This window comes from Streptococcus sp. HSISS3 (assembly GCF_000448605.1).
GTDB classification, from domain to species: Bacteria; Bacillota; Bacilli; order Lactobacillales; family Streptococcaceae; genus Streptococcus; species Streptococcus raffinosi.
This window is the reverse complement of record NZ_CM002130.1, coordinates 926,581-976,539: the sequence shown is the minus strand read 5'-3', so window position 1 is coordinate 976,539 and position 49,959 is coordinate 926,581. Positions and strand designations below refer to the sequence as shown.

Annotated in this window: 42 protein-coding genes, 3 pseudogenes and 1 riboswitch (1 of these 46 only partly in view); of the genes and pseudogenes, 9 read left to right on the top strand and 36 right to left on the bottom strand. The window is 39.7% G+C overall.

Annotated features, from left to right (window positions below; translation table 11 throughout):
• The 3 genes from HSISS3_RS04660 to HSISS3_RS12295 form a co-directional block, all read right to left on the bottom strand.
• Positions 1-414 (bottom strand): transposase family protein (locus tag HSISS3_RS04660; protein WP_042771831.1); only part of this gene is annotated, 414 nt, incomplete at its 3' end.
• Positions 415-623: 209 nt separating this feature from the next.
• A complete protein-coding gene (locus tag HSISS3_RS12300; RefSeq protein WP_021151885.1) occupies positions 624-1,163 on the bottom strand; it encodes a hypothetical protein in 540 nt (179 codons plus the stop codon).
• Complete coding sequence (locus tag HSISS3_RS12295) at positions 1,160-1,750, bottom strand: hypothetical protein (RefSeq protein WP_021151884.1); 591 nt, start codon at positions 1,748-1,750, stop codon at positions 1,160-1,162. The genes HSISS3_RS12300 and HSISS3_RS12295 overlap by 4 nt, the downstream gene beginning before the upstream one ends.
• 123 nt (positions 1,751-1,873) lie before the next feature.
• On the opposite strand from HSISS3_RS12295, the gene HSISS3_RS04645 reads away from it, so the two are divergent.
• Together HSISS3_RS04645 and xerS are read left to right on the top strand one after the other, a co-directional pair.
• Positions 1,874-2,863: a lipoate--protein ligase gene (locus tag HSISS3_RS04645; protein WP_002888352.1), complete on the top strand. Its 990-nt coding sequence runs from the start codon at positions 1,874-1,876 to the stop codon at positions 2,861-2,863.
• Between the two features lie 204 nt (positions 2,864-3,067).
• The gene (gene xerS, locus HSISS3_RS04640; protein WP_021145377.1) at positions 3,068-4,138 is read left to right on the top strand and encodes a tyrosine recombinase XerS; all 1,071 of its coding nucleotides are present in this window, start codon (positions 3,068-3,070) and stop codon (positions 4,136-4,138) included.
• 154 nt (positions 4,139-4,292) lie between these two features.
• Here the strand turns inward: xerS and HSISS3_RS04635 are convergent, their stop codons facing one another.
• The 19 genes and pseudogenes from HSISS3_RS04635 to pcrA form a co-directional block, all read right to left on the bottom strand.
• On the bottom strand, positions 4,293-6,833 hold the full coding sequence (locus HSISS3_RS04635; protein ID WP_021151883.1) for a M1 family metallopeptidase: 2,541 nt from the start codon (positions 6,831-6,833) through the stop codon (positions 4,293-4,295).
• Positions 6,834-6,968: 135 nt separating this feature from the next.
• Positions 6,969-7,622: a phosphate signaling complex protein PhoU gene (phoU, locus tag HSISS3_RS04630; protein WP_042767191.1), complete on the bottom strand. Its 654-nt coding sequence runs from the start codon at positions 7,620-7,622 to the stop codon at positions 6,969-6,971.
• A gap of 27 nt (positions 7,623-7,649) precedes the next feature.
• A complete protein-coding gene (pstB, locus tag HSISS3_RS04625) occupies positions 7,650-8,408 on the bottom strand; it encodes a phosphate ABC transporter ATP-binding protein PstB (protein WP_002888363.1) in 759 nt (252 codons plus the stop codon).
• Between the two features lie 12 nt (positions 8,409-8,420).
• Complete coding sequence (pstB, locus tag HSISS3_RS04620) at positions 8,421-9,224, bottom strand: phosphate ABC transporter ATP-binding protein PstB (protein ID WP_021145374.1); 804 nt, start codon at positions 9,222-9,224, stop codon at positions 8,421-8,423.
• 10 nt (positions 9,225-9,234) lie between these two features.
• On the bottom strand, positions 9,235-10,104 hold the full coding sequence (gene pstA, locus HSISS3_RS04615) for a phosphate ABC transporter permease PstA (RefSeq protein ID WP_042771830.1): 870 nt from the start codon (positions 10,102-10,104) through the stop codon (positions 9,235-9,237).
• A 3-nt stretch (positions 10,105-10,107) separates the two neighbouring features.
• Positions 10,108-11,022 carry a phosphate ABC transporter permease subunit PstC gene (gene pstC, locus HSISS3_RS04610; protein ID WP_002888366.1) on the bottom strand — a complete coding sequence of 305 codons (915 nt, stop codon included), beginning with the start codon at positions 11,020-11,022 and terminating at the stop codon, positions 10,108-10,110.
• 2 nt (positions 11,023-11,024) lie between these two features.
• Positions 11,025-11,900 carry a phosphate ABC transporter substrate-binding protein PstS family protein gene (locus tag HSISS3_RS04605; RefSeq protein ID WP_021151881.1) on the bottom strand — a complete coding sequence of 292 codons (876 nt, stop codon included), beginning with the start codon at positions 11,898-11,900 and terminating at the stop codon, positions 11,025-11,027.
• A 118-nt stretch (positions 11,901-12,018) separates the two neighbouring features.
• The gene (locus tag HSISS3_RS04600) at positions 12,019-13,329 is read right to left on the bottom strand and encodes an RsmF rRNA methyltransferase first C-terminal domain-containing protein (protein ID WP_021151880.1); all 1,311 of its coding nucleotides are present in this window, start codon (positions 13,327-13,329) and stop codon (positions 12,019-12,021) included.
• 74 nt (positions 13,330-13,403) lie between these two features.
• Positions 13,404-14,171 carry an inositol monophosphatase family protein gene (locus HSISS3_RS04595; RefSeq protein WP_002888374.1) on the bottom strand — a complete coding sequence of 256 codons (768 nt, stop codon included), beginning with the start codon at positions 14,169-14,171 and terminating at the stop codon, positions 13,404-13,406.
• The gene (locus tag HSISS3_RS04590) at positions 14,161-14,442 is read right to left on the bottom strand and encodes a UPF0223 family protein (RefSeq protein ID WP_042771828.1); all 282 of its coding nucleotides are present in this window, start codon (positions 14,440-14,442) and stop codon (positions 14,161-14,163) included. The genes HSISS3_RS04595 and HSISS3_RS04590 overlap by 11 nt, the downstream gene beginning before the upstream one ends.
• On the bottom strand, positions 14,435-14,848 hold the full coding sequence (locus HSISS3_RS04585) for a Spx/MgsR family RNA polymerase-binding regulatory protein (protein ID WP_002888379.1): 414 nt from the start codon (positions 14,846-14,848) through the stop codon (positions 14,435-14,437). Before HSISS3_RS04585 ends, HSISS3_RS04590 begins: the two co-directional genes overlap by 8 nt.
• Before the next feature lie 59 nt (positions 14,849-14,907).
• Positions 14,908-15,828, bottom strand: coding sequence for a bifunctional riboflavin kinase/FAD synthetase (locus tag HSISS3_RS04580; protein ID WP_021151878.1), 921 nt, complete (start codon positions 15,826-15,828; stop codon positions 14,908-14,910).
• Positions 15,825-16,705 (bottom strand): annotated as a pseudogene (truB, locus tag HSISS3_RS04575) (tRNA pseudouridine(55) synthase TruB). Before truB ends, HSISS3_RS04580 begins: the two are co-directional and overlap by 4 nt.
• A 113-nt stretch (positions 16,706-16,818) precedes the next feature.
• Positions 16,819-18,156: a DUF438 domain-containing protein gene (locus tag HSISS3_RS04570; RefSeq protein ID WP_021151876.1), complete on the bottom strand. Its 1,338-nt coding sequence runs from the start codon at positions 18,154-18,156 to the stop codon at positions 16,819-16,821.
• A gap of 1 nt (position 18,157) precedes the next feature.
• Positions 18,158-18,391 (bottom strand): DUF1858 domain-containing protein, encoded by a 234-nt coding sequence (locus HSISS3_RS04565; protein ID WP_004182516.1) that lies wholly within the window; start codon positions 18,389-18,391, stop codon positions 18,158-18,160.
• Positions 18,392-18,477: 86 nt separating this feature from the next.
• Positions 18,478-19,098, bottom strand: a complete 621-nt coding sequence (locus HSISS3_RS04560; RefSeq protein WP_021145363.1) for a restriction endonuclease subunit S — start codon at positions 19,096-19,098, stop codon at positions 18,478-18,480.
• Positions 19,099-19,224: 126 nt separating this feature from the next.
• The gene (gene tpx / locus HSISS3_RS04555; RefSeq protein WP_021151875.1) at positions 19,225-19,719 is read right to left on the bottom strand and encodes a thiol peroxidase; all 495 of its coding nucleotides are present in this window, start codon (positions 19,717-19,719) and stop codon (positions 19,225-19,227) included.
• Between the two features lie 358 nt (positions 19,720-20,077).
• Positions 20,078-21,358 (bottom strand): O-acetylhomoserine aminocarboxypropyltransferase/cysteine synthase family protein, encoded by a 1,281-nt coding sequence (locus tag HSISS3_RS04550; RefSeq protein ID WP_205618666.1) that lies wholly within the window; start codon positions 21,356-21,358, stop codon positions 20,078-20,080.
• Positions 21,359-21,476: 118 nt separating this feature from the next.
• Positions 21,477-23,786, bottom strand: a complete 2,310-nt coding sequence (gene pcrA, locus HSISS3_RS04545) for a DNA helicase PcrA (RefSeq protein ID WP_021151873.1) — start codon at positions 23,784-23,786, stop codon at positions 21,477-21,479.
• A 312-nt stretch (positions 23,787-24,098) separates the two neighbouring features.
• Positions 24,099-24,205: riboswitch (glycine riboswitch) on the top strand.
• A 95-nt stretch (positions 24,206-24,300) separates the two neighbouring features.
• On the opposite strand from pcrA, the gene HSISS3_RS04540 reads away from it, so the two are divergent.
• Both HSISS3_RS04540 and mnmE read left to right on the top strand, forming a co-directional pair.
• Complete coding sequence (locus HSISS3_RS04540) at positions 24,301-25,644, top strand: alanine/glycine:cation symporter family protein (RefSeq protein WP_002888394.1); 1,344 nt, start codon at positions 24,301-24,303, stop codon at positions 25,642-25,644.
• A 125-nt stretch (positions 25,645-25,769) separates the two neighbouring features.
• Positions 25,770-27,140, top strand: a complete 1,371-nt coding sequence (mnmE, locus tag HSISS3_RS04535) for a tRNA uridine-5-carboxymethylaminomethyl(34) synthesis GTPase MnmE (protein ID WP_021151872.1) — start codon at positions 25,770-25,772, stop codon at positions 27,138-27,140.
• 248 nt (positions 27,141-27,388) lie between these two features.
• Here mnmE and nt5e read toward each other — a convergent pair whose 3' ends face one another.
• From nt5e to HSISS3_RS04485, 10 genes are all read right to left on the bottom strand, one after another.
• Positions 27,389-29,644, bottom strand: coding sequence for a cell surface ecto-5'-nucleotidase Nt5e (gene nt5e, locus HSISS3_RS04530; protein WP_021151871.1), 2,256 nt, complete (start codon positions 29,642-29,644; stop codon positions 27,389-27,391).
• A 111-nt stretch (positions 29,645-29,755) separates the two neighbouring features.
• Positions 29,756-30,409: an amino acid ABC transporter permease gene (locus HSISS3_RS04525; RefSeq protein WP_021151870.1), complete on the bottom strand. Its 654-nt coding sequence runs from the start codon at positions 30,407-30,409 to the stop codon at positions 29,756-29,758.
• 58 nt (positions 30,410-30,467) lie between these two features.
• Positions 30,468-31,316, bottom strand: a complete 849-nt coding sequence (locus HSISS3_RS04520) for a transporter substrate-binding domain-containing protein (RefSeq protein WP_002888400.1) — start codon at positions 31,314-31,316, stop codon at positions 30,468-30,470.
• A 108-nt stretch (positions 31,317-31,424) separates the two neighbouring features.
• Positions 31,425-32,876 (bottom strand): amidase, encoded by a 1,452-nt coding sequence (locus HSISS3_RS04515; RefSeq protein WP_021151869.1) that lies wholly within the window; start codon positions 32,874-32,876, stop codon positions 31,425-31,427.
• 84 nt (positions 32,877-32,960) lie between these two features.
• The gene (gene pyrE, locus HSISS3_RS04510) at positions 32,961-33,590 is read right to left on the bottom strand and encodes an orotate phosphoribosyltransferase (RefSeq protein ID WP_002888403.1); all 630 of its coding nucleotides are present in this window, start codon (positions 33,588-33,590) and stop codon (positions 32,961-32,963) included.
• 87 nt (positions 33,591-33,677) lie between these two features.
• Positions 33,678-34,373, bottom strand: a complete 696-nt coding sequence (pyrF, locus tag HSISS3_RS04505) for an orotidine-5'-phosphate decarboxylase (RefSeq protein WP_021151868.1) — start codon at positions 34,371-34,373, stop codon at positions 33,678-33,680.
• Positions 34,374-34,608: 235 nt separating this feature from the next.
• Positions 34,609-35,565: a dihydroorotate dehydrogenase gene (locus HSISS3_RS04500; protein ID WP_021151867.1), complete on the bottom strand. Its 957-nt coding sequence runs from the start codon at positions 35,563-35,565 to the stop codon at positions 34,609-34,611.
• Between the two features lie 9 nt (positions 35,566-35,574).
• Complete coding sequence (locus tag HSISS3_RS04495) at positions 35,575-36,348, bottom strand: dihydroorotate dehydrogenase electron transfer subunit (protein ID WP_042771827.1); 774 nt, start codon at positions 36,346-36,348, stop codon at positions 35,575-35,577.
• 339 nt (positions 36,349-36,687) lie between these two features.
• Positions 36,688-37,236, bottom strand: coding sequence for a DJ-1 family glyoxalase III (locus HSISS3_RS04490; protein WP_021151865.1), 549 nt, complete (start codon positions 37,234-37,236; stop codon positions 36,688-36,690).
• Positions 37,237-37,368: 132 nt separating this feature from the next.
• The gene (locus HSISS3_RS04485) at positions 37,369-38,193 is read right to left on the bottom strand and encodes a TraX family protein (RefSeq protein ID WP_051176038.1); all 825 of its coding nucleotides are present in this window, start codon (positions 38,191-38,193) and stop codon (positions 37,369-37,371) included.
• A gap of 644 nt (positions 38,194-38,837) precedes the next feature.
• Here HSISS3_RS04485 and HSISS3_RS04480 point away from each other — a divergent pair.
• Positions 38,838-40,495: pseudogene (locus tag HSISS3_RS04480) on the top strand (NFACT RNA binding domain-containing protein).
• 231 nt (positions 40,496-40,726) lie between these two features.
• Here HSISS3_RS04480 and HSISS3_RS11285 read toward each other — a convergent pair.
• The 4 genes from HSISS3_RS11285 to HSISS3_RS04460 all read right to left on the bottom strand — a co-directional run bounded on the left by HSISS3_RS11285 (position 40,727) and on the right by HSISS3_RS04460 (position 46,619).
• Complete coding sequence (locus HSISS3_RS11285) at positions 40,727-43,018, bottom strand: DUF1002 domain-containing protein (protein WP_021151861.1); 2,292 nt, start codon at positions 43,016-43,018, stop codon at positions 40,727-40,729.
• A 24-nt stretch (positions 43,019-43,042) separates the two neighbouring features.
• Positions 43,043-44,812, bottom strand: coding sequence for a DUF805 domain-containing protein (locus HSISS3_RS04470; RefSeq protein WP_021151860.1), 1,770 nt, complete (start codon positions 44,810-44,812; stop codon positions 43,043-43,045).
• Between the two features lie 310 nt (positions 44,813-45,122).
• On the bottom strand, positions 45,123-45,662 hold the full coding sequence (locus HSISS3_RS04465) for a hypothetical protein (protein WP_021151858.1): 540 nt from the start codon (positions 45,660-45,662) through the stop codon (positions 45,123-45,125).
• Complete coding sequence (locus HSISS3_RS04460) at positions 45,663-46,619, bottom strand: hypothetical protein (protein WP_021151857.1); 957 nt, start codon at positions 46,617-46,619, stop codon at positions 45,663-45,665.
• Between the two features lie 333 nt (positions 46,620-46,952).
• Here HSISS3_RS04460 and HSISS3_RS04455 point away from each other — a divergent pair, with 333 nt between their 5' ends.
• From HSISS3_RS04455 to HSISS3_RS04440, 4 genes and pseudogenes are all read left to right on the top strand, one after another.
• Positions 46,953-47,555 (top strand): helix-turn-helix domain-containing protein, encoded by a 603-nt coding sequence (locus HSISS3_RS04455; protein WP_021151856.1) that lies wholly within the window; start codon positions 46,953-46,955, stop codon positions 47,553-47,555.
• 5 nt (positions 47,556-47,560) lie between these two features.
• Entirely contained in the window at positions 47,561-47,872 is a 312-nt protein-coding gene (locus HSISS3_RS04450) for a hypothetical protein (RefSeq protein ID WP_021151855.1), read from the top strand.
• A 240-nt stretch (positions 47,873-48,112) separates the two neighbouring features.
• Positions 48,113-49,699: a hypothetical protein gene (locus HSISS3_RS04445; RefSeq protein ID WP_021151854.1), complete on the top strand. Its 1,587-nt coding sequence runs from the start codon at positions 48,113-48,115 to the stop codon at positions 49,697-49,699.
• Positions 49,700-49,706: 7 nt separating this feature from the next.
• Positions 49,707-49,959 (top strand): annotated as a pseudogene (locus HSISS3_RS04440) (MATE family efflux transporter); it runs 1,087 nt beyond the window's last position.

The following is a 49,959-nucleotide window of genomic DNA, read 5'->3' as shown; positions in this document are numbered from 1 at the left end:
AAGCTTACGATAGACAGTGGACGTTGATACACGAAGTCTTCTGGCAATATCTGTTAGTGACACCTTTTCAGTAAGGAGCTGTGCAACTTTTTGCCGGACTAGATTGGAGATTTGGCAGTTTTTCTCAACGATTGATGTCTTAGCTACCGTGACTCTCCTACAACTTTTACACTGGAAACGACGCTTTTTAAGACGTAATAGTGTAGGTGTTCCAGCTTGTTCAAGGAGAGGAATTTTAGAAGGCTTTTGAAAGTCATATTTGATCATCTTTCCTTGGCAGTGAGGACATGGTGGTGCAGGATAATCAAGTATTGCTTGAACCTCAATGTAGGTATCTTTTTCAAAAACAAGAGAAATAATGATATTTGGGTCTTTAATTCCGATTAATTCTGTGGTATTCTTAATAAGTCTCATAAGTTCTTCCTAATGATGGTTTGGTTGCTTTTCATTATAGTTCTTATGGGACTTTTTGTCTGCATTCAAAAAGCTCTATAATCTCTATAGTGATTTTACCCACTACAGAAATTATAGAGCCACAAGATCAGAAATGGTCTTGTTTTTTTTGCATGAAAAAAACACAGCTAATTTAGATAGTTAGCTGTGTTTACATAAATTTAATTCTGTCAGTTATGATAATGATTCAATATATCATTAATATATGCTTCTTTATTTGATGCATCATAAGTTTTAGATGTTGAGTATTTTAGATAATGGATTTGATCTTTTGCAGTTCTGGATTCTTCTTGTAGGTATGAATCTGTTATGGTAATTTTAAAATTCTCGCTCTTACCTGTTAAATCAAGGCTTAGTGGAAAATTTGTAAATTCATCTGAGTAAAAAGCCATTTTATAAAAGTTGTACCTGTCACCCCTAAAGCTATTTAAGTGAGGAAACGTTATATTGTACATTCCATCCCAGTAATTCCCATACTCTCTAATTTCGTAGTCATCGAAAAATACCTGGATTCTTTCTTTGTTAGCAAAATCTTTATCAAAAGTAACAAAGGGAGTTTGCCAATCCCATAATGGAATTTTGCCTTCATTTCCATAGATAAAATAACTTTGCATTTTTCCTGATTTAGGATTTTTCAACTGAAAGTGGTATTTACTGACGCCTTCTTTGACAGCTCCAGTTTGATATAGGGTATCCCCAGGGACTATCAAAAAAGAAAATCTCTTAGATATAATTCGAAGTCGGCATCCATTGTTTTGTCATGTAATCCAGGGAAACGCTGAATTATTTGTCTGTAATTCTCTGCATTAGAAAACCATTCTTTATCAAAGCCTGGACCGACTTCAAATACTTTATGATCGAAATAGTTTTGATATTCTTCATAATGGTTTTCAGTAGAGGTCACCTGTCCAAATGGTAAAGTCATATTGGTATTATCTGTAAAAGTAATATGTAAGAAAAGTCTTCGGGGATCAATTCCTTTATCAATATAATGGCCGACCTTATAGGCAGACAAATCATCTGGAAAATCGTCTTTTCCGAAATGTAGAACCTCAATCTCAATATCTTTGACAACTTTTCTTTGAGGTATTATCTTTTTGACGCTGTAATTATAGGCTTTGTAGTAGTAATTGTTTTTATCGTAGAGATAAGGCTTATAAGCTCTTTGGTAGGCATTATAGAGAAACATTCCAAGAGCGACCAAAAGAAGCAGAGCAAATGCTATTTTAACCTTTTTATTTATTTTACTGGTTAGCTTCGAGAAAAAGAGACTTAATTTACTAGGATTTTGTATCATTCCAAAACTCCCCATATATTTTTTACTATTATATCATGAAAATCCTTATACCTAAGCCATCTTCGTGTACTTTGTCACCGTTTTCCTTTATAATATAAGTATCACATTACAAGAGGAGACCTCATGAAATACATTGTAAACACATCAAATGATCCTGCCTATAATATTGCTTTGGAAGCCTATGCCTTTCGTGAATTGGTAAATGAAGATGAATTATTCATTCTCTGGATTAACCGTCCAGCTATCATTGTTGGGAAACACCAAAATACCATTCAAGAGATTAACAAAGAATATACAGATGCTCATAATATTAAGGTCGTTCGTCGTTTGTCTGGTGGTGGCGCTGTTTATCACGATTTGAACAACCTTAATTATACCATCATCTCTAATAAGGCAGATGAAGGCGCATTTGACTTTAAGACCTTTTCTCAACCGGTAATCGCAACACTTGCTGATTTGGGTGTTAAGGCTGAATTTACTGGCCGTAATGACCTTGAAATCGATGGTAAAAAGTTCTGTGGAAATGCTCAAGCTTACTATAAAGGTCGTATGATGCACCATGGTTGCTTGCTCTTTGACGTTGATATGTCCGTTCTTGGCCAAGCCCTCAAAGTCAGCAAAGACAAGATTGAATCTAAAGGCGTTAAGTCTGTACGTGCCCGTGTGACAAACATTGTAGACGAATTGCCAGAAAAGATTACCGTAAACGAATTCTCAGATAAAATCTTGGAAAAAATGAAGGAATTTTATCCTGACATGGAAGAATACGTCCTTTCTGAAGATGAATTAGCAAAGATTCAAGAGTCTTACGAGAAACAATTTAATACTTGGGATTGGACTTACGGACAGTCACCAGAATACACAGTAGAACGTAATGTTCGTTACCCAGCTGGTAAAATTTCAACCTATGCCAATGTTGAAAATTCAATCATTAAATCTGTTAAGATTTACGGAGATTTCTTTGGTATCGGAGATGTATCAGATATTGAAGACTTGTTGGTCGGAATACCTTACGAGTACGACGATGTCTTGGCTAAACTTGAAACTATTGATACAACACATTATTTCTCACGTATGACAACCGAGGAGGTTGCAAAAGCTATCGTAGCTTAATCATTGTATTAACAATCTGGAAAATTCCAGGTTGTTTTTTCTTTTTTGATTGACTAAGTGAGTCTCTAGATAGGCTGACCGGTAAATCTATAAACCCTCTAAGAAAAAATACCTTATAACATCTTTCCGAAAAACTGTAATTTTCTTGAAAGAAAGATATAGGTGTGATATACTTCTATTAAGTAATTATGGAGAAATAAACCAATGAAACGTGAACTTTTACTGGAAAAAATTGAAGAATACAAAGCTCTCATGCCGTGGTTCGTCTTGGAATATTACCAATCGAAACTATCGGTACCGTATTCTTTTACGACCTTATATGAATATCTCAAGGAATATAAACGCTTTTTTGACTGGTTGATTGACTCAGGTATTTCAGATGCTGATGAGATTGTCTCAATTGACATCAAAACCTTAGAAAATCTTACGAAAAAAGATATGGAATCATTTGTCCTTTATCTCCGTGAACGTCCCTCTTTAAATACCTATTCTACAAAACAAGGTGTCTCTCAAACGACCATTAACCGGACACTTTCAGCTCTATCTAGTCTCTATAAGTATTTAACCGAGGAGGTCGAGGGTCCTGATGGTGAGCCATATTTCTATCGTAACGTCATGAAAAAAGTTTCTACTAAGAAAAAGAAAGAAACTTTAGCTGCTCGAGCTGAGAATATCAAACAGAAACTCTTTCTAGGCGATGAAACCATGGAGTTCCTTGATTATGTAGAAAAAGAATACGAAGTCAAACTATCAAATCGAGCAAAATCGTCGTTTTATAAGAATAAAGAGCGAGATCTAGCAATTATTGCCTTGCTACTGGCTTCAGGGGTTCGACTTTCTGAGGCTGTTAACCTGGACCTTAAAGATATCAATCTGAAAATGATGGTCATTGATGTTACTCGAAAAGGTGGCAAACGAGACTCAGTTAATGTAGCAAGTTTTGCAAAACCTTATCTTGAGTCTTACCTTAGTATACGTGATAAACGCTATAAGGCTGAAAAGCAAGACCTTGCCCTATTTTTAACGGAATATCGAGGTGTACCTAACCGTATTGATGCTTCAAGTATCGAAAAAATGGTTGCTAAATATTCTCAGGACTTCAAGATACGTGTGACTCCCCACAAATTACGACACACCTTGGCTACACGTCTTTATGATGCTACCAAGTCTCAAGTTTTAGTTAGTCACCAACTTGGCCATGCTTCTACTCAGGTCACTGATCTATACACGCATATTGTTAATGATGAGCAAAAAAACGCCCTAGACAATCTATGATAAGTTTACTACTAGCCATTCCAACTCGGAATGGTTTTGTAATTTGCATAAATTTAATTATGCAATAAAGTGGTTTATAATAACATAACTTTATTTATGTAAAATAGTTCACGCAAAAACAAGCTCTCCATTTTGGAAAGCTTGTTTGTTTTCACTAATAATCTTTAAGTGTAGATTCAACGGCTGCTTTTTCTTTGTCAATCAAGTTTACTCGTGCGGCAATTGTCTTAATTCCCATCAAGATATTACGTTCTAGGCCTTTATCGCTTGTTTGTGGCTCAAAGAAGGCAATATACTGATCAAGACGTTCTTGAGTTTTAAAGACCGATGCTGGGATATTAACAAAGGTATCAAAGCTCATATCTCCACCAAGGGCAGCCTTAATCCATTCCCAATTCTCTTTAGCCCAGTTCCAAATGGTTTCTTGAGCATAAGATTTATTAAGGAAGCTTAGGTACCAAAGGTACAAATCTTGAGGTTTAACAACATTTTTATCCTTCAAATGACCTAAAACGTAGTCAAGACCTTCTTGATTTTTAAGGTAAGCGACTGCTTGAGTCAATTGACGACGGAAGTTACTATCGTTGGTTGCAACGTAAGCATTCACATATTCTTCAACAAGCTCAAGACTGTTTTCTTGTTTCATTTGGTTGATAAGGACAAGACCTCGGACACTTGCTGGAATGCTTTCGAAGTTTTCTTTATGTGCTTGGAAAACACTTGCTGCTGCTAAAACGGCTGGTTGATAGTCTGCTTGAATCAAATAGCCAAGCATTGTTTGACGTACCATCTCGTCTTCATCTGACTCGCCTTCTTTGGCTTCAAAACCAAGACGCTTAAAGTCATTTTGGAATTGACGGCGTACCAAGGCGTTGTAATGCACTTCTGCTTCTGTATCTTCATCAATAAAACGCTTCAAACCACTAAGAATTTGTGATTTAGCTTGAGCAATCAAGAAGCTTTCTTCTTTTTCAACCAAATCAAGCAGAGTGATTAGGCTTGCGTAAGAAATACGTCCACTTTCAGCTAAGAGACGACGTTCTTGCAAGATTTGAAGTTTACTTACAGTATCAAGGAGTGCAAATTCATCAAGGATATTGTCCAAGAGCTGTCCTTGGTAATCTGTGATGTAGTGAGCTGTATTTGCTGTGTTGAGACGGAGAGCCCCCTCATTTTGGGCTACAAGTTGACTATAATTTGGAATCTCAATTCGTTCTACTGAAAGTGTATCTGGTAGACCCTTCCAATTTGAGTTCAATGGGATTTCCCAAAGTCGACCTTTATCCTCGTGTTCACCAATGAAGAACTGTTTTTGACTAAGGATAAGCGTGTCATCAACAACTTCTGCATTAACCACTGGGTAACCTGGTTGTTCCAACCAAGTATCCATAAAGCTAGAGACATCTTTTCCTGAAGCATCTGAAAGGGCATCCCAAAGATCACGTCCAACAGTGTTATTATATTGGTGCTTTTCAAAATAAGCGTTAAGTCCTTTGGCAAAGGCTTCATCACCTAGCCAACGACGCAACATGTGCATGAGACGGCTACCCTTGGCATAAACGATGGCACTGTCAAAGAGGGTATTAATCTCATCAGGATGATTGACTTCCATATGGACAGACTGAACACCATCTGTAGCATCACGTTGGAGGGCATGTGGTACACCAGTTGTTTGGAAATCTTCAAAGATGTTCCAACTTGGTTCAATAGCATCTACTGAAACATATTCCATCATGTTGGCAAAACTTTCGTTAAGCCAGAGGTCATCCCACCATTTCATCGTTACAAGGTTACCGAACCATTGGTGAGCTAATTCGTGGGCAACAACAAGGGCTACCTGTTGACGGCTTACAGCAGAGCTATTTTCATCTACAAGAAGGTAAACCTCACGGTAGGTAACAAGTCCCCAGTTTTCCATAGCACCTGCTGAGAAATCAGGAAGGGCAAGGTGGTAAGACAATGGAATAGGATATTTTACTTGGAAATAATCTTCGTAGAAATCAATGACACGAACGGCAATGTCAAGCGCAAAGTCAACACTGTTTGCTGCTTGTGCAACTGTAGCGAAGACGCCGACTTCTGTACCGTTTTGAGTTTTAGCGGTTTTACCTTGGAGAGCTCCAAACCCAAAGGCTAGGAGATAAGTTGACATACGTGGTGTTGTCTCAAAGGTCCAAACGCCAGTTTCTTCACGGAGATGACTATTGATTTCAGGCATATTTGACAAGGCAATATCGCCTTCTTCAGCGTCAAATTTCAATGAGAAATCAAAGGTCGCTTTGGCTTCTGGTTCATCAATAGATGGAAAAGCTTCACGCGCAAAATGAGATTCAAACTGTGTTGAAATGATTTCCTTCTTCTCACCATTGTGGGTGTAATATGATGGGTAGATTCCGGTCATATTGTCTGTAATACGACCGGAAAATTCAATGACAAGCGTTAAAACCCCAGTCTCTGGAAGTTCAATATGGAAAGCCTCATTGGCATCATCCATTTGAAAGTTTAGTGATTCATTATCCAAGAGAATAGAATGGATGGTAAGGTCTTTCTGGTGAAGGGAGATATGGTTATCAAGGGCTTCACCTGTAATGGCAACATTCCCTGTAAAGGTCTTTTCAGAACGATTAATATCCAAGAAAAGATTATAATTTTCAGGGATGAAACTTTCGATAAAACGAGCAACAGATGCTGTCATACGTATATACTCCTAACTAACTTTTCGTATCGAAACAGACTGACAAATGTTTCGATATTAGGTACTTTACTTTAAAAGAAAAGTACCTGAATTTATTCAATACAGACCCATTATAACATAGATTGCAAGCTTTGCCTACAGTTCAATGATTTTACCGGATTTGAGATAGACGACCCATTCGCATAAATTACGGGCGTAATCACCAATGCGTTCCAAATACATGAGTACTTGGAAATATTCTTTAGCAGCGAAGGCTGCATCTGGATTTTTCCGGACACCTTCTACCGTCATGGATTGGATATCACGGAAAAAGTTGTCAATGTTTTCATCTGAGGCTGCGATTTCATAAGCACGCTTTTCGTCAGCATTCAAGTAAACTTCAAGAGCTTCTTCGACCATATGGCGGACTGCTTTTCCCATTTTCTTGATCTCAGCTTCAATATCAGTCATTCGGTTTTCACCCTTAATACGGATGGTCGCCTTTGCGATAGCAACGGCATGGTCACCCATACGCTCGACGTCACTAGATGCTTTTAGTGCAGTGATAACAGTACGTAAATCACTTGATACAGGTTGCTGAAGGGCAATAATTTCAAGCGATTTTTTCTCAAGTTTGGTTTCGTAGTTATTGACAATTTCATCGTTTTCAATAACTTCTTTAGCCAATTCACGGTCATGGCTGATGAAGGCACGTACTGCTTTTTTGAGCTGAGCAGCAACTTCGGTACCCATGGCATAAAATTGATTGTGGAGTTTTGCTAATTCTTCTTCGAAGGGTGTTCGTAACATCATAATTGGTAATGAATCCGTCCTTTCTTAACCGAACTTACCGGTAATGTAATCTTCTGTTTCTTTGTGTTGTGGATTAAGGAACATATGCTTAGTCGATGAATACTCAATGAGTTGTCCATCAAGGAAAAAGCCTGTTCGTTGGGAGATACGACTAGCTTGTTGCATAGAACGAGTAACAAGCAACAAAGTGTATTGGTCTTTTAGGTTGTAGAGGGTTTCTTCGATTTTTCCTGCCGAGATAGGGTCCAAAGCTGATGTTGGCTCGTCAAGTAGGATAACCTTTGGTGATGTTGCAAGAACCCTTGCAATACAGATACGTTGTTGTTGTCCTCCCGAAAGGCCGAGAGCTGATTCATGGAGACGGTCTTTTACTTCTTCCCATATTGAAGCACCTTTTAGAGATTCTTCGACTGCTTTATCAAGGACTGCTTTGTCTTTGATACCATTGATACGAAGTCCATAAACCACGTTTTCATAGATAGACATGGGGAAAGGATTAGGTTGTTGAAAGACCATACCGATTTGCTTTCGTAACTCAACAGTGTCCGTTCGAGGACTATAGACATTATGACCATTGTAAGATACTGCTCCAGTAAGCGTCCACTCAGGGTTTAAATCTCCCATTCGGTTGATAGAACGGAGCAAGGTTGATTTTCCTGATCCTGAAGGTCCGATAAGGGCTGTGATTTCATTTGGATAGAAATCCATGGTCACGTTATTAAGGGCTTTTTTCTTATTGAAATACACCGATAAATCATTGATGGAAATGATTGGTTCAGTCATAGATGCTCCTTTCTATCCAAAGCGTCCTGAGACATAGTCACTGGTTGACTGTAGGGCAGCATCTTGGAAGATTTTCTTAGTTTTGTCATATTCGATGAGGTCACCAAGGTAGAAGAAAGCCGTATAATCACTAGCACGCGCTGCTTGTTGCATATTGTGCGTTACGATGATAATAGAGTAGTTTTCCTTAAGTTCAAACATGGTTTCTTCTAGTTGCATCGTGGCAAGAGGGTCCAGTGAGGCGGCAGGTTCATCCATGAGAAGGATACGTGGTTTAACAGCAATGGCCCTTGCTATACAAAGCCGTTGCTGCTGACCGCCTGAGAGGGTAAAGGCAGATTTATGAAGATCATCTTTAACCTGATCCCAAAGACCTGCTTGCTTAAGCGATGTCTCAACAATCTCGTCCAAAGTTTGCTTATCTCTTACGCCTTTACGTTCGTGAGCAAAGGTAATGTTTCTGTAGATAGACTTGGCAAATGGATTTGGACGTTGGAAAACCATTCCAATATGTTTACGCATTTCATAAACATTGATATTACTTGCATTGACATCGACGCCTTGATAAAGGATTTGTCCAGTAACCTTAGCAATATCAATCGTATCATTCATACGGTTTAGGCTACGAAGAAAGGTTGACTTCCCGCATCCTGAAGGCCCAATCAGAGCCGTAATTTTATTTTTCTCGAATTGCATGTCGATGCCTTTGATGGCTTCTTTTTGACCATAATAGACATGCAAGTCCTTTATTTCAAGAGCGAGCTCCTTCTCTGGGAAGGTGATAATATGACGCTCGTCCCAATTGTATTTAGTCATGGTAACTCCTTTAAGCGGATGTTAATTTCTTATGGAGGTAAGCTCCCAAACGACGTGCACCAAAGTTGAAAATCAAAATGAAAATCAAGAGTACTGCCGCTGAACCAGCTGATACAGCTGTAGCGTCAGGTGTCGTCCCTTCAGAATTGACTTTCCAGATGTGAACAGCAAGCGTCTCAGCTTGGCGGAAGATCGAAATCGGACTAGAGATAGAAAGTGGATTCCAGTCACTCCAGTTAAGGGCCGGTGCTGATTGACCAGCTGTGTAAATAAGTGCTGCTGCTTCCCCAAAAATACGGCCAGATGCAAGTACAATCCCAGTTACAATTCCTGGTAAGGCCTCTGGTACGACAACATAACAGATGGTTACCCAGCGAGACAAGCCTAAAGCAAGACCTGCTTCACGCTGGGTATGGTGAACCGTTCTTAGACTATCTTCAACAGTACGTGTCATTTGTGGTAGGTTAAAAACGGTAAGTGCCAAGGCACCTGATAGAATTGAAAAACCATACTGAAATTGGACAACGAAAATCAAATAACCAAAAAGTCCAACTACTACTGATGGTAGTGATGAAAGAATCTCAATACAAGTCCTTACAAAGTTTGTGAGTCTTCCTTTTTTAGCGTATTCGGAAAGATAAATACCTGCTCCCATTGAAAGAGGAACAGAAATAATCAAGGTAATCACTAAAAGAAAGAATGAATTGTAGAGTTGAACACCAATTCCTCCTCCGGCTTTGTAGGACGATGATCGACTTGTCAAGAAAGACCAGCTAATGTGTGGTAACCCACGAACCAAGATATAGAGAATCAAGGCTGCTAGTATTGTTACAATAATGCCAGCAATCACATAGAGTGTACCGATGGCAATTTTATCAATTTTTTAGCGTTCATAATTTCTCTTTCTTTCACGGGTAATGAATTTAACCAACATATTGAAACCGAGGCTCATTAATAAGAGTACCAGGGCAAGTGACCAGAGGACATTGTTTGAAACTGTGCCCATGACGGTATTTCCGATTCCCATAGTCAATACAGATGTCAAGGTTGCTGCCGGTGTGGTTAAAGAAGTTGGAACCACAGCAGAATTTCCGACGACCATCTGGATGGCAAGAGCCTCACCAAAGGCACGGGCCATACCGAAGATAACGGCCGTGAAGATACCTGGTTTAGCCGCATTAAGCGTCACTCGCCAAATGGTTTGCCAGCGAGTAGCCCCCATGGCAAGACTGGCTTCACGATAGTGACGTGGTACCGCACGAAGCGTGTCTGTCGTCATAAAGGTTACGGTTGGTAAAATCATGACGAACAAGACAAAGGTACCTGAAAGGATACCAAATCCTGTACCACCAAAAATGAAACGAACAAATGGGACCACGACTTGGAGACCAATGAATCCATATACAACAGATGGTATCCCAACCAAAAGTTCAATAGCAGGTTGCAGGAATTTAGCTCCTTTAGGAGAAATTTCAGTCATAAAGATGGCTGCCCCAATAGCAAATGGCGTTGCTACTAAGGCTGAAAGTAAGGTAACCACGAATGAGCCCAAAATCATTGGCAGCGCCCCAAACTTGCCCTCAGATGGTGACCAATCCCCACTAAAGAGGAACTCAATCAAACTAACCTTATTGACAAAGAAAGTAGCTAGTCCTTTTTGGGCTACAAATAGTAAAATCATTGCTACAATGAAAACAATCAAAGCTAGGCAAAGAAAAGTGATTGTTTTACCAAACTTTTCGAGGCGTGAATTTTTAGAGGGTGATGTTAACTGCTTCACCAAATCTTCATTTTTCATGCTTACTCCTCACTCTTCTTTGTGACTTTACCATCAGCATCCTTTGTTACTTTCATACTATGGATGGAAATGTAACCCATTTTTGAAACGACGTTCTCTTGAACCTCGTCGCTCATCATATAGTCTAGGAATTGTTTTGTATAACCATCGGGCTTACCTTTAGTATACATATGTTCGTAAGACCAGATTGGCCAATCATTAGTTGCAACATTTTCAGCCTTTGGTTCAAAGCCATTAAGCTTCAATGTTTTAACAGAGTCATCAAGGTAAGCAAATGATAGGTATGAAATCGCTCCAGGGGTTTGAGCGACAATTGACTTAACCATTCCGTTAGAATCTTGCTCTTGCGTGCGAATAGGAGATTTTCCGTCCATAATGACAGCATCAAAAGTGGCACGTGATCCTGAACTTGCTGCACGGTTGATGATGGTAATGTCCAAATCCTGTCCACCGAGTTGTTTCCAGTTTGTAATTTCGCCTGTGAAAATTTTGCGAAGTTGCTCTGTTGTTAGGTTGTCAACAGAAACTTCTTTATTGGTAATAACGGCAATGCCAGCAACAGCAACTTGAAAGTCAACAAGCTTACTAGCATCTATTCCAGATTTTTCCTCAGCAAAGAGATCGCTGTTACCGATTTGGACAGCTCCAGATTGAACTTGTGAAAGTCCTGTACCGGAACCACCCCCTTGGACATTAACAATTTTTTCAGGGCTCTTTTCAGCGAAACCATCTGCTGCTGCTTCCACTAAAGGTTGAAGAGCCGTAGACCCAACTGCTGTAATGGACTGACCACGGTCAATCCAAGAGGCACAGCCAGTTAAGACTAGTGTGGCCATTGCTAGTGATAAAATCACTGCAAGGACTTTTGTTTTTTTCATTTTTGTCCTCCGAGATTTTTGTAACAAAATAGCGTAATATATAGGCTTCTAAAAGACATCTCTTTAATTATACCAAGGATAGGATGATTAAGTCACATTAAACTTTGATTACAGGCTGTCAGATATGGTATCTCAACCCCTTTGGATAGTAATTTTTTACGGTATTTCCAACGACTTTGGCAAATCCAAACCCATTACCGTCAACCAATAAATGATACCAACCGTTGGGAAGGGCTTGGTCTAAAGTAACCACATTGCCTGAAACATACTGGGCAAACTGCTCTTGATTGAGGGATAGACTTGAAACAACTTCATCAGAGGTTAGTGCCATTCCGAGTGCAAAACTTGGTTCGAAACGTTTCTTCTTGAAGATTCCTAGATGCAAACCGTTACGAGCGATTTTCACTTTGGAAAGATCTGGAAGACCATTAGGAAGTAAGTAAAGATTATCTCCAAAAACCTGAAGTAGACCATCTAGATGTGTTTTAAGGTACTTTTTAGCAAAGGCTTCCCAAAGTTGCTTCTGCTCCTTATTGAGGTTAGATTTCCCTTCTTTGATACGCTTTTGCTCGGTTAGGCGTTGATCTTGAAATTTTGCCACAAATTGCCCTTCACCCTTAAAATGATGCGGATACATACGAGCTGTTTCTGGAAAATTGATTCCATGACACATACCATTTTGTTTCGGAATGTCTACCAATTCAAGGTCAGGGTAATTCTCTAAAATCCAAGAGACCACACCTTCATTCTCCTCAGGGGACCAGGTGCAGGTTGAGTAGATTAATTGGCCACCTGGGGCAAGCATCTTCAAACCATCTGTTAAGATGTCCTTCTGCAATTGTGCTAGCTCACTCGGATAGTCCTTATGCCAATATTGGATTGCATCAGGGTCTTTGCGGAACATTCCTTCACCAGAACATGGTCCATCAAAGACAATCGTATCAAAGTAATTTTTGAAAACTTTAGCTAGTTTATCGGCTGACGTATTAGTCACCACGACATTTCTAGCACCAAAACGTTCAATATTTTCAACTAAAATCTTGCTACGTTTGGGATTGATTTCATTGCTAACGAGCAGTCCTGTATTGTCTAGATAGCTTAGAAGATGGGTAGATTTTCCACCTGGAGCAGCTGCTAAATCTAAGACACGACTTCCCTTGGTTGGAGCTGCAACTTGAGCGACCATTTGAGCTGCAGGTTCCTGAGAATAGACCAAACCAGTCGCATGGTCAGAAGATTTCCCAGAAATTTTCCCGTAATGACCCCAAGGTGTTTTAGGAATAGCATCAGGATAGTTTTTCTGCTGCTTTTTAAGAGGATTTGTGCGATAGGCAGATACGGCTTCCTGGTCAAAAGATGCGAAGAAGTTATCCGCTTCTTTACCCAATAAGTCAGTGTATTTTTCTACAAAATCTAATGGAAATTCCATAGTTTCCTTTCTATTAAAAAACTGGACCAACCAAGAGGACTTATGGTCCTGATTTGTCCAGTATACTTATTCAATTAATCTTTAGAGCTCATAATGGTTTTAATGTCATTGAGCTTTGCTTTAGGAACAAGCATTACCGCCTGACGACTAGAGTAATCAAGAGCTTCTCCGTTAATGGTCTCAAGCTGATAACCTAATTTTTCGCCCATAATACTTGCTGCAGCATAGTCCCATGGGTAAATGACAGAAAAATAGGCTAAAATTTGACCGGATAGGACTTTTGACATACTTAAACCGGCACCACCATAAACACGTACGCCCAAGGTTTTATTAATAAAGCTTTGGAGGCCATGAAAATTTTTAGCAAACATGGCTGCATTACTAGCAACTAGACATCGATTTAAAGGACGATCTTGATATACTGGAAGTAACTTGTCATTACAATAAACATCGAATTGGCCACCACCATAGAAAAGTTCATCAGCCATGACGTTATAAATGAGGCCGAATTTTCCTTGGCCCTCTTCGTAGTAAGCAATCATGACACAAAAATTTTCTTGTTGAACAATAAAATTGACTGTTCCGTCAATAGGATCCAAGACCCAGACATTGCCATCTTTTATATCATGAACTAGGCCATTTTCTTCTGCAAAAATATGATCCGTAGGGAAAGCAGATTGAATCCTAGCAACGAGTAAATCTTGTGTTTGCTTATCAATATTAGTTACTAAATCATCAAAAGCTGTCTTTTCTTCAACTGTTATCGTTTTTGACAAACTGTCTTTAATAAAATCTCCAGCTTCTTTTATGATTTCTTTTGCGAAACTCAATTTATTTTCCAAGTGAGATTAATCCTTTATCTTGTGCTTTGGTGGCTTTGATAGCTTGGTAGGTTGAAAAACCGCTAGCTTCTTCAAAAGCCTTGTCGAGTTGCTTTTCAGGTGCCTTTCCAGGGACAACAATCTTAAACGCTTTATAGGCTTGCAAGAGTTGATCACGATCAACCTTGCTTTCGTATGCTTTTTCTACCTGACTCAAAAAATGAAGCACTGTGGTAATTTCCTCAGTGCTCCATGATGGATCGAGTGGGTAGGAATAATTTCCTTTAGTCATTGTTACCCTCAATTTCAGCACGAATGGTCGCTTGACGTAGTTCTTGCTTTCTATAGTCACGAGGCAAAAAAGCACGAATTTCATCTTCATTAAACCCAATTTGCATGCGTTTGTTATCCATAATGATAGGTCGACGAAGAAGATTTGGATATTCAGAAATCAATTGAATAAGTTCCTTGATGGTTAAATCATCTACATCGATGTTTAATTTTTGAAAGACTTTTGAACGGGTTGAAATGATATCCTCTGTACCATTTTCTGTATAAGACAAAATCCTCATCAACTCATCGTGGGTTAATGGGCTTGTGATAATATTGTGTTCGTTAAAAGCAACTTCATGATTGGTCAACCAGGCTCTTGCTTTCCTACAGCTGGTGCAGCTAGGTGATAAAAATAAAGTTACCATGCAAACGCCCCTTTCACTTTAACATTCCTAATTATTATACAATATTTGTATAGTTTTGGCTACGCTTTCTTAAAATTTTCTGCGATATTTTTGTCTGTATTCAATTGTTCACAAAGTTCATCTATGCTATTAAACTTAACCATATCACGGATATATTCTAGCCAGAAGACTTCAATCGTTTTCCCATAGATGTCGCCTTCAAAATCAAAGATGTTGGCTTCAAGACGCAGTTCTGTCCCTCCAAAGGTGACATTTTTACCCAAGCTGGTCATAGAACGATAGCGTTTTCCATCAATGACGACGTCAGCAACGTAAACCCCATCAGCTGGTAGAAAGGTTCTATCAATTGGTGCTAGATTGGCCGTTGGAAAACCAATAGTGCGTCCACGCGCATCTCCGTGGACCACAATACCTCGTGTAGAGAATTCATGTCCCAAGAGGTCATTGGCCTCTTTAACCTTACCTTCTCTAATCAACTGGCGAACACGAGTCGATGAAATTTTTTCACCATCACTTTGTTGCTCTTCAATGACATGTACCCTTCCAGAAAAATTTCGAGCTAAATAGTCTGCATCCGTTCGATGGTGTCCAAACTTGTAATCAAATCCCACAACAATCTCTTGAGCCTTTAAACGCTTAATATAACGAGCAATGAAGTCATCAGAACTGGTTCGGGCAAAATCACTATTGAAATCTGTTAAATAAAGTTGATCTGTTCCGTAAGCTTCAAAAAGATCACAACGTCTTTGAGGTGCAGTGATATGAAGAAGGAGGTCATCTTTATAGCGTTGAAATGTCAGTTGCGGACTCTCGTTAAAGGTAAGGACAGCTACTTCAAGCTGTTTCTCATCAGCAATCTGACGTGCCTTATCAAACAGGACTTTATGACCACGGTGAAGCGCATCGAAATAGCCTAAGACAAGGACTGTTCCCTTCTCCTGATGGATATCTTTATAATCATTAATAGACGTTACTTTCATTGGATTAATACTTTTCTAGGTTTATAGACGTGATGTCGCTTTTCCATGATGGCTAGAACCTTGTCACCCAAAAAGGCAGCTACCAGAGGTTCTTGGCTCTCTAAGGAAATAAAGCGACCAAATGAGATTTCTTTGGCATCTTCTTCAGTGACTTGCGCAGCCGGTAGGTCCTGAACACCAAATTCGATAGGGAGTAAGAAAGACTCATCCCCTGCTTCTACCATTTCTGAAATTTGTGAGAGGGTTAGGGCTAAATCTAACGTTAACCCTGCTGAAGCTGTTCGACGCAGAGCAGACATGTGGCTAGCATAACCAAGTTTAGCACCTAAGTCGACAGATAAGGTACGAACATAAGTTCCTTTGCTACAAGCAACACGGAAGGTAAATCTTGCAGTGCCGTTTTCAAGCTTAATAGGTGAGGTACGAACAAACTCGGTAATTATCACTTGGCGTTGTGGACGTTCGACTTCTTGGCCGGCGCGTGCATATTCATAAAGTTTTTTCCCATTGACTTTAACTGCTGAGTACATCGGTGGGATTTGTGTGATTTGGCCCTCAAAACTAGACATGGCTTTATCAACAGATTCTTCATCCAGCTCTGTTAAAGGTGTTGTTTGGACGACGTCACCGCTAGCATCTTCGGTCGTTGTCGAAAAGCCAATGGTAATCTCACCCTCATAGACCTTGCCAGCTTCAGTCATGTATTCAATGACACGAGTAGCCTTTCCAACTGCTATGGGTAAAACACCAGTAACATCAGGATCTAGGGTTCCACCGTGTCCGATTTTCTTTTCATGTAAAATTTTGCGCAGTTTAAATACTGCATCGTGACTGGTCATTCCAGCTTCTTTTTTAGATTAATAATTCCTGAAATCATACTTTTAATTATATCAAAAGCAAGCATAAAGAGCTAGGTAGAAACATAAAGAGGCCAAGAGTAAATTCTCTAGCCTCTTCAGATGTTTATAACGTCACATTTACTTCTTCTTTTTAATCAATATCCCTTTTGAGGTCGCTATCTAGCTCAAAGAAAGGCTGGATATCTTGGACATACTCTAGGACGCCCTGAAAGTCTCCTTTATCGTCTCGTACAGCAGCATAGGTGACGTAGACGAATTTTCCTAGACGTTCAGATTTGAACCACATTGGTACTTGGTCACGCTCACCACTTCTGAGTAAGTCAAAGATTTTCTTGACCTTGTCAAGGACTTTTGGCGGATGACAAAGTTCAACATTCCGTCCAATTTGACTAGGTGTTCGTTTAAAGACCATTTCATTGGCTGGAACATTGTCGTTATAGTATTGGAAAATATCATCTTTATTAACGAAAGTGATTTCCAAAGGGAGATGATTGAGGATGAGATTGGCCTGTTCAACAGATAAATAACCATTGCCAAAAGGCTGTGTGGTTTCTCTATCTACGATAGTTTCAGCCTTTGGTTTCGGTGTGAAGCTGATGGTGAATTGCCCTTCAGGGGTATCTATGACACGTGTATTGCCGATATTCTCCTCAGCTTTTGGACTAGACTTTTCTTCTAGTACAGTATCATCAAAACGCTCTCGCTTAGGCTTCCAGATAGCTGTAGGCTTTATAATAGCATAGCCATAGGCGTCGCTCTCCTCAGCAATGGAAAGCCAATCATCCTGCGTGAAGGTTTCTAGCAGAATCATAAGTAGGATGGCTTCTTCCTTGAAAATCATAGCTTCAAACTCTTCCGAAAAGGCTTCAAATGCTTTTGAAAACTCTTCTAAAGCACCTTCTGGAAGTGCTTTGAGTTTAGCTTCTGCTACTCTAAAAAGTTTTCGGATGTCATCGTCTACACCCCACATCACTTTTGGCGGGGAGTCATGACCGTAACGCTCCATAATTGGAAAGAAGAGCTTTTCTTTACGTGTGTAATGATTATGGAATTGACCAAGTAATGACATCTGATGCTTAAGCCCATTTACTAGGTCAGATTTAAACTCTTCATTTTCAGGCTTACTGATATTTTCTACGATACGTCGAATACGGAGAATAGCTGAACGTAGGGCTAAATTCTCTTGTTTAAACACATAAACAGGGTGGCCTTCTTGATCAGCGTCTGCTACCTCCACATCTGCAATGGCTCCTTTAAAGAGGTTAGCATGTACATTACAGAGGCTCATGACATCTTCAAAAGTAACTCCTTCTTCAGATGCCATCAGTTCATGTTCCATCATAGAGATTTCAAGGGCAGAAACTCCCTTGAAGTGTTGATTGAAGCGCTCTTGAACACTCTCAGGACTGGCTCCATGGTGCAAATCTAGTAGAATTTCTTTGAGTATTTGAATACGATTGTTTTCCATATCAGTCTCCGATGACATCATATCCATTGAATAGTAAGGTTTGCTTAATTTTATCTAGGGGAATATTAGCTAACTTAGAGCCAGCTTTTAGACTGGTTACCTTACCGACAGTATTTAGCATAGCAGGGTTGGACAAGGGCTTGAAACCGAGATCAATCAGTAAATCCTTAACCTCTGGATGCTCTTTAATGATGGTTGCGACTGGTTGTGATAAATCTATAGTGTTGGTTGTCATTGTGACCTCCTAATAACATATTTACTACTACCATTATACACGAGAATAATGAAAAAAGGCCAACAAACCTGAGTCTGTGCCTTTAATTAGTTTCCAAATAGAGCTTCCGTAACATTATGTTGGATATTCTCCCACTCTTGCTCTGCACGAACCATCTTACGATGGAAATCAGCGCGGCCACGTAAATAAGCGGCAATCTGATAATCTTGCTTAACAATTGGTATCTCAGGGATTTTAATATCCAAGAGGTCAGCAGTCGATAAGTTAAGGACGGCCTTACCCTTATCAGCATAATCTAAATAAGTACGTCCAATCTCAGTCTCAAGGAAAAATTTGATGTAGAACCCACGAAGTTTTTCTTTAGGACGAAGAACTGTAATATTTGACGAGGCAACCACTTCACGTTTACCTTGATCCTCAAAAACAGCTACTTTTTGCACTGTCCCTTTTGAAGCGATGAGGACATCACCATCTTCTAGCAAAAACCGTAAGAGCTTACGACGTTCTTCCGAAAAAGTTTTAAGGTCTTTATATGAAATACCGCTTGGTGTCATATCGGATAAATTAATAACAGCAAATTCGCCTGGTTCAGCTTTAGCAGGGACAGCTTTACCTTTGAACTGGTCAACAACATCACCTAAACGAATAAGCTTATCAGTATTAGCTTCATAATTGACAATCAATTGAGGTCTTTCTTTTTCAGTCATTGAATCTCCTTTCTTATATTTAAGTATCCTTAATGAGTATTGCTATACAATAATAGCAAGAAGCTAATACTTTTGCAAGTAAAAACTGCAATAAATATAAAATAAAAAAGAGACTAGGTCTCTTAATTACAAGCTCTTAACAGCTGCTACTGCTGCTTCATAGTTTGGATCTGTATTAATATTTTCCAGATATTCCACGAAAGTAATCTTGTTATCAGCATCAGCTACTAAAACAGCACGCGCTAAAAGGTGCCATTCTTCAATAAGAACACCATACGCTCTTCCGAAGCGATTATCGTAGTAGTCAGAAAGCATAATAGCATTTTCAAGTCCCTCAGCACCGCACCAACGAGCTTGTGCAAATGGTAGGTCTACAGAGATAGTAATTACCACAGTATCATCTAGTTCTGATAACTCTTTGTTAAAAGTACGTGTTTGCGTTGAGCAGATACCTGTATCAATAGATGGAACAATAGAGATAACTTTTTTCTTTCCATCGAAATCTGATAGTGATTTTTGACTTAAATCTGTTGTAGTCAATGTAAAATCACGCAAAGTATCTCCTACTTGAAGTTGTTTGTCTTCAGCTACTGTAACTGGTTTTCCGATAAATGTTGGCATAATATTCCTCCAATAGTTTTTCTTTATTGTACTTTAAATGCTAGAACATGACTAGCCATTTGCTTATAAATTTTTAACAAAGAGCATTTCATAATCACAGAAGATATATCTATCTGCTAACTTCCTTTCATAATAAGCATGTATTTAATTACTTTTTAGAAGCTTCATAGGTCCAGCTTTATCATAGAAGTGTTGTACTATAATACCACCATTTATCGATAGTTTGATTTTAAAAATGTTGAGATGTCTCCTGCTTAAATCCTTTAAGAATACGATGTTATAGCCTAATTTAATATGTGATTCAAGATATCTGAAAAAGACCCAGCTAGATGCTGAGTCAATTCGTATTATAATACTTTTAGATTTTTTCCAAGGCAAGTTTCAAATCTTCAATCAAATCATCTGCATTTTCTAAACCGACAGAGATTCGAATTTGATTTGGAGTGACACCGCAGGCAAGCAAATCTTCTTCTGCCAATTGTTGATGGGTTGTTGTTGCAGGGTGAACAACCAATGATTTTGCATCGGCAACGTTGGCAAGGTCTGAGAAGATTTCAAGGTTATCAATGACTGTACGAGCTTCATCTTGTCCGCCCTTAACATGGAAAGTGAAAATAGAACCTGGTCCTTTAGGGAAGTATTTTTGTGCCAAGTCATAGTAAGGACTTGATGGCAATCCAGGATAGTTTACTTTCTCAACTTTTGGATGGTTTTCCAAGAAATCTACGATTTTTTTCGTATTTTCGACGTGGCGTTCTACACGAAGTGAGAGGGTTTCAAGGCCCTGCAAGAGCAAGAAGGCATTGAAAGGTGCCAAGGCTGCACCTGTATCACGCAAAAGTTGTGTACGGAGGGCAGTAATAAATGCTGCTGCACCGACATCACGTGTATAACTGATATTGTGGTAAGAAGGATCTTCATCCACCAATTGTGGGAATTTACCTGAAGCTTCCCAATCGAATTTACCAGAATCGACGATAAGGCCTCCGATAGTTGTCCCATGTCCACCGATAAATTTAGTCGCAGAGTGAACCACGATATCTACACCATGAGAAATAACGTTAATAAGATAAGGTGTACCGAATGTATTGTCAGCCACCAATGGAATCTTATGACTGTGAGCGATGTCAGCAATCTTTTCAAAATCTGGAATGTTGATAAGTGGGTTACCCAAAGACTCAATCAAGACAAGTTTTGTATTATCTTTGATTGCAGCTTCTACTTCTTCAGGATTGTTGACGTCAACAAAAGTTGTTGTGACACCATAACGTGGGAGTGTTTCTTTCAAGAGGTTAAAAGTTCCACCATAAAGCGTTGTTGCAGCAACAACATGATCACCAGCGTGTGCCAAACCAAGTACTACATAAGTGATAGCAGCCATACCTGAAGCAGTTGCCAAGGCACCAACACCACCTTCTAGTGCAGCAATACGGTCTTCAAGGACTGCTACAGTAGGGTTGGTAATACGAGTGTAAATATTACCAGGTTTTCTAAGGGCAAAGAGGTCTTCACCTTCTTGAGCATTATCAAAAACGTATGAAGTTGTTTGGTAAATAGGAACCGCACGTGATTTAGCTTCCTTATCAGGGGCTTGTCCAGCATGCAATTGTAGGGTTTCAAATGAAAATTCTCGTGTCATATGTGTTTCCTCCAAAACAAAAGTTGCCTTCATTCTACACCTAGCAAGTCAAGCTGTCTAATAGAAATTTCTTATCAGAGTGATAGATAGGATTTATAAAAAGAACCTTTCGGTCCTTTTATTTCTTTTCAATGGGTGCAACACTTGCTAGAACTTTTTTAAGTCCCACCTCTGGAAATTTAATTTTAAGTTCTTGGGTTTTACCACTACCAGTCACTTCTAGGACAGTTCCGTCTCCCCACTTCTTGTGATGGGCGATGTCGCCAATTTCCCAGTCTGTTGCTGTCTTGCTTGAGTCAGACGTTTTTCCGAATGGTAGCCCTCCGGTAGCTTTTGAAAATGGCTGAGCGCCAGTATGTCTTTGCGGTTGTGCATTGGCTTTTCTGATCTGAAGCGCTTGTTGTAAACTCATCCCCTGACCAAATTGTGTTGGTTCATCCTTTGTAAAACGAACACCAAAAGATGAATTAGCAGGACGTGCAAGTCCTTGATATTGCAATAAATCATCTGAGATTTCTCGCAAGAAACGACTTGGACGGTTGTAATTAGTCTTACCAAAAAGCGTACGAGTATTGGCATTGGTTAGGAAAAGAATTTCTTCAGCACGAGTAATTCCTACGTAAGCCAAGCGACGCTCTTCTTCAAGCTCATCTGGCTCTTCTGAAGCACGTGACAAGGGAAAGACGCCTTCTTCCATACCAATCAGAAAGACAACTGGAAATTCAAGCCCTTTAGCAGCGTGGAGGGTCATTAAGGTCACTTCTGCTGCTTCGACATCACCATCGTCCGTGTCAGCAATCAAAGCCAGATCGTTCAAGAAACGTCCTAAACGGTCAATACCCGTCTCGTCTTCTGTCCCATCTGTATTGGTTTCGTCGAAATTCTTGGTTACAGACATGAACTCCTCGATATTTTCAATACGTGCCTGACTTTCAAGCGTTTGTTGCATAGACAGAGCGTCCAGATAACCAGATTGGTCCAAGACAGCTTCAACAACTTCGGTAATACTTAAGTCATCTAGCTGGTCACGTAGATTCAGAATAACATTAGCAAAGTCATAAACGCCTTGAGCTGCTTTCCCTTTAATCGGTGACAACATAATATTAGCGGAAGCATCTAGAAGACTCATATCTTGCTCGTAGGCAAAGGTACGAATCTTTTCAAGAGTACCAGGACCGACCCCGCGTTTCGGTTCATTCACGACACGTTCAAAGCTAATATTATCCGCAGGGTTGGCAATCAAATTCAGATAAGAAATGACGTCACGAATTTCTTTACGGCTGTAGAACTTGGTACCTCCAACCATGGTATAAGGAATATTAGACTTGAGCAAGGCTTCTTCAATGGTACGAGATTGGGCGTTGGTACGGTAGAGGACTGCAAAGTCTTTAAAGTTCTTACCTTCTTCACGAACGACGTTATTAATCGTTGAAGCTACGAAAACAGCTTCATCTCGCTCGTCATTAGCACGGTAATAAACGATTTGTTCTCCGTCATCATTTTGAGTCCAAAGTTTTTTAGGACGGCGGTTGCGGTTGTTCTTAATCACCTCGTTGGCCGCTTGGAGAATTTTCTTAGTCGAACGGTAGTTTTCTTCCAGGAGAACTACCTTGGCTTCGGGATAGTCTTTCTCAAAATCAAGAATATTTTGCATATCAGCCCCACGCCAACCGTAGATTGATTGGTCTGCATCACCCACGACACAGATATTCTTGAAGCGAGAAGCCAAGAGTTTCACTAACTGATATTGAGCATGGTTAGTATCTTGGTACTCATCCACATGAATGTACTGATAACGTTGCTGATAATAAGCGAGAACATCTGGATTTTTATCAAAGAGACGCAAAGTCATCATAATCAAATCGTCGAAATCCATGGTCTCACTACGACGAAGCTCTTCTTGATAGGCTTTGTAACATTTAGCAACGATTTGCGTGTACATGTCGCCAGCCTGATGTTCATATGCCACTTCATCTAAAAGGTCGTTTTTAGCATTGGAAATCGTCCCTAAAATAGCACGCTCATTCCATTTTTTAGGATCAAGATTAAGATTCTTGAGAATACGCTTCATCAGAGTGCGTTGTTCTCCAGGATCCACGATAGTGAAGTTTCGGTTATAGCCAATATGGTCCGCTTCACGGCGAAGAATTCGCACGCACATACTATGGAAGGTCGCAATCAAAGTTTCTGAAGTTGCTGGATTTAAAGCCATAGCACGTTCACGCATCTCACGAGCTGCCTTATTGGTAAAGGTGATGGCCAAAATATTCCAAGGATTGACCATTTTTTCGTCAATTAGGTAAGCAATGCGGTGGGTAAGCACTCGTGTCTTACCGGAACCTGCACCAGCCATAATCAAAAGAGGTCCTTCAGTCGTTTGAACTGCTTCTGATTGTTTATCATTCATACCGTTTAATAATGGGTTCATCATGTTCTCCATTCTCAAAAATAAGCTCTACTATTTTATCATTTTTCCGATGAAAATGCAGACTGTAGTCATGATTGTCATCAAATTCTCTAAACTTGAGATACTTGTTTCAAACTTGGATATTTGCTAGACATTCTTGATATGATAGCTAAGCTATGTGAGATTTACTTGTTCTTGTGCAATAATGAAAGCGTAATATTCGGATTTTTTAGGCTAATTAAGAAAATAGGTATTGACAGTGTTCGGTTTTTTCGGTAAGATATAGTCACAATAAAATATTAACCGAATGACATCATCAGGATGACTGGTGATTGACGGACTTCTGGAGAGAGCTTGAAACAGCTACTGCTGTTTACAAGACACCGAAGGGGCAAGGGATAACACCCGAAACTCTCAGGTAAAAGGACAGAAAGCATTGCAAGTTTTTAACTTGTATGAATAGCTTTGTATTTTCAGAGGTCTGGTTAAGCCAAACCTCTTTTTTGGCGTCTCGGTTTAAGGAGATTCTAAACTTATGTTAGATTTTTTCACTTCCATTGATGACTTTGTATGGGGACCTCCCCTTCTTGTCCTTCTTGTAGGAACTGGTATCTACCTTACAATCCGTCTAGGACTTTTGCAAATCATTCGTCTGCCTAAAGCCTTTAAACTTATCTTTGCTGAAGATAAAGGGGAAGGTGATATTTCTAGTTTTGCAGCCCTTGCGACAGCTCTTGCCGCAACTGTCGGTACCGGTAATATTGTCGGGGTTGCAACAGCCATTAAGACTGGTGGACCTGGTGCCCTTTTCTGGATGTGGATTGCTGCCTTCTTCGGTATGGCAACTAAATATGCCGAAGGACTTTTAGCTATCAAATTCCGTACACTTGACGATCAGGGGAATGTATCTGGAGGTCCAATGTACTATATTACCAATGGCTTTAAAGGGAAATGGCAAACAATCGCTAAGCCTTTGGCCTACTTCTTTGCCTTTGCCGGTGTGCTTGTCGCATGGTTGGGTATTGGTACCTTCTCACAGGTTAACTCAATCACAGCATCTCTTCAAAACAGCTTTGATTGGTCACCAAAAATTGTCAGTGTGATCTTAGCCCTTATCACTGCTGCTATCATTTTCGGTGGTATTCAATCTATTTCAAAAGTATCTGAAAAAGTTGTGCCATTTATGGCTGGTCTTTACATCATTGCTGCACTTATTGTCATCTTTGCTAACTTCAATCAGCTGTTCCCTGTGCTTGAAATGGTTTTCCAATCAGCCTTTACTGGTAAAGCTGCTGTCGGAGGTTTTGCTGGCGCAACTGTTATGGTCGCAATGCGACTTGGTATTGCGCGTGGGGTATTTTCTAATGAATCAGGTCTTGGTTCTGCCCCTATCGCCGCTGCTGCTGCCAAGACTGAAGAACCTGTTGAACAAGGTTTGATTTCTATGACAGGTACCTTCATCGATACTATCATCATTTGTACCCTTACTGGACTTGCTATTCTCGTAACTGGACAATGGTCTGGTAGCTTAGAAGGTGCACCAATGACACAAGCGGCCTTCTCTTCTGTTTTCGGAACTTTTGGAGAAATTGCCCTAACACTTTCTTTAGTCTTGTTTGCCTTTACGACAGTTTTAGGTTGGTCATACTATGGGGAACGTTGTTTCGAATTTATTTTCAAATCTACCAAATTCCTCTCATTCTATCGTCTTGTCTTTGTAATCATGGTTGCTCTTGGTGGCTACCTAACACTCGATGTTGTTTGGAAAATTGCGGATATCGTAAACGGCTTGATGGCATTACCTAACTTGATTGCTCTTCTGGTCCTCTCACCAATCATTATCAAAGAGACCAAATCATATTTTGAACGTCATAAATAACGAAAAGAGCTCAGGCTCTTTTTTCTTGTCGTTATCAGCGCCAATTCTTGCGACTACTGCTTATTTGCGTTACAATGAAATAAATTCGTTTTAATACAAATAAAGAAATATTCAAAGGATAAAACATGTCAATTACCAAAGAATTTGATACTATTACAGCTATTTCAACCCCTTTAGGCGAGGGGGCCATCGGTATTGTTCGCTTATCAGGAACAGATGCTATTGCCATTGCTAATAAGGTTTTCAAAGGGAAAAATCTTGAAACCGTTGATTCTCATACCATCAATTATGGTCATATCGTGGAAAATGATGACATCATTGATGAAGTCATGGTCAGTGTCATGCGTGCTCCCAAAACCTTTACCCGTGAGGATGTGGTAGAAATCAACACACACGGCGGAGTTGCGGTAACTAATGAAATTCTGCAACTCCTTATCCGTTCTGGAGCTCGTATGGCTGAACCTGGTGAATTTACCAAGCGTGCCTTCCTAAATGGCCGTGTGGACTTAACTCAGGCTGAAGCTGTAATGGATTTGATTCGCGCCAAGACTGATAAGGCTATGGCAGTTGCCGTCTCGCAACTTGATGGCTCACTCAAGAATCTCATTAACAATACCCGCCAAGAAATCCTTAATACTTTAGCTCAGGTGGAAGTTAATATTGATTATCCTGAGTATGATGATGTTGAAGAGGTTACCACAAATCTTGTCCGTGAAAAAACGCAAGAGTTCCAAGCACTTTTAGAAAATCTTCTTGCCACTGCCAAACGAGGAAAAATCCTTCGAGAAGGTCTTTCAACGGCAATTATTGGTCGTCCAAATGTCGGAAAATCAAGTCTTCTCAACAACCTCCTACGTGAGGAAAAAGCTATCGTGACAGACATTGAAGGGACCACTCGTGATGTTATTGAAGAATACGTTAATATTAAGGGTGTTCCACTTAAGTTAATCGATACAGCTGGTATTCGAGATACTGACGATGTTGTCGAAAAAATCGGTGTAGAACGTTCTAAAAAGGCCCTAGAAGAAGCTGATTTGGTCCTCCTTGTCCTTAATAGCTCCGAGCCATTAACTGAGCAAGACCGTACCCTCCTCGACATCAGCCAAAATAGCAATCGCATCATTCTCCTAAATAAGACTGACCTTCCTCAAGCTATCCAACTTGAAGAACTTCCCGAAGATGTCATTCCAATTTCAGTCTTGAAAAATGAAAACATTGATAAGATTGAAGAACGCATCAATCAACTCTTCTTTGATAATGCTGGTTTGGTTGAGAAAGATGCTACCTATCTTTCAAATGCCCGTCACATTTCACTCATTGAAAAAGCTCTTGAGAGCCTTGAAGCCGTTAATCAAGGTCTTGAATTAGGCATGCCGGTTGACCTACTACAGGTTGATATGACACGTACTTGGGAAATTCTTGGAGAAATTACTGGTGATGCTGCTCCAGATGAACTCATTACGCAACTCTTTAGTCAATTCTGTTTAGGAAAATAGACATAACTAAATTTATGTAAAAAGATACTCCGTTATCTTTTTCTTTTTATGGTTAAGTTTTACATAATTTTAGTTACGTAAATATAAAACCAAACTATTCCATTTATAATAGTATGTTATGATTGTTGGAATAGTTTTCGACCATATAAAAACACCTGAAACACTTGGTTTCAGGTGTTTGACAGTGTTAAGAAAGACAAATTTACAACTGTAATTAGCCCATTACTTTTCTTGTCATGTATACTGGCTTAGTTTTTCGCTTTACCTCTGTGTTTACCACTTAGTCCAAAGATAGTAAGCAACATACCAAGGCCAAGGAGACCAGCATGTGAGCTCTTGTCACCTGTTGTAGGAAGAACTTCGCCTTGAGCTGAAGCTTCTGTTACTTTTTCTGTTTCTTTAAGAGCATCATTTGTTGTTGACACAAAGAAGACTTTACCGTTTGGTGTCGTTACTACTTTAGAAACCACAGGTTTAGTTGTTGTTAGTTCTTTAGCAACATCCGATGGAGTAACTGGACTTAATGGATTAAGCGTAGGTTGCTCTGCTTCATCTTTCTTAGTCAATGCGGCATAATTAGCGCTTGAAATTGAAATGGTACGTGAATTTGGATTAATAACAGCATATTTAGAAAGGTCTGCTGTTGCCAAATAATCAGCAAAGATAGAATCCATTGAAGGCCCTTCTTCACGTGGTCCACCCAGCATTGTGTAGCCATCACCACCAGCAGCCAAGAAATCATTGGTTACAAGATAGTAGGTTTCAGTTTTGTCGAGAGGCTTGTAGGCTTTAGTTTCAGGATCTAAAATGTCAATAGAAAGGATACGTTTTTCTGTAGGAAGGGTGGTGTCATAATAGACACGAGCTCCTGCTTCTTGAAGGAAACCACCTGAAGGTTCAAGTAAAGGTTGACCATTTTCATCAAGAACATTTTTACCACTTTCATCAACTTGAAGAATAGAACCAAGAGACTTGACGAACATATCATAGATGTTTTGACCAGTAACCTGAATTTGAGCAACAGAGTTACCAAATGGAAGAACAGCAATAATATCTCCCTTTGTCACAGGTTTATCTTTGGCAATCGTTTCACGAAGACCACCGCCGTTAGTAACTGCAAGATTAGATTTGTGGCTAAAACCAGATTGACCGTAATCCAAGAGAGCATCTGCGACAACATTACCAAGATTGGTTTCACGAACACGGACATCCATTCGGTCACCACTCAGTTTGACAGGGCTGTTTTCAATAACAACTTTTGACGAATCAGCTTTGTATTTAGCTTGGATATCATCAAGCATTGCTTTAAGCGTAGGGTTAACTTGGTAATTCTTCTTGGCTTCGTCATGTGTAATCACTCCATGTGACAAAATACGGTCAGAATTATAGACAACACGGCCGACATTATTAAGGTAGCTACCTGTTTGATTGTAAGTGACGTTATCGCCGTAAGTTGCTGTATGAAGGGTGTGTGAGTGCCCATCGAGAACAAGTACACGTTTACCCTTAAGTGGTGCATAATTTGAAAGAGCTTCCGCCAAAGTTGAACCACGCCACTCAACAGGAGTTGTTGTATCAATACCTAAGTGAGCAAGAACAATGTAAGTTTTGTAATCCTTACCTTCGGCACGAGCATTTGATTCGACTTGATCAATAACAGCTTCGACTTCTGAAATAGGATCTTTAAAAGTCACACCAACAATGTTTCGAGGGTGTGTTTTAGTGGCTGTTTCAGGGGTAGTGACACCAATAACAACGACTTCATCACCATCAACACCAGGTGTTTTATCAACGATTGTAGATGGTTGGAAAAGACGAACACCATTGACATAGACGTTAGATGTGATGATTGGGAAATTAATCTGTTTGCTCAAACGGCGCAATTGGTCAAGTCCAAAGTCAAATTCATGGTTACCAACGGTCATAGCGTCATAGCCGACCGCATTCATGACTGTAGCCATATCCTCACCCTTAGAACTATTTGAAATAGGAAGACCTTGGAAAGAGTCTCCAGAATCAAAGACAAGGGTTGTTCCTTTTGAGCGATAATCATTGACGATGCCAGACAAGAGCGCATCACCAATAACACCATTTCGGTCATCCTCCACCATACGACCATGGACATCGTTGGTGTGAAGGACTGTGACTGTATCATTATTGGTGCTTGTGCTAGCATTAGTCACTGTTTCTGTTACTACTGGTGTAGCAGCTGCAGTTGATGTCGCTGTTTCACTTGCACTAGCAACTGCTGATACACTAGGTTCACTTGTTGGAGTTGCAAGTGTCGATGTTGCGCTAACAAGTGGAGCGGCAGACTCACTTGATGCAGTTGAGTCTGCTGTCGATGCTGCATTTGTAGTGGCTGGTGTAGCTACTACTTCTGTGCTTGGAGTTGTAGCATTTGCATTCGTTTCTACCTCGTCAGCTTGGACAGCATTTGCCAAGATTGCAGTTGAGACGAGTAAGGTTGAGAGAGTCGTTGCAACGACAGTTTTCTTCTTCATTCCAAAATACCTTTCTGATGTTAAATCGTTTTTATTATACCACATATTATAAGATTAGAATTAAATATTTTTCACTATTTGATTAGAAATTCAATCGTTATGTCTCAATAATTAGTAAGTTGCCAAGCGTTTTTCAAGATGATTTTGAAGCAATTCCAATGTGAAGCTCAAGGTCCAATAAATGAAGGCAATCAGGATATACATAGACATGTAGTCATACTCACGACCCCCGATAATCTTAGCATTTTGGAAAATGTCTGGTACTGTAATCATAGCAGCCAATGAAGAACTTTTAACCATATCTATGATGACATTTCCGAGTGGTGCTACTGCAATACGCATGGCCTGAGGTAAGATGATGTGACGAATAATAGACTTCTTTGGCAGTCCCAAGGAGCGAGCAGCTTCCCATTGTCCCTTATCTACAGCAGAAATAGATGAACGGAGAATCTCAGCCATATAGGCAGCACTTACGCTGGAGAAACCAATAAAGGCACAAAGCAGAGCGGGCAACTGGACACCAACATAAGGCAAGCCAAAGTAAAGAATGAAGAGCACAACCAACATGGGGACACCACGCATGATGGAAATGTAAATCCGAGCAGGGTACCTTAACCATGACTTTTGCGACATCCGCATAAAGGCTAGGAGAATCGCAAATAAGTTCCCAACGATAAAACTCAATAGGGAAATTCCTAAAGTGTAGGGCAATCCTGATAGAACGTAGGGAATACTTTTAAAAATCAGCTGAAAATCAATAATCATAAGTCTATCTTTCTAAACATTTCTTTAGCAAATAAGCGACCCTAATGGATCGCTTATATTATTCGACATCAGAGATATCAATATTAGTGTAGTTTACTTTAGTTTTCTTTGTAACGTCTTGACCAGCAAAGAATTTCTCTGAAATCTTGGTAAGAGTACCGTCTTTTTTCATGTCTTTAATGGCTTTATTAACTTTTTCTTGAAGGACTTTATTCTTCAAAGAGAAAGTAAAGCTAGTTGAATATGGGTTACTGTAAATACCATCGTTGATTTTTACAGGGTATTTATCTTTAACCGCAGCTACGGCCATCTTTTGCAAGTAGTAATCGTTGACAATAACGTCTGTACGACCATTTACCAAGTCTTGCATGTAAACATCGTTGGTAACATTGTCATAAACAACGAGTTCAGCCCCCATCTTCTTAGCAATCTTCATGTATTTGGTACTTGCGGCACCAGCTGCTTTTTTACCTTTGAGGTCTTTCCATGAAGAAATGCCTGAGTTATCAGAGTCACGGACTACCATTGAAGTAAAGGAATACTTGTATGGTTCAGAACGCAAGAATTTTTTAACGTTCTTATTGTCATCTTCAAGTGAGTAGTTGGCAATGTCTACTTGACCACTATTTACAGCTGTAAGCATTCCGTCTACACCCATCTCAGTGAAATCAATCTTCAACTTGAGGCGTTTTCCAACTTCCTTAAGAATCTCAACATCGTAACCAGTCAGATTATTCTTGTCATCGTGGTAAGTTTGTGGGTAGAGGGTTCCTGCAGTCGCAACCTTGATAGTCCCACGTTTTTCAATCTTTTCCCAGTTCTTCTCGCCTGAACTTTGTGACGAACAAGCGACCAAAAAGACCGCAGCCAATGCTAGACTAATAACGGCGAAAAATTTCTTTTTCATCTATATCTTTCTCCTTAAAAATAAAAATTGAGGTAAGTTAAAAACTTATAATATAAGCCTACACTATTTGAAAGGGTTTTACAAAAAATTGAACTGAGAAAAAATTTTCTAACTAAAAATCGAAGCTTCTTCCATTTCTTGAGCAATTTGTAACAAAAGGTCTTCACGTCCCTTGGCAGCCGTCAGTTGAACGCCAAGTGCAAGTCCTTGCTCATCACGATAAACAGGCAAAGAAATTGAAGGTTGTCCGGTCAGGTTAGCCTGTTGCGTGAAAGGTGTCCAATCTAGACTATCCGCAAACATGTCCCAGATAAGCTCCTGTTGCTTTTCCCACTTGTAATCAGCTATGTGCTTAAGTTTCGTCTTCAAGCTTTTTGAAAGAGCAAATTGTCCATGTTTAGGTGCCACATCTGCAACTGTAGGAGTCAGAAGAATATCGTAAGACTCATGAAAATTCGCCATCTGATGGCTAAACTGGTCCCACTGAGTTAGGACTTGGGAGTAAACTTTAGCTGGAATCTTTTGACCAGATTGGAAAATAGCCCAAGTCATCAATTCCATATCATCAAGAGTCATCTGACGGCCCAGACCAGCTTCAATGCCATCGAACATGGCAGCCGTCTCAACACTATTCATAAGGTAATAAGACTGCATGGCCTCAATACCATTTAAGGGCTGTTCCGTCAATTCGTGGACTTGGTGTCCTAAGTTTTCCAGTGCTCTAACGGCTTTTTTAGTTGCCTTTATAGCAGATTCTGAAACCTTACCACCAATTGGAGAGACTGTCGAGAATGCAATTTTCAAGGGCTTAATTGGCTGGTCTAAAGCTTGCTTGCTTAGCTTAGGTAAGATAAATGGACTTTCCATCTGACAAGTCTGCATGTGGTAAAGCAAGCGTTTTGTATCTCGAACAGTCTTTGTCAAAGCAAATTGGACAGAAGCTCCCTGCCATCCACGGAAAGAGCCAGGACCTACAGGAATTCGTCCTCTAGTTGGTTTAAGACCGATGAGGCCATTAAAGGAGGCTGGAATACGGATAGAACCTCCACCGTCACTAGCTGGAGCCAAAGGCGAAATGCCTGAACTTACAAGTGCAGCTGCACCACCACTCGATCCCCCAGCATTGCGTGTTACATCATCAGGAAGATTGACAGAACCATGAATCTTGGCATCACTAATATTTTTGAAACCAAACTCAGGTGTATTGGTACGCCCCAAGATGAGAAAGCCAAGGTCCTCCAGTTTCTTAACATAGTTATCCGTTTCCTTAGGTCGAAAGTCTGTAAATAAGCGAGAACCTGCAGTCGAAGGTTCACCAGCCTGATCTTGACCTAGATCCTTGAGAAAAATTGGAACCCCAGCAAAAGGTTTATCTGAAAATTCTTTTGTCTCCGCTTCTACTAAAGCTTTCTCATAGCGTTGACTGACGATAGCATTAATTTTGGGATTGGTCATCTCTGCTTCACGGATAGTGGCCTCTACTAATTCACGAGGACTGACTGTCTTATTTCGTACTGCTTCAGCCATTGCTGTCGCATCCGACCATTCATTTATTAACATCGCATACTCTCCCTACAGGTAATCTGTAATCAATTATACTAAAAAAAGCGAAACGCCTGAAACGTTCCGCCTGAAATCTGGCAATTAGTCTTGCCAAGTTTCTTGATTTTCTTTAAATTTTCTCAAAAGGTTGAGTCCGTCTGCAGTGATGTATCCTTGAACCTTAGCAACTTTAATCAACTCACTGTAGTTTGAAAGAGTAACTAATTTAACACCGGCATCCGCAAAGTTTTTCTCAGCTTTTGGCAATTCGTAAGTAAAGATAGCCACAACACCGATAACATCAGCCCCTTCACGCTCTGCAGCTGCTACGGCATCAAGAACAGAACCACCAGTTGAAATCAAGTCTTCAACAACAACCATCTTTTCGCCCTTAACCACACGACCTTCGATTTGGTTACCAGCACCGTGATCTTTTGGTTTGCTACGAATATAGGCAAATGGAAGGTTCATCTTGTCAGCGATGATAGCACCGTGAGGAATACCAGCAGTTGCAGTACCAGCAATCACTTCTACTTCTGGAAATTCTTCCTTAATCTTTTCCACAAAACCATTTTCAATCAAGGTACGTGTTTCAGGATAAGACAAGGTAATACGGTTATCCGTATAGATTGGTGATTTAATACCAGACGCCCATGTAAATGGCTCTTCAGGTTTAAGGTAAACCGCTTTGATATCTAGCAAGTCTGAAGCAATTTGTGATGCTAATGTCATAATTATTATCCTCCGTAAAGCGTTTTCTACTCTTTATTATAACCTAATTCAATCTATTTTCCTATGAAATAAGGACTTTTTGAAAATTTATTGACCGTTCCATTGGGCCTTGATGTCGTGATAAGCTGCCACTGGATCATCAGCTTGCGTAATTGGACGACCAACAACAATGTAATCTGAACCAATTTGGCGAGCATCGGCAGGCGTCATGACACGTTTTTGGTCACCAACCGCTGCTCCTGCTGGACGAATACCAGGTGTCAAACAAACGAAATCTTCATTTGTTGCTTCTTTGATTTTGGCGACTTCGTGTGCTGAGCAAACAACACCATCAAGACCTGCTTCAGCCGTCTTCTTAGCATAATGAACCACTGATTCTTGAAGTGTCGTTTGGATATTTTGGAAATCATGCATTTGTTCCTCAGAGGTAGAGGTCAACTGTGTCACTGCAATCAAGATTGGACCATCTCCCAAACCTTCACGCGCAGCCTTCATCATTTCCACACCCCCAGCCGCATGCACATTAGTCATATCAACGCCTAGGTTAGACAAAACACGCATTGCAGATTTAACAGTATTTGGAATATCGTGAAGCTTAAGGTCAAGGAAAACACTATGGCCAAGCTCTTTAACGTAGCGTACAATCTCAGGCCCAGCCGCATAGTAAAGTTCCATACCAATCTTCACATAGAGCTTTTCATCAGCAGGAAACTTAGCAAGGAATGCCTTGACATCCTCAAAAGTCGGGAAATCAAGGGCAATAACAGGACGATTTTCTCTCATTTCTTATATCCTTTCACACAAAAAACCTCCGCCAGTCAGCGAAGGTTGCACGAAAACAGGGCAGTCCCTACCCTTTAGTGATGCCGTAGCATCTCAGTACACCTTTCTCGCCTCTCTGGACTCGATTAAAGGTTCAGTTCAATTTGTTCTATTATAGCGCTTTTATATGGGAATGTCAAAGGGGGATGAAAGTAATTATACCTTTGTTAAATTCCTTAAAAATGCTATTTTTATTCTATTTCCCCAACGAGTCTGTTCGAACTTCCTTACGCAAGTCTTCAAGTGTTGTGATGCCATACTTGTCCATGACTTCAGGGAGTCGGTCAATGATTTTAGGGCAGGCATAGGGATCTGCGAAGTTGGCCGTTCCGACACCGATGGCTGAGGCACCAGCGATAAACATTTCGATAGCCGCTTCGGCACTGTCGACACCACCCATACCGATGATTGGAAGGTCTGACGCTAGAGCAACTTGGCGAATAAGTTTAAGGGCTACTGGGAAGACAGCTGGGCCTGACATACCACCTTGACCATTGGCAATGATAGGTTTGCGAGTAGCCAAGTCATAGCGTGTACCGACCAAGGTGTTAATCATGGTAAAACCAGTCGCACCGGCATCTTCGACTGCTTTGGCGACACTCGTGATGTCAGCCACGCTCGGTGTCAGTTTGACATAGACGGGCACATCAGAGTGAGAGACACTGGCTTTTACTGCCGCATAGGCAAGCTCTGGGACTTGTCCAATGAGAAGGCCGTTATTGCCATGGTCCACGTTTGGACAGGAGATATTAAGCTCGATAGCCTTGACGTTGCTGGCTTTGGAAATCTTGTAAGAGACTTCCGCGTATTCTTCATTTGAAAATCCAGCCACATTGGCAATGATTGGAAGATCAGGATAATGCTCCTGCAACCAAGAGAGTTTTTCTGACAAGACAGCATCAACACCTGGATTTTGCAGTCCAATGGCATTAAGCATGCCTGACGGTGTCTCAGCCACACGTGGTGTTGGATTCCCAAAACGTGGGTTGGCAGTCGTTGCCTTAATCATGATAGAACCTAGTTTGTCCAAATCATAATACTTGGCATACTCTTGCCCAAAACCAAAGCAACCTGAGGCTGGAATAATAGGATTTTTCAAGTCGAGCCCTGGAAGGCTGATAGCTAAACGATTTTCTGATTTAATCTCTGACATGGTAACCTCCTAGACGATGACTTTTCCGGTAGGGAAGACTGGCCCTTCCTCGCAAACACGAAGATTTTTGGCATCTGACTCTCCTTTAACGTGGACCACACAGGCATAGCAAGCACCCATACCACAAGCCATGCGAGCTTCCATAGAAACATAGGCATGAGGATGATTTTCAAATTTGCTATCGACATATTTAAGCATGCCTGGCGCTCCGCAACTGTATACGGCATCTGGAGTCCAGTCGAAACCATCAATAACTGTCGAAACGTAACCCTTGATACCGTATGAACCGTCATCAGTAGTCACATAAACATCACCACAAGCCTTGAGCTTGTCCTCCAAGATAACGGCATCCTTATTGGCAAAACCAATCACAGACACGACTTCCACACCTTTAGCCTTCAACTGCTTAGCCGTCTCAACCAAAGGTGGGACACCGATACCACCACCAATAAGTAGAGCTTTCTGACCAGCCTCTATAACGGAAATATCAAAACCATTTCCCTGAGGCCCCATGGTATCAATGGTTTGACCAGCTACCATCTTAGACAGAATGGCTGTCCCCTCACGTTCCACACGATAGACAATAGTTGCCTCTTTCTTGTCGTAGTCAATCTCTGAGATGGAAATCGGACGACGAAGGAGCTTACTTGGGTCTGGCACCTTGAGGTGGACGAACTGCCCAATCTGCATATCCGCAACCATCTCTCCCTTAAGCACCATCTCGAAAATACGAGGTGCAATCTCACGCTGACTCACAATGGTTAAATCTTCAACTAAAATCATGACAACCCTTTCTAAACTGCAAAATGTCATAAAAAAACCTCGCCACATGGCAAGGTCGCACAAAAAATCACAGGAGAACCCTGCTGTTTCAAACTGTCCGACCTTTTAAGTCTCTCTGGACTCATTTAAAGGTTATTTTGTGATAATTATAACCGTTTTCATAACAGATGTCAAAGGAGAAAAGAAAAAACCAAAACTTATAAAATTAAGCTAAGGTCTCTCTAATCTATGCTTAGGGCATTTGTTTGATAAGTGCTCTATCATCTCATAGGGGAACATAGATTGTCAACATTCCTGACAAGAGGTGCTAGAGTTCTTGAACAAGAGCCATAAAAAACATTATTTAAACAATCTGTCGTAAACCATGGTATGAGCTAACTGCTGACCATCGCCACCCAGCAAATCAACCAAGGCATAGGCAAATGCCAATGCTGTGCCGGCACCACGGCTAGTGATGATATTGCCATCAACAACCACCAAATCTGTTTGATGATCACCAGCTGCAATTTGTTCCTCTACACCTGGGAAACAAGTGAATTTACGACCTTCAAGCAAGCCTGCACGGTTCAAAACAGTCGGTGCGGCGCAGATAGCAGCAATATATTTTCCTGCTTTATTTCTTGCTTGGAGAGAAGCAATCAAGCCTTCGTGATCACGCAAGTTAGTGGAGCCAGGCATGCCTCCAGGAAGAACCACCAAATCATACGCATCAAGATTACCGTCAAATACGCCATCCATGGCTACTTGAATCCCATGTGAACCCGTTACTGACGCACTTTCAAGTCCAAGCATGCTACAGTCAAATCCTGCTCGACGGAAGACATCCACTGGGCTCAAGGCTTCAATTTCTTCAAAGCCTTCTGCAAATACTACTGCTACTTTTGTCATGATATACCTCCAATTTAGTTATCACTAGCTTATATTTCACCTTAAATTATAGCAGTTTTAAAAGCAGGAAACAAACCATAACAATACGCTTAAATAAGGAAAAAAGACAGCAGAAGGACTGTCTTTGTCATTTTATCTAAACAAACTTGCTAGGATCCATAAGAGATAAATATGGCTTGGGTAGAAAATATAGAAAAAATTCTTGTTACCACTACCACGCTCACCATTGTAGAAATACATAGGAATTGCCGCAAAAACCATCATCCACTGAACGCCTGTCGGGTCAAAAAGATGGGCAATCACTGAAATAACAGCCAGGACAATGATTTGAGCCATGCGATTGGTACGGAAAATATAGAAGAGCAAACCAAGGATAACCATGACAAAGCCACCCTCAACCATGATAACGCTTGGAACCAGTGACAAGAGAAAAGCCACACTATGGGCCACAAATGGATTTCCATTAGGTGTTTCAAAAATCCCTCCTAGTACAGCAACTGGAATCGCTGAAAGGATTGGCAAGAGAAAGACACCCATTCCCTGAATCAATTCCCTATAAGACTTGTCACGAAGGCCCTTAAACAATAAATCCCAAGAGTAAATAAAAATCCCAGTAATAAAGAAAGTTGAGAAGGCATTATTGGTTAAACCGATACTACCATTATGAAAAATACTACCAATGATGGCGTTGCTAATGATCATAAACCAACTCATGTAAAGTAACCGCCTGAGAAAAGCCATACGATCGTGTGTATAGTGAAAACTATCAGCAGCAAGAAAGAGGAAAATCGGGAAAGCCAGGCGTCCCAACATCGTCAACCATATAGGTGCCCCCATACTCCCGAACATCTGATAGATTTGGTCCAAAAACATAAGTGCAACAGCTAGGTATTTTAAATTAGTCGCATTGCTAATCTTTTTATATCGTTCATTTAATGCTCCTTTAATTTTCAGCATATTAAATGATACCATAACTAGAACATAAATTCAAAAGAATATTTGAAGAAATTTGATATGATTTTTAACTCTTTATGTCATACAATTTTTTATGACAATTTATATTACATTAAGATAATAAGTTTAGATTCACAGCCCTCCCCAAGCATTTCTACAGGCTTTATGCTATAATGGTTAGGCAATATTTACGTTCATAACGTATTCAAATTGTTTAAAAATATCTAACTAAGCTCTGCAAATTTTCGAAATAACTCTTTTGGAGAGCAGAGCGAGCAATTAACCGAGACTTTCCGCCGTGTTAAAAGCGCCTGAAACCTTTTAGTTTCAGGCGCTCGGAATTTTTGAGAGTAAAACAGTTTGGGAAACTGTTTTAGCCTGAGCCTAAAAATGAAAAAGCGAAGGGGCTCAAAACCAATTGAACACGGGCTGCGAATTGTGTCAAAAAGACAAGTTTTCCTAGAATCTAAAGATTCTGCGTCAAACTTTCTATTTTGACTTTATTCGCAGACGCCCTTTGTATCTTAATTAGTCATGGAACTTTGTAAAAGTTCGCTGACGTCCGCCAACACCTAAGGAAAGTCTCACAAATTATTTTATTTTTAAAATAAAACAATTATTATCACTAAAAAGAAAGGAAGTACATCATGTCTTTTGACGGATTTTTTCTTCATCATATGACGGCTGAGCTACGTGAGCAGGTGCTTTACGGGCGTATCCAGAAAGTTAATCAGCCTTTTGAGCGTGAGTTGGTCCTGACCATTCGTAACAATCGTCAGAATTACAAGCTTCTTCTTTCGGCTCACCCTGTCTTTGGACGTATTCAGACGACCAAGGCTGACTTGCCAAATCCACAGAATCCAAACACCTATACCATGATTATGAGGAAATACCTTCAGGGAGCGGTTATCGAGGATATTCAGCAGGTAGAAAATGACCGTGTTCTGGAGATTTCCGTATCAAACAAAAACGAAATTGGTGACAGCGTCAAGGTTACTCTGGTTATGGAAATCATGGGGAAACACTCCAACATTATCCTGATTGATAAAAACGAGAGCAAAATCATCGAGTCTATCAAGCATGTCGGTTTCTCCCAAAATAGTTACCGTACTATTCTACCTGGATCTACCTATATCGCACCGCCTAAGACAGACGCTAAGAATCCTTTCAACCTTCCAGATGAAAAGCTCTTTGAAATCCTACAAACCGAGGATTTGTCGGCTAGAAACCTTCAAAAACTTTTCCAAGGTTTGGGGCGTGACACGGCCAATGAATTATCAGCTTTACTTGAGACTGATAAGCTCAAGAATTTCCGTGCCTTCTTCAATCGTGAAGTAGAGCCAAACTTAACGGCAAAAGCATTTTCAGCTGTAAAATTTGCTGATAGCCAGGACCAACCTGAGTTTGAAACCTTGTCTGCCCTTTTGGACTACTACTATTTGGATAAGGCGGCGCGTGACCGTGTGGCTCAACAAGCTAGTGATTTGATCCACCGTGTGCAAAATGAACTGGAAAAAAACAAGAAGAAACTTGTTAAACAGGAAAAAGAGATTGCGGCGACTGAAAATGCTGAGGAGTTCCGTCAAAAGGGGAACTGTTGACCACCTATCTCAACATGGTGCCAAATGACAAGGATAGTGTCGAGCTAGACAACTACTACACTGGTGAAAAGATTACTATTCCTCTAAATGTGGCTCTGACTCCTAACCAAAATGCGCAACGTTACTTCAAGAAATACCAGAAACTCAAGGAAGCTGTTAAGCACTTGACTGGATTGATTGAGGAAACCAAGCAGACCATTGATTATTTGGAAAGTGTCGAATTCAGCCTTTCTCAAGCCAATATGGATGAAATCGGAGATATTCGTGAGGAGCTTGTTCAAGCTGGCTTTATGAAGCGTCGTTCAACTGACAAGCGCCAGAAACGCAAGAAACCTGAACAATATCTGGCTTCTGATGGCAAGACCATTATCATGGTTGGTCGTAACAACCTGCAAAATGAAGAGTTGACCTTCAAGATGGCTAAAAAGGGTGAGCTCTGGTTCCACGCCAAGGATATTCCTGGTAGTCACGTGGTCATCAAGGACAATCTTAACCCTACTGATGAGGTCAAAACGGATGCGGCTGAATTGGCTGCCTACTACTCCAAGGCTCGTCTGTCAAACTTGGTTCAAGTGGATATGATTGATGTGAAGAAGCTTAATAAACCAACGGCCGGTAAACCTGGATTTGTAACTTATACTGGACAAAAGACCTTACGTGTCACACCGACTGAAGAAAAAATCGATAGCATGCGTATGAAGTAAATTGTTCATCTCACTACCACCAGTTCAATTATCTGGTGGTTTTTTTATTCTTGTCTCAAGAGCAAGAAGTTGCTTAAACATTACATCATAAAAAGGAGTGAGACAGAATCAATCATTCTATCTCACTCCTATAGGTTCGCAGTCACACATTAAGGACATTTTTGTGCTTTATGAGTGACAAATATTTATTTCAAGGCATTGCCTTAAGGTGACAGACTTAAGCCCTTGTTTTTATTTATCTGACGAAGGTGTGGTTTCTTTAAGTGTGGCCTCTATCAATTGGAAGTCTGCTTTCTCAGCAGGTTCCGTATCTCCATCGGACTCTTGAATAACATATGGTTTGAAAGCCTCATACTTAGACCAAAATTCATCTTCGTTATAACTGTGACCGTCAACACTATAGGTCACCTCAGAAACTTTCGTTGATTCGCTTGGGGAATAAACAGTATAATCAAGAAGCTTATCTAGTCCCGTTCGTGAATAATTGATACGGTAAGTCATTTCAGATGAAATATAGGCACTGGAACCCCAGTGAACTTGCAAGGTTCCGTCTTTAAAAATCGTAAGACCAGGTCGGAGACCGAACGGAATTTTATTATTAAAGAGATTGACAGCCTTCTTACCGTCAAATGTGTAGACGACGTAGACGTAGTTATCTTGACTACCAATCAGTAATTCATCAACGCCATCATCATTCAGGTCAGTTACCAAATAGTTAACCTTGTTATTATTTTGATTTTTTAGGACCATTACAGGATCGTAATCAACACCTGAGCCTTGTTGGTAATTGGGATCACTGACTTTCAAGACATAATCCTTCACGATTTCCTTGTAAGCTGAATGAGCCGTTTCGTTTATGTTAGTTCCTTTAAAGATATTTGAATCCTTTTGAGAAAGTTTAAAGTTTTCAAGGTCATCCACTAGGGGCTGGTGTTTGTCTTCAAGATCAACACCATAAGCCTTTTTAAAATCATAAAGTTTCGTTCTGGTTGAATCTTTTCCATCTTTCAAGAGACAGACACCTGTCTTGAGGTTATAAACCACATAGAGTTGGCAATCATTTTTCAAACAAGGACAAACAATCGTTAGTTTGATAACATGCCCTTCTTGTCTTATATCCTTGTAAAGAAAGGCCTCATAAGAGTAGCCCGTTGCAATAGCGATACGAATGAGCAATTCTTGAAGACTAGGATTTTGACCGATATTCTGATAACGTTTCAGACTTGCTAAGAGATTATCTTTAGTGTTATCAGAGACCAACCAAGCTGGTTTATCATCTGATTGGAGGGCATCTCCGAGTTTACTATCTTCCACCGATGCGATGAAATAATAGCAAAGCATCCGAATATAGTTTAAAGCTTCCTTTTCTTTAGTTGATGGCGAACCTAAGAGATGTTCAACCGCAAAACTATTAGTATAGATAAGCTTAACCTGCTTCAAGTCCTTATCTTGGATAGCTTTTAAAAGTTTGTTATATAGGGCAGCTATAATCTCATGATAGCCTTTTTTCTCACTATAGTCCTGTTTGTCTAGGGCAAGAATCTCATCCCTACTTAAGACTTTGTCCAACTTAGACAAGACTTCTGACCAATCAGAGGTCAGCAAGCTTTGATCTAATTGATTCACACTTTGTTTAGATTTTGCGGTATCTGTATAAGAAAATTCTTTCAACCAGGTAATGATATCTGATTTTAAGCCATCACTTAGTGTTATGCCGTAGCCGTCACAGGCCTTCTTTAATATATCTTGTAACCAACTATCGTCAATCTTTTCTTTGTCAGTTACCTTTTTAATAATCTGCTTCTTGAGTTCGGCTAAAAATTTATTGGCATCATCGTCTGAGAGATGCGATTCTTCCTTGATTTTATCAATAAGACCAATTTCGTCTTGACTGGTTTTGATAGTTTTTTTGTCTACCGAAAAGCCAACCTTGTCAAGCAGAGCATAGACACCAGCTAAGGCTCCCTCCCCACTTACTTCATTAACTGAAGCAATACGGATAAGAACATCAGATACGCCAGATGTAATGGCTGCATTTTGATATGTTGTTGAGGAAACTTTGGTAATTTTTGTTGGTGTCACAATCTCAACCTGAACACCAGAACCTTCGGACAATGGTTTAATATAAGCACTTGAATAAACCTTAGAATTGGTATCAACATCGTCCAAGTATTTGGCAATGGTCTTACCATCGACGTCTATCACCTGGTCTTCAGCGATATTCGTGTCACCCAACAGTCGCTTGGTATCCGCTTTTTCCGATGAGGATAGGGAAGAACCTAGTGACATCAAAGGCTGTGTCAGAACTTTTTTAAGATTTTTTTCTTTCTTACTATCTATTTGCGTATTCTTATTGGATAAGGCAGTTAGATTAGGTGATTTTTGGGAAGAGGAGGTCTCTGATTTTGTGATGTTATTAGCAAAAACAAGACCATTTGGGGATATAAAAGGGGAAGCAAGTGGTTGAACTGTTAAAAGAAGAATAAGACTTGCTACTAACCCATTAAACAATTTCTTTTTCATAGGATTTCCTGATATGTTCTCGTATTAAAGGTTATCAAAGCTAATGATATAGAATGACGAACCGTGCTTTTTACAAACATAATGACGGGTTTTTGATGAGGTTGCCGGAGCCTTACCGTCTGTAAAGTAAGTCGTCGTCGTAAAATCTATGGTAAAGGTTACCTGATCACCATTTTCTTTAATGTCATAGATATTATCAGTCTTTGATTCAAAGTGATCATAGTGGTCAGGATTTTGTAAGTAGATATCAATAATACTCTTATAAGTAGAGTTATCTTTAGACTCAAAGTATGGATAAACATAATCTGATGATTCTTTAATAGTACGATTGATGTCACTTCTAAAGTTAGTCATAAAGGTCTCAATATTCTTCTTGGTATCTTGCTCACTAGAAGTATTTTGTGAAGAAGAGTTGCTTGAAGAATTGTTTGATGAGGTTTTCGAAGATGCCTTACCATCAGAGCCTAAATTTGAGACAACGAAATAATGATAGGAAGTCCCTGTAACAGTTAAGCCCAATTCGCTGGCCTTGTCTTCATCTAAAGTTATCTCAACATCAACAGTGTCCCCATCTGAGAGTCCAGTTTCCTTAGAAACGGTAATTTGGGGATTTTCTAAAAATTTCTTTATCTCACTACTACTACTTGATACACTTGGGGTCGCATCGATATGTACACTGGCAACCCCCGAGCCATTTTCACCATCAACGTTCAAACTAACTTCGTATTGAGACAAATCAACTGTTTGGCCATCATGGTAAGAGCTGCCATGAGAATAGTCATTGTTGTTATTGAAATTATTGACATTAAGTACCAAAATGAGAGGCATAACAATCCCTAAAAAGATTAAACAACCTCCAAAAAAGCCTCCCAATGATTTTCTTTGAGGGAATTCTAAATTAGGCAGTGCTGGTGACTGAGCACGATTTCTATAGAAGAATGACTCACCATTTTGAAGGAAATGATCTGACTTCTGACAAAGCGCATAGAGTGAAAAAATCGAACTAATAATATTTACAAAAGGAACCAAAGTAAAGAGATAAAGTACAAAGATTCCTCGTCCTCGTAACCCTGCATCTCTCAGTCTTCTCGTTTTAAGCGTCAATCCTGGCAATATTAGAACCAAAGAAGGTAACCAAAGAATACTATAAATTGAAAGACCTAATAAGGGATTAAAAAACAAATAATCAAGCAGGTAAACATTAGTCTTACTTATGAGTAAGAAGCTGAGAATAGCGTAAAAACTTCCCCAAGCCACTAAATTAAAGAATACGATTGACCAATAACCTTTTCGGGACGTAAAGCCATTAAAAGACCAGTAACCTCTGAAATAATCAGCAAGTGCTCTCCCAAAGGTAATCTCTTGTCCACGTTGATCAACGAGAAAAGGGGAGGCATATTGATCTTGCGAAGTATTGTAATAATTGGGAATTGCATCTCCTTGATAATCTTGTTTAGGACTAGGATCTTCTCCTCCCATGTTTGTCTGCGTATTATAATAGTTTGGAGTTGCTGCTTCCTGATAATCCTGTTTAGGACCTTCTCCTACTATGTTTGTTTGCTCATGCAAGTGTTCTGATGCAAACCGATCGTTAAAATCAGATGTCTCTGCTACATCATACTGCTCTACGCTTGGAGCCACTTGAGGCGAACTTTGCCCTTGAACGCTTTGATCTGTATTATCTGGACCACTATCAAATTTACCAGAATTTTTTGCTTCAAGATACTCATCAGCATTTGGCTTTCGCCCATGAAGGAGTTCAAAATAATCAATCCAATCATCTCTTTTACTCATAACACTAAAATAACCTTTCTAAATTTTCAATTATACCCATGTCTATTCTAATCGTTTATTTACCTTCGTCGGCTGTCAACAAGCCTACCCTATCTTCATGACGAGGTCACTCCTTATCATTAGCGGCATCAAAGTTTTTCACGTCTGTCGGTGTGTTGCTCCTCTTGTTTACGATGTGCAGTGGCATTCATCATACTGTCTTCAATACTATCCTTAACTTTAAAAACACCAACTTCTATCAAGTGCATTACAAAATAAATACCCACTACCATAGCCATAAAAAATAAAAAAATGAAATTTCCATATTATCCTACTTTCTTGAAGATGAATAGTCGATTACCTTACGTTCGACCTCAATATTATCATCTAACTGCTTTAAAATAGTTTCTATACGTGTCAATATAAAATTGTAAACAAAGGCTGTCTCTTTAAAGCCTCGTTTCTTCAACGTTTCCAATGAAAATTGATAGATGTATTCTCCATTATATTCACCTAAACTTTTAAACGAGAAAATGGCTTTTCTACTCACATTTTTAACGGTGATAATAATAAGGTCAGAATAAAATTCTTGCTCAACTTTTGTAGCGTTTTGAAAGGGACCGCCAGGTGTTTTGGGTAGGACAAAGGGCTTCTCAACTAATTTCTCAGAAATTGCATTTAAGGATGTGATTTTTCTTGAATAAAAAGAATGGGTTTGTTGCATGAATAATTGTGAATCACGTTGTTTAATGACTCCCTTCTCAATCAAAGCATTCTTAAATAGTGTATCTGCTGGTCTAACCGCATAAAAATAGAAAAGAGGAAAAAGCACCAAAGACACTATCATTCCAATCCAAGTTTCGTAGTACATTTATTTCTCCCCTTTCTTGAGATAAGTCACATAAACTCTGTTTTGAAAGTCTTGATCCTCATGCAACACAAAGGCAGCGACTCCCATAACAAAAACAGAAATCCCCATTGGCAATAAATTTTTATAACGCTCATTTGCGACATTTTTATTGATCTGTTTATAGAATTCTCTAGTCGTGTCGAAACTGCTGGAGCCATAATAGTCAGTACTGTATTTTGTAGGTAGAAAAACACTTCCTGATTCATAGATATAACCGTTAGCATTTGTACCCTCTGCCGGCTTCAAACCGTAAAAGACAAAGAAGAGATTGGCAATCAGCATAAGAGCCAACAAAGACTTATGTTTGGTGGTGATATTAGACCAGAATGAGTCCGTCATCGCATAAGTATTTAGAGGTGCTGTCTGTCCTGCATTAGTATAGTTAGTCTGAGAATAAGGACTTGATGGCCTTGTAAAATAAGGATTTGACTGGCTTGTCTCAGACCATTGAGGTGTATCTTGTGAAGGTGATATTGGTCCACTGCTGAATGGATGCGTTTGTGGATTAGAATTGACATCACTTTGGGATTGGTTATTGGCAATGAACTGATCAACTTGATGACCAAAACCAAAGTTTTGCTGATTAAGGCCTGTATTGATAGGTTGAGTACTTACAGTCTGATGTACAGGATTTGTAGCTGGCTCCGGAGCTGGCTGTTTCAGTGCTTCAACTCCTTCAAAAAACTCTTCAAAGCTAGGCTTACGTCCATGATTTAATTCAAAATTCTTCACCCAGTTTTCTCTTACTTGTTTTGGAGATTGAGGCATCTCTTGTTGAGGACTCGTTATGTTTTCCTCTTTTTCTGTCACTTTCTCTTTTTCAAAAAATCCTGATGCTTTGGCTTTACTGAATTCTTCTAGAGTGGGCTTTCTACCATTGACTGCTTCGAAGTACTCAAACCATTCTTGCTTTTCCATAATGATTTCTCCTAATAACCAGATTGAGGTGAAGACAGATTATCTCAGAACTCTTTCACCTCATTGTTCACCAAAATGAAGCTATGTTATATCGTGTGACAATAGCTTTCGTTAGAGTATACTGATATTATCAAATAATTCATAGCATTTACTTTTAAACTTTTAGAATTATTATAACTAATTCCTCAGAATCAAACGTAAAAAAGCAAAAATATTTTCATATTGCTGGATTCTAAGAATATAGATATTTTTTTGAAAATATTTTTTCCTTATTAATAATTGCAGATTTTTGGTATATAATAGACTTAGAAGATTTAAAAGGAAATTTAAGTTATGGAAAATCGTTCTTGCTATGGTCAAGCCTTCAGGCAATTGCGTTTAGATCGGGGATACAGTTTAAAAGAAGCTGCTGGGAATATTATTTCTCCTCAAATGCTTGGGGTTTTTGAGCATGGAAAATCTGGTATTAGTCTTAATAACTTTGGCCGTCTCCTAATTCGTATAGGGGCCACTTGGAATGACTTCTTCCGCTATTACAATGGGGAGTCTATCTTAAAAGAACTGTCTTTATCGGACGAAATTTTAGTCAAGATTAACAATGGTCATTATTATGATGGCTTTAAATTAGTCGAATCTTCTTTTGAAGGTGATTATTCAGATAATCCCATTCTCGAAACTGTCTATAAACTATCCTACCAAAGTTATTTTCAAACACTGAGCCTAACCTCCAAACTTACGGATGACGAATTAGAAATTGTTTTAAACTATTTAAATCGTATTGATACATGGGGGATTTTTGAGTATTCAGTACTTAGCTATATATTAGCTGATTGCCCTTATGAAATGGTCAAGTATCGTTCTGACAAGATTTTAGATGCTATGGCTAACAATAAAAAAGTTTTCTATCCTCCAAAAAAGAAGATATCGCTATTCTGATTCATATGATTGGCTATTTTTCGAGAAAGGCCTATTTCAAGGATGCCAATAAATTAATCGCTGAATTAGAAAACATCCTTAAATCCCCTTCTTACAACCATCTCTATACTGAAAAATTTAATTTTAAGTTTTATCAAGCCATGAACTTCTTACGACAAAACAATCCCAAGGGACTTGAGATCGCAAGAGATTGTATTCATTTTTTAGAAGCCTTCGAGGCTTTAGACAACTCTAATGCTTCAGCCATAGACAAGAATAAAATTTTAAGTGCTGTTTCTGTATTGAATAAGACTGGCATCCCTTTTAAAGAAAGCTAAGTTTATTTCAATTAAAAGCACTAGAAGGTATTTGGAGCCAGCATTTATCGAAGTTTTTCCTTCAAAATCAAGACCGGTATTCGGTCTTTTTCATTTTTAAATCCCTGACTATTACTAATCTTAAGCAAAAACTGTTATATTTCTTGTAAGCACCCCCTATTTCTTCTTGATTTCATGACATTTTTCTAAGGACTATGTTAAACTATATAGGTAATTACCTATATAAAGGAGACTTTCAGTATGAAGGCTCTTATGTCATATACGAGCTCTGTTTTAGAATGGTTAGGTCGCTACGTGGGGCTCTTAGTCTTCGGCATATTATTTGTGACAGCCATGATTATTCGGACCACTATGATGACCGGCTATTTTGAATGGGCAGAGATTAGTAGCGTCCCTTGGTATGTTTATGTTTCAGGTGGGGTCATCCTGCTTTTGACGCTTCTCTGGCCCAAGCTTTTAAAGAACTATACAATCAAGCAAATCTTCACGTTTTTTACAATATGCTTTGTGAGTTTTGGGCTCGTTCTGATTTTTCTGACGAGTTTTGCTGGGCGAGACGATGCAGGTACTGTTTTCCGAGGGGCAGTTCAGTTCAACGCTGGCAACTTTTCCTTGATAAAACCTGGGGCTTACTTCTACCGTTATCCCCACCAGTTAGGTATGCTTAGCTTTGAAAGACTTTTTCTTTACCTGATTCCTCTACCTGTTATCTCAGTTTTCTATGTACTCAATCTGGCTATGGTCATTGGGATGAACTATGCTACTTGGAAAATCACAGAGGTACTTTTTAACAGAGCTCATATCAGTCGTTTGGCTGTCATCATGAGTTTTGGTTTTTTACCTCTAGTTTTCAACATTATGTTCGCTTACGGGCTCATGTATGGCTTGTTCTTTTCAAGTTTCGCTATTCTATTTTTCTTACGCTATTTGAGGCATGGTAAGGCTAGAAATGCTATAGTTTCGGTAATCATGCTAACCTTGGCTTACTGGGTGCGAAGTAATAATATTATTCTCATACTTGCATTGTCTGGTATTCTAATACTGTTGATACTTAGAGAAAAACGCTACACTTATTTACTGTTGATACTAGCCTTCTTCGCTTTTCCAATGACTATGCATAAGGCGACAACTAGCTATTATGAAATAACTACCCATCAAAAAATTTCTGGAACACCTCAAATTGCTTGGTTAGCCATGGGCTTGCAGGATGAGCCAGACTCAAAACGTATGCCAGGCTGGTACACCGGCTATGTTAGAAAAATCTATACCAAGAAAAAGGGAAATATTGATAAGATTGAGAAAAGTGCAAATCACCTCTTTGATAAGCGGGTGCAATATTTCTTAGAACATCCAGATGAAGCGAGTTGGTTCTTCAGCACTAAATTTATCAGTTCCTGGACTGAAGGGAGTTTTCAATCCATCTGGAATGGGCCTAGTAAAGACAAGTATCAACCCTTGTGGAATCGCTTTGCGACTTCTATTTATCATGATGGAACCCTACATCTCTTTTTCGTAACCTATATGCAAGGTTACCTTTTAGTCCTCTACTTGGGCGGTGTGTTCTATTATGCCTTTGCCTATAAACGAATGGGAGATGGGGCAACACTAGGACTTTATGCCTTCCTTTATCTCTTTGGAGGCATCCTCTTTCATCTGATTTCAGAGACCAAGAGTCAGTATACCCTGCCTTATATTTACTTACAACTTCCGATGATTGCGGCGGGTTATAGTCATATGTCACAAAAGCTCTGTCGCTTCCTAAAGGCTATGAAAAGTCATCCTAGGATGGCTTTTTTAGATTGTCTCACACTTGCTATCTTGTTATAATAGTTCTATGAAAAATTCGTCTGTTGACTTGTTGCGAGGCCCTATTTTGAGGTCTCTTTTAATCTTTGTCTTGCCTATCTTAGTGTCCAATATTTTCCAACAACTCTACAATACAGCCGATGTCATGATTGTGGGGCGTTTTCTAGGTCCAGATGCCTTGGCGGCTGTAGGTGCTTCTACTGCTATCTTTGATTTGGTTATCGGATTTGCCCTTGGACTCGGTAATGGTATGGGTGTTGTTATCGCACGTTACTATGGGG

Excerpts from the sequence above, each read along its gene's own strand:
- HSISS3_RS12295 (WP_021151884.1), bottom strand. The coding sequence starts at position 1,750 with ATGATACAAAATCCTAGTAAATTAAGTCTCTTTTTCTCGAAGCTAACC.
- HSISS3_RS04460 (WP_021151857.1), bottom strand. The coding sequence starts at position 46,619 with ATGGAAAAGCAAGAATGGTTTGAGTACTTCGAAGCAGTCAATGGTAGA.
- HSISS3_RS04590 (WP_042771828.1), bottom strand. The coding sequence starts at position 14,442 with ATGACTAAAGGAAATTATTCCTACCCACTCGATCCATCATGGAGCACT.
- HSISS3_RS04560 (WP_021145363.1), bottom strand. The coding sequence starts at position 19,098 with ATGACTGAAAAAGAAAGACCTCAATTGATTGTCAATTATGAAGCTAAT.
- HSISS3_RS04500 (WP_021151867.1), bottom strand. The coding sequence starts at position 35,565 with ATGTCAGAGATTAAATCAGAAAATCGTTTAGCTATCAGCCTTCCAGGG.
- HSISS3_RS04645 (WP_002888352.1), top strand. The coding sequence starts at position 1,874 with ATGAAATACATTGTAAACACATCAAATGATCCTGCCTATAATATTGCT.
- tpx (WP_021151875.1), bottom strand. The coding sequence starts at position 19,719 with ATGCCAACATTTATCGGAAAACCAGTTACAGTAGCTGAAGACAAACAA.
- HSISS3_RS04550 (WP_205618666.1), bottom strand. The coding sequence starts at position 21,358 with ATGACACGAGAATTTTCATTTGAAACCCTACAATTGCATGCTGGACAA.
- pcrA (WP_021151873.1), bottom strand. The coding sequence starts at position 23,786 with ATGAACCCATTATTAAACGGTATGAATGATAAACAATCAGAAGCAGTT.
- HSISS3_RS04635 (WP_021151883.1), bottom strand. The coding sequence starts at position 6,833 with ATGACAGCATCTGTTGCTCGTTTTATCGAAAGTTTCATCCCTGAAAAT.
- HSISS3_RS04455 (WP_021151856.1), top strand. The coding sequence starts at position 46,953 with ATGGAAAATCGTTCTTGCTATGGTCAAGCCTTCAGGCAATTGCGTTTA.
- HSISS3_RS04495 (WP_042771827.1), bottom strand. The coding sequence starts at position 36,348 with ATGATTTTAGTTGAAGATTTAACCATTGTGAGTCAGCGTGAGATTGCA.
- pstC (WP_002888366.1), bottom strand. The coding sequence starts at position 11,022 with ATGAAAAATGAAGATTTGGTGAAGCAGTTAACATCACCCTCTAAAAAT.
- HSISS3_RS04600 (WP_021151880.1), bottom strand. The coding sequence starts at position 13,329 with ATGGAATTTCCATTAGATTTTGTAGAAAAATACACTGACTTATTGGGT.
- pstB (WP_002888363.1), bottom strand. The coding sequence starts at position 8,408 with ATGACTGAACCAATCATTTCCATCAATGATTTATCGGTGTATTTCAAT.
- pyrF (WP_021151868.1), bottom strand. The coding sequence starts at position 34,373 with ATGAGAGAAAATCGTCCTGTTATTGCCCTTGATTTCCCGACTTTTGAG.
- pyrE (WP_002888403.1), bottom strand. The coding sequence starts at position 33,590 with ATGACATTAGCATCACAAATTGCTTCAGACTTGCTAGATATCAAAGCG.
- HSISS3_RS04485 (WP_051176038.1), bottom strand. The coding sequence starts at position 38,193 with ATGCTGAAAATTAAAGGAGCATTAAATGAACGATATAAAAAGATTAGC.
- phoU (WP_042767191.1), bottom strand. The coding sequence starts at position 7,622 with ATGTTACGAACACCCTTCGAAGAAGAATTAGCAAAACTCCACAATCAA.
- HSISS3_RS04565 (WP_004182516.1), bottom strand. The coding sequence starts at position 18,391 with ATGACAACCAACACTATAGATTTATCACAACCAGTCGCAACCATCATT.
- nt5e (WP_021151871.1), bottom strand. The coding sequence starts at position 29,644 with ATGAAGAAGAAAACTGTCGTTGCAACGACTCTCTCAACCTTACTCGTC.
- mnmE (WP_021151872.1), top strand. The coding sequence starts at position 25,770 with ATGTCAATTACCAAAGAATTTGATACTATTACAGCTATTTCAACCCCT.
- HSISS3_RS04520 (WP_002888400.1), bottom strand. The coding sequence starts at position 31,316 with ATGAAAAAGAAATTTTTCGCCGTTATTAGTCTAGCATTGGCTGCGGTC.
- HSISS3_RS04445 (WP_021151854.1), top strand. The coding sequence starts at position 48,113 with ATGAAGGCTCTTATGTCATATACGAGCTCTGTTTTAGAATGGTTAGGT.
- xerS (WP_021145377.1), top strand. The coding sequence starts at position 3,068 with ATGAAACGTGAACTTTTACTGGAAAAAATTGAAGAATACAAAGCTCTC.
- HSISS3_RS04580 (WP_021151878.1), bottom strand. The coding sequence starts at position 15,828 with ATGAAAGTAACGTCTATTAATGATTATAAAGATATCCATCAGGAGAAG.
- HSISS3_RS04465 (WP_021151858.1), bottom strand. The coding sequence starts at position 45,662 with ATGTACTACGAAACTTGGATTGGAATGATAGTGTCTTTGGTGCTTTTT.
- HSISS3_RS04450 (WP_021151855.1), top strand. The coding sequence starts at position 47,561 with ATGATTGGCTATTTTTCGAGAAAGGCCTATTTCAAGGATGCCAATAAA.
- HSISS3_RS04570 (WP_021151876.1), bottom strand. The coding sequence starts at position 18,156 with ATGGAAAACAATCGTATTCAAATACTCAAAGAAATTCTACTAGATTTG.
- HSISS3_RS04470 (WP_021151860.1), bottom strand. The coding sequence starts at position 44,812 with ATGAGTAAAAGAGATGATTGGATTGATTATTTTGAACTCCTTCATGGG.
- HSISS3_RS04515 (WP_021151869.1), bottom strand. The coding sequence starts at position 32,876 with ATGTTAATAAATGAATGGTCGGATGCGACAGCAATGGCTGAAGCAGTA.
- HSISS3_RS04605 (WP_021151881.1), bottom strand. The coding sequence starts at position 11,900 with ATGAAAAAAACAAAAGTCCTTGCAGTGATTTTATCACTAGCAATGGCC.
- HSISS3_RS04585 (WP_002888379.1), bottom strand. The coding sequence starts at position 14,848 with ATGGTAACTTTATTTTTATCACCTAGCTGCACCAGCTGTAGGAAAGCA.
- HSISS3_RS04540 (WP_002888394.1), top strand. The coding sequence starts at position 24,301 with ATGTTAGATTTTTTCACTTCCATTGATGACTTTGTATGGGGACCTCCC.
- pstB (WP_021145374.1), bottom strand. The coding sequence starts at position 9,224 with ATGACTAAATACAATTGGGACGAGCGTCATATTATCACCTTCCCAGAG.
- HSISS3_RS11285 (WP_021151861.1), bottom strand. The coding sequence starts at position 43,018 with ATGAAAAAGAAATTGTTTAATGGGTTAGTAGCAAGTCTTATTCTTCTT.
- HSISS3_RS04490 (WP_021151865.1), bottom strand. The coding sequence starts at position 37,236 with ATGACAAAAGTAGCAGTAGTATTTGCAGAAGGCTTTGAAGAAATTGAA.
- HSISS3_RS04525 (WP_021151870.1), bottom strand. The coding sequence starts at position 30,409 with ATGATTATTGATTTTCAGCTGATTTTTAAAAGTATTCCCTACGTTCTA.